Origin of the sequence: Gordonia sp. SID5947 (genome assembly GCF_009862785.1) — a bacterium.
Classification (GTDB): Bacteria; Actinomycetota; Actinomycetes; order Mycobacteriales; family Mycobacteriaceae; genus Gordonia.
This window is the reverse complement of the sequence record NZ_WWHU01000001.1, coordinates 345,216-402,602: the sequence shown is the minus strand read 5'-3', so window position 1 is coordinate 402,602 and position 57,387 is coordinate 345,216. Positions and strand designations below refer to the sequence as shown.

Sequence of the window (57,387 nt, the reverse complement as noted above, 5' to 3'; positions counted from 1 at the left end):
TGGTGATCGGCCTGATCAAACCCGACAACACCGAGACAGGGGCGATGGCGAGAGTGCCGACACCGAGCCCACCCTGGTCATCGGGGACGGCATCTTCGACGACGCGCAGGCCGAGTTCGTCGGTGCGGCCGTGCGCCGGCTCGGTGCGACCGGCTCGCACGGCGAGATCACGCGGCTCCAGGCCCCCGAAGGCCTCGACGTCGATGTCATCGTCGCGGTCGGACTGGGCACCGCCGACAATCTCGACGACGCCGAGCAGGTCCGACAGGCCGCCGGTGTCGCGGCACGCGAACTCGACGGTCACGCACAGGCCGCCACCACGCTCTCGACGGTGAACCTGGCCGCCGCCGCCGAAGGGTTCTTCCTGGGCGCGTACCGCTTCGACACCTTCCGGTCGGACAAGACACGGCCAAAGAAATCACTGCCGACGACGATCACGCTGCTCGTCGAGGACAAGGGCCGGGCGGCCAAGGCAGAGCTCGCGCATGCGGCCGCGGTGGCCGATTCGGTGGCCATCGCCCGCGACTTCGTGAACACACCGCCCAGTCACCTGTATCCCGAAGAGTTCGCCGAGCGGGCCCGTGTGATGGCCGGTGCCGTCGGCCTCAAGGTCGAGGTGCTCGACGACACCGCTCTGGAGAAGGCCGGATATGGCGGCATCATCGGCGTCGGCAAGGGATCTTCCCGTCTACCGCGGCTGGTACGCCTCGTCCACACCGGCAAGAAGGACGCCAAGAAGGTGGCGCTGGTCGGTAAGGGCATCACCTTCGACACCGGCGGCATCTCGATCAAGCCCGCCGCGAACATGGACCACATGACATCGGACATGGGTGGCGCCGCGGCGGTCATCGCGGCCACCATCCTCGCGGCGCGACTCGACCTCGACGTCTCGGTCACGGCCACCGTGCCGATGGCGGAGAACATGCCCTCGGCGACCGCCCAGCGACCGGGCGATGTCCTCACCCAATACGGCGGCACCACCGTCGAGGTCCTCAACACCGACGCCGAAGGCCGACTGATCCTGGCCGACGCGATCGTGCGGGCGTGTGAGGACGAACCCGACTACCTGATCGACACCGCGACCCTGACCGGCGCACAGATGGTCGCCCTGGGAGCACGTACCCCGGGCGTCATGGGCACCGACGATTTCCGTGATCGCGTCGCCGCGCTGTCGCGTGAGGTCGGCGAGAACGGTTGGGCCATGCCCCTGCCCGCCGAGCTGCGCGGTGACCTCAAGTCGCGCGTGGCCGATCTGGCCAACGTCACCAACCATCGCAACGGCGGCATGCTGTCGGCGGGACTGTTCCTCAAGGAGTTCGTCGCCGAGTCGGTCGCATGGGCCCATATCGACATCGCGGGCCCGGCGTTCAACACCTCGGGCCCGTGGGGTTACACCACCAAGGGCGGCACCGGCGTGCCGGTCCGGACCATCGCCCGTGTGCTCGAGGACATCGCCGACCAGGGCTGACCGTCGAGCAGCGTCGGCTCTCCCCGGCGCGCACCCAAAGTTCGGGCACAGCCGGTCCGTGTGACGCTCGCCGGGTAGGGTGATTCGGGACGGACGGCTCACCCGCCACAGCCCGTCTCCGTGCACCGACGGCGCACACACCGCGGCGCGCAGACCTAATGACCACACGTCGAGTTCAGGAGTCAACAACGATGGCCTTCTCCGTCCAGATGCCCGCCCTGGGTGAAAGTGTCACCGAAGGGACAGTCACGCGGTGGCTGAAGGAGGAGGGCGACACCGTCGAGGCCGACGAGCCATTGCTCGAGGTTTCCACCGACAAGGTCGACACCGAGATCCCCGCCCCCACTTCGGGTGTGCTGACGAAGATCATCGCCGCCGAGGACGACGTGGTCGAGGTCGGCGGAGAGCTCGCGCTCATCGGTGAGGCCGGCGAGGAGTCCGGTGGCGACGATGCGGCGGACTCGAGCGGTGGCGATGAACCCGCCGAGCCGGAAGCCGAGTCGGCCCCGGCCGAGGCTCCCTCGACCGACACCGAGGCTCCGGCCGAGAAGCCTTCCGCGGAATCGACGTCGGGCGGCGGCTCCGCCGAGGGCACCGATGTGGTGATGCCGGAACTCGGTGAGTCCGTCACCGAGGGCACCGTCACCAACTGGCTCAAGGCCGTCGGTGACGAGGTGGCCGCCGACGAGCCACTGCTCGAGGTGTCGACGGACAAGGTCGACACCGAGATCCCGTCGCCGGTCGCGGGCACACTGCTCGAGATCGTCGCGGAGGAGGACGACGTCATCGAGGTCGGCGGCAAGCTCGCCGTGATCGGCGATGCGTCGGCCGCCCCCAGCCAGAAGGCCGCCCCGGAGCCGGAAGCCGAGAAAGAGCCGGAGCCAGAACCAGAGCCCGAGCCCGAGCCCGAGCCAAAGAAGGCTGAGTCCACCCCCGAGCCCGCACCGGCCGCGAAATCCGAGAAGCCGGCCGCGAAGTCCGAGCCCACGACTGTCGAGTCGACCCCATATGTGACACCGCTGGTCCGAAAGCTCGCTGCGGAGAACGACATCGACCTGAACAGCATCAAGGGCACCGGCGTCGGCGGCCGCATCCGCAAGCAGGATGTGCTGGCCGCTGCCGATGCCGCAAAGGCTCCCGCCGAGACGGCCGCGCCCGTCGCGTCGGCGCCGGCCGCCACGCAGGCACCTGCTGCCTCGTCGGCGGCACCGGAGGTCAAGCCCGAACTGGCTGCGCTGCGCGGCACCACGCAGAAGATCAACCGCATCCGGCAGATCACCGCGAAGAAGACCCGTGAGTCGCTCCAGACCAGTGCACAGCTCACCCAGGTCTTCGAGGTCGACATGACCAGGATCGTGTCGCTGCGCAAGCAGGCGAAGGAGTCCTTCAAGGCGTCCGAGGGCGTCAATCTCACGTTCTTGCCGTTCATCGCGAAGGCTGTCGTCGAAGCGCTCAAGGCGCACCCGAACATCAACGCGTCGATCGACGAGGACAAGAAAGAGATCACCTATTACGACAAGGTGCATCTCGGGATCGCGGTCGACACCGAGCAGGGTCTGCTGTCGCCCGTCATCCACAACGCCGACGACCTGTCGATCGCCGGTCTCGCCCGTGCGATCGCCGACATCGCGGCCCGCGCACGCAAGGGCGCCGGCGGCCTCAAGCCCGACGAGTTGGCCGGTGGCACGTTCACCATCACCAACATCGGCAGCCAGGGCGCGCTGTTCGACACCCCGATCCTCGTGCCGCCGCAGGCGGCGATGCTCGGGACCGGTGCCATCGTCAAACGTCCGGTGGTCATCACCGGCGACGACGGTTCGGAGTCGATCGCGGTGCGTTCGATGTCCTACCTGCCCCTCACCTACGATCACCGGCTGATCGACGGTGCCGATGCGGGACGTTTCCTCACCACGGTGAAGAAGCGGCTCGAGGAAGCGGCCTTCGCCGCAGATCTCGGGCTCTAGGACGCGATGCGGGTAGCCGTCGCCGGGTCGCAGGGGCTGATCGGCTCCGCGGTGGTCTCCGCGTTGCGCAACGCCGGGCACACCGTCGTGCGGCTGGTCCGTCGCGAAGCGTTGGCAGACGACGAATTCTCCTGGGACCCCGAAACGTTCGGGGTCCCGGAGGAAAGTCTCCGGGACGTGGACGCGGTGATCGGTCTCGGTGGGGTCGGCGTCGGCGACCACCGTTGGACGGGGCGGTTCAAACAGGAGCTCCGGGACTCGCGGATCACCCCGACCGAGGTGCTCGCCGAGGCGGTCGCACGAGCCGGGGTACCCACTTTCCTCAGTGCCTCGGCGACCGGATTCTACGGCGACACCGGCGACCGGCCGGCAGATGAATCCGCCGCCGCGGGGGACGGTTTCCTCGCCGGGCTGGTGACCGACTGGGAGCACGCCGCGACCGCACACGCAGGCGATGACACCCGCGTGGTGCTGTTGCGCACCGCCCCGGTCCTGTCGCGCAGAGGCGGGCTGCTCTCGCGTCTGCAGCCGATCTTCTGGCTCGGTCTCGGCGGTGCCATCGGTGACGGAAAGCAGTTCTTCTCGTGGATCAGCCTGCCTGACGAGGTACGCGCCATTGCGTTCCTGCTGGAGTCGACGATCAGCGGGCCGGTCAATCTCTCGGCGCCCGGCGCCGTGCCGTTCGCCGAGTTCGCGGATGCCATCGGCCGTGCGATGCATCGGCCGACCGTCCTCAAGGTGCCCGCCTTCGCAGCAAAGCGGGTCGGCGGGGAGATGGCCGAGGAAATGATTCTGTTCAGTCAGCGCGTTGTACCCGGGGTGCTGACCGACAATGGCTTCTCGTTCACCTACCCAGAAATCGACGACGCGCTGGGGTACACCCGTGCGTGACCGATCGATCCGCAGCTCGGCGGCACCGATCGAGGTGCGGTGGCTGGGCACCCTCGACTATCGCGACGCCTACGACCTGCAGCACCGTCTCGCGGCCGAACGCGCCGACGACACTCTCGACCACGACGTCCTGCTGTTGCTCGAACATCCGTCCACCTACACCGCGGGCAAACGTACCGAGGACGCCGACCGGCCCACCGATGGATCCTTGGTGATCGACGTCGACCGCGGTGGCCGCATCACCTGGCATGGGCCGGGGCAGCTGGTGGGGTATCCGATCATTCGCCTCGGCGAACCGCTCGACGTGGTGGAGTACGTGCGCCGGCTCGAGGAAGCCCTGATCACCGTGTGCGCCGAACTCGGCGTGACAACCGGCCGGGTCGAGGGCCGCTCCGGGGTGTGGATCTCCGACAGGTCCGGCGAGCGCAAACTCGGACAGATCGGGATTCGGGTGGCCCGCGGCGTCGCGCTGCACGGCTTCGCCCTGAACATCGATCCGGACATGTCTGCCTTCGAGGCGATCGTGCCGTGCGGCATCGCCGATGCCGGCGTGACGTCGCTGAGCCGCGAACTGGGGCGGCCGATCACCGTCGGCGACGTACTCGAACCGGTGGCCGTTGCCGTCCGGGCAGCGCTCGACGACGACAACCGCGACGTCGGTGCGCCCACGACCGCAGGCGTAGGATCTGTGCAGTGACCGCGTCTCCCCACACCCCCGCAGATCCCGCTCCCAACGGCCGCAAGCTGCTGCGCCTCGAGGTGCGGAACGCTCAGACCCCCATCGAGCGCAAGCCGAACTGGATCAAGACACGCGCCACGATGGGACCGGAGTACACCGAACTGAAGGGTCTCGTGAAGCGCGAGGGCCTGCACACCGTGTGCGAAGAAGCGGGCTGCCCCAACATCTATGAGTGCTGGGAGGATCGCGAGGCCACGTTCTTGATCGGTGGCGAACAGTGCACGCGCCGGTGCGACTTCTGCCAGATCGACACCGGTAAGCCTGCCGAACTCGACCGCGACGAGCCCCGCCGGGTCGCCGAGAGTGTCCAGGCGATGGGCCTTCGTTACTCCACCATCACCGGCGTCGCACGCGACGATCTGCCGGACGAGGGCGCCTGGCTCTACGCCGAGACCGTCCGGGCGATCCACCGGCTCAATCCGGGTACCGGTGTCGAGAACCTCATTCCCGACTTCCACGCGAAACCGGACCTGCTCGCCGAGGTCTTCGACGCCCGGCCCGAGGTGTTGGCCCACAACCTGGAAACGGTGCCACGGATCTTCAAGCGCATCCGGCCCGCGTTCCGCTACGAACGCTCGCTGGACGTGATCACCCAGGCCCGCGACTTCGGACTGGTGACCAAGTCGAACCTGATCCTCGGCATGGGTGAGACACCCGAAGAGGTGCAGAGCGCCATCGTCGACCTCCACGAGGCCGGCTGCGACATCCTCACGATCACCCAGTACCTCCGGCCCTCGCCGCGCCACCACCCCGTCGAGCGGTGGGTCAAGCCCGAGGAGTTCGTCGACCACTCGGAGTTCGCCTCGGAGATCGGTTTTGCCGGCGTCATGGCCGGCCCGCTGGTGCGGTCGTCGTACCGCGCCGGCCGCCTCTACGCCCAGGCGATGGCACGCCACGGCCGGGAACTCGCCCCGGCGATGGCACACCTGGCCGACGGCGGCTCGGCCAGCCAGGAGGCCACCAGCCTGCTCGAACGCCTCGCACGCTAGAGATCGACCGCCGGATCCGCCGCCCGAAACCTGCGACGTAAACTGGTCATCATGGCAAAGGCGCAAGACAAAGAGGCGAAGGCCGAAGCGAAGAAGGCCCGCAGGCAGGCGTCGCGGGAGCGCTACAAGCAGCTGTGGCAGGCCTTCCAGATGCAGCGCAAGGAAGACAAACGGCTGATCCCGTACATGGTCGGGCTGTTCGTTCTGATCGTCGCAGTCTTCGTCGTCCTCGGGCTGGTCTTCGGGTCGGTCTGGCTACTGCTTCCGCTGGGCATCGTGCTCGGGCTGCTCGCCGCGTTCATCCTGTTCGGACGACGCGTGCAGCGCACCGTCTACACCAAGGCCGAGGGCCAGGCCGGAGCCGCGGGTTGGGCGCTGGGCAACATGCGCGGTCAGTGGCGGGTCAAGCAGGCGGTGTCGGGCAACGCCCATCTCGACGCGGTCCATCGGGTGATCGGCAAGCCGGGTGTGATCCTGGTCGGCGAAGGTTCGCCGACGCGCGTCAAAACCCTGCTCGCACAAGAGAAGAAGAAAGTCGCCCGGGTCGTCGGTGACACCCCGATCTACGAGATCGTGGTGGGCAACGACGACGGGTTGGTGCCGTTGAGCAAGCTGGAGAAGCACATCAACAAACTGCCCCGCAACATCGACGGCAAGCGCATCGACGCCCTCGAAGGTCGGCTCGCCGCGCTGGGCGGTCGGAATCAGCAGGGGCCGGGCATGCCGAAGGGGCCCATCCCGGGCAACGCCAAGGTCCGCGGTATGCAGCGAACCGCGCGACGTCGAGGCTGATCGCCGCACCCCCTGATCAGGGGTCACACCCTGTCAGTCGAGGAAACCGTGTAGCAGGGTCGCCGTACCCTCGAGGTGGCCCCGCATCGCATCGGCAGCGCCGTCGGGATTCCCGGTGAGGATGGCGATCACGATGGCCTCGTGTTGCTCATCGGAATGCGTGATGTTCGGTTCGAGTTGCGGAATGCGGTCGAGAAGACGATTGATCCGCATCCGGTTGTCGGCGACCACGCTCACCAGCGACGGCGCCCCCGCGGCCTCGGCGATCGCCAGATGAAGTCGGGAGTCGAGTCGGCGATAGTCGTCGCCACCCGCGACCCGCATGTCGGTCAGGCGAGCCCACAGCGCCTCGCGTTCGGTGGCCGAGAAGGTGCGTTCGGCCGCCATCCGCGCGGCGCCGACCTCGAGGATCTCCCTGAGCCGCAACGCATCGTCGAGGTCGGCACGGGCGATCGGCGCCCCCTCATCCCCCACCGGACCGACGGTGGCGTCGACCGAACCGGGCGCCGGAAGGACGTCGTTCAGAAATGTGCCGCCGTAACGGCCGCGTCTCGACACCAGGAACCCGGCGTCGGCCAGGGCCTTGATCGCCTCCCGGACGGTGTCTCGGCTGACACCCAGGCGCGCCGCCAACTCACGTTCGGGAGGGATCGACTCCCCTGGCTCGAATACTCCGAGGCGGATCAGTTGCAGCAGCCGTCCGACGGTCTCCTCGAAGGCGTTCGCCGGACGGACCGGCGCCAGGAGCGCATCCGCGAGTTGTTCCGAACGAGCGGGGATCGTCATTCCAGACCTACAGCGGTGTCACGTACGCGGAGCTGATACCGCCGTCGACCAGGAACGTCGACGCGGTGATGAACGACGCGTCGTCGCTGGCGAGAAACGCCACGGCGGCCGCCAACTCCTCGGGTTCGGCGAACCGGCCCACCGGGACGTGGACCAGACGCCGGGCCGCGCGCTCCGGATCCTTGGCGAACAGTTCCTTGAGCAACGGGGTGTTCACCGGCCCGGGGCACAGTGCGTTGACCCTGATGCCCTGTCGGGCGTACTGCACGCCGAGTTCGCGTGACATCGCCAGCACACCCCCCTTGGAGGCGGTGTAGGAGATCTGCGATGTGGCCGAGCCCATCACGGCGACAAACGAGGCGGTATTGATGATCGATCCGCGACCGGCCGGACCCATGTGGCGGAGAGCAGCACGGCAGCACAGGTAGACCGACGTCAGGTTGACCTGCTGAACCCGATCCCAGGCATCGAGTTCGGTCGTCTCGATGAGATCGTCCTCGGGTGGCGAGATCCCCGCGTTGTTGAAGGCGATGTCGACGCGGCCGTACCGCTGTGCCGCGGTGTCGAACAGCTCGTCCACCTGGCCCCCATCCGCGACGTCGACGGCGACGAACAGGCCGTCGAGCTCGTCGGCCGCCCGCTCACCCGCCGCACGGTCGAGGTCGGCGATGACGATCGTCGCACCCTCCGCCCGCATCCGGCGCGCCGAGGCGAGTCCGATCCCGCCGGCCCCGCCGGTGACGACGGCGACCTTGCCGGACAGACGCTGTGTCAGATCGACTGTGCTGCTCATGATGTCCCTTCTGAGGGTGGGCCGGGATCGACCGCGATGAAGACGTTCTTGGTCTCGGTGAATGCCGACGGCGCATCAGGTCCGAGTTCGCGCCCGATTCCCGACTGTTTGTAGCCACCGAACGGGGTCGAATACCGCACCGCCGAATGCGAGTTCACGGAGAGATTCCCGGCGGACACGGCTTGCGACACCCGAATCGCCCGCGACAGGTTCTCGGTCCAGATCGATCCGGACAACCCGTACGGAGAGTCGTTGGCCATCGCGACGGCCTGCGCCTCGTCGTCGAACGCCTGGACCGTCACCACCGGCCCGAAGATCTCCTCGCGCACACTGCGATCACCCGGTCGCGGCGTCAGCACCGTCGGGGGAAACCAGAATCCGGGCCCCTCGGGCGCGGTACCGCGGAAGGCAACGGGCGCCCCCTCGGTGACGTAGGACGCGACCTTCTCCCAGTGAGGCCGCGACACCAGGGGACCCATCTCGGTGTCCTCGGCACGCGGATCTCCCACTCGCACCGCGGACACGGCCGGCTCCAGCCGCTCCATGAACTCGTCGTATACACTGTGCTGCACCAATATCCGGCTCCGGGCACAGCAGTCCTGACCGGCATTGTCGAAAACGCCGTAGGGCGCGGTGGCCGCCGCCCGGGCCAGATCGGAATCGGCGAAGACGATGTTGGCGCTCTTGCCACCCAGTTCGAGTGTGACCTGCTTGACGGACAGCGCGGCCTGCTCCATCACCCGCCTACCGGTCCGCGTCGACCCGGTGAAGACGACCTTGCCGATCCCCGGATGGCCGATGATCGCCGCTCCGACCACATCACCGCGGCCCGGCAGCACCTGCAGCAGACCTTCGGGCAGACCGGACTCGACCGCGAGTTCCGCGAGTCGAATCGATGTGAGCGGCGTCCACTCGGCCGGCTTGACGATCACCGCGTTGCCGGCGGCGAGCGCCGGACCGAAGCCCCAGGATGCGATCGTCATCGGAAAGTTCCATGGCGTGATCACCCCGACCACGCCGACAGGCTCGGAGAACGTGATGTCGATTCCTCCGGCGACCGGGATCTGCTTGCCTGCCAATCGTTCCGGGGCCGCGGAATAGTAGTTCAGCACGTCCTGCACGTGTCCGGCCTCCCAGGACGCCTGCCCCAGCGGATGTCCCGAATTCTCGACCTCGAGATCTGCGAGTTCGGATCGGTGCTCTCCGACGACGGCCGCGAAGGCACGCAGCGCGGTTGCCCGCGCGGCCGGATCGAGCCCGGCCCACCGGAGCTGCGCCTTCTCCGCCCTCGCGACCGCCGCATCGACGTCAGCGCCGTCGAGCATGTCGACCTCTGCGAACACCTCGGCGGTCGCCGGGTTCACGAGTTCTGTCACGGCCATGAACTCACCTCCATTCGTCGGGACGCCCGTACTCGCGCCGCGTCGACGACGGCCGCAAAGAGCCGGAGATCGTCGAGACGCTCCTCTGGATGCCACTGCACAGCAAGGACAAAGGGCTCGCCGGAACGTTCCACCGCCTCGATCACACCCTCGTCGTCGCGAGCGCTGACGACGAGCCCGTCTCCCACGCGGTCGATCGCCTGGTGGTGATAGCACTCGGCCGACGCCGACTCACCCATCAGTGACGCGAGACGGGTGCCGGGGGTGATCGCCACCTGCGTCGTCGTGAACACCGCATTCCCGGCCTGGTGCCGCGAGTGCCCGAGCACGTCCGGCAGGTGCTGGTGCAGTGTCCCACCGAAGGCCACGTTGAGCACCTGGGCACCGCGGCAGATGCCGAGCACCGGCGCTCCGGCATGCAATGCGGCTCCGAGCAGCGCGAACTCCCATGCGTCCCGGTCGACGCGCGGGACATCGGTACTCCGATGACGTTGCTGCCCATACGAGTTCGGATCGAGGTCCTTGCCACCGGTCAGTACCAGCGCATCCACGCCTGCGACGACACGCTCGGCAACGCGTTCGGTGGCCGATTGGGGCGGCAGCAACGTCGCGACACCACCGGCGCGTGCGACCCCGTCGAAGTACACGCGCGGCAGGAAACTTGCGCTCACATCCCACACACCCGTCTGCGCCTGCTCCAGATAGGTGGTCATCCCGACGACCGGAGTGATCTCAGAGTCGTTCAAATCCACGCACCCTCTCCCAATCCGTCACGGCCGCACCGTACGCCGCCAGTTCGACGCGTGCGTTGTTGAGGTAGTGCTCGACCACGTCCGCACCGAAGACACGCTCGGCCAGCGCGGAACCGGCAAACAGTTCGGCGGCCTCCGCCAGCGATGTCGGCAGGCGTTGTGCCGATCCCAGATACGCGTTGCCCGTGGCGACCTCAGGCAACGGGAGTCCGCGTTCGATACCGTCGAGACCACCTGCGATGAGCGCCGCGACGGCGAGGTACTGGTTGACGTCACCGCCGGGCGCCCGGCACTCCACACGCATACCCGGTCCGTGACCGACCACCCGCAAGGCGCAGGTACGGTTGTCCATCCCCCACGCGATCGCGGTCGGAGCAAAGCTGCCGTCGACAAAGCGCTTGTAGGAGTTGATATTCGGCGCGTAGAACAACGTCAGCTCGGCCAGTGACGCGATGATGCCTGCGACGAAGTGCCCGAACATCGGCGACATCCCGTTCGGCGCATCGTCATCGGCAAAGACCGGTGTGCCGTCCGGCTCCCGCAGCGAGATGTGGATGTGGCAGCTGTTGCCCTCCCGCTCGTCGAATTTTGCCATGAACGTCAGGCTCTTGCCGTGCTGGTCGGCGATCTCCTTGGCGCCGTTGCGATAGATCGTGTGGTTGTCACAGGTGACGAGCGCGCGGTTGTAGCGAAACGCGATCTCTTGCTGGCCGAGGTTGCATTCACCTTTGACCCCCTCGCAATACATTCCGGCACCACTCATCCCCCGCCGGATGTCACGCAGCAGCGGCTCCATCCGAGTCGATGCGACCATGGCGTAGTCGAGGTTGTAGTCGGTCGCCGGGGTCAACTCGTGATAGCGCTTCGCCCATGCCTCACGATAGGTGTTGTCGAACACCATGAACTCGAGCTCGGTGCCGACGAACGGCACCAAGCCACGGTCCTCGAGTCGCTCGAGCTGTCGCCGAAGGATGTTGCGCGGCGCGACCGTCACTGGCGATCCGGTGGTGGTGTTCAGGTCCGCGAGCACCAGCGCCGTTCCCGGGAGCCAGGGCACCAGACGTAGCGTCGAGAGGTCGGGCACCATCACCATGTCGCCGTAGCCGGTGTCCCAACTCGACATCGCATAGCCCTCGACGGTGTTCATCTCGACGTCGACCGCCAGCAGATAGTCGCAGCATTCCGAGCCGTGCTCGGCGACGTCGTCGAGGAACAGGCGAGCCGAGATCCGCTTCCCGGTGAGCCGCCCCTGCATATCCGGGAAAGCCACGATCACGGTGTCGATCCGATCGGCGGCGACGCGCTCCTGTAGGTCGGTCAGGTCCAGCATGCCGTCGGTCATCCGATACTCCATCTGTGCGCGCTCGTCGGCGACCGACTCATGCCGGTCGGCCACAGTCAACCATTGGAGGACCGTCCGCCTGGTCATCGCCGCCGGATTTAACCGGATCGTTTCGTTTAAAGGTGGGTGAGCCAACCATTGACGACTTATTCTGCCTTATCAGTTGCCGAGGCGTCCGCCTCGCACACGATCGGCGTCCTAGTGAGAGCGAGCCCTCGATGGCAGATGTCCCGAACCCCGCGATGAAATCGGCGGGCGCCACCTACACCCATGCCGAGGAAGGCTATTTCGAGAAGCGCCAACTCAAACGCAGCGCCGGTTTCTGGGGCATCTGGGGCATCGGGATCGCCGCGGTTATCTCCGGCGACTTCTCCGGCTGGAACTATGGCATCGGCCAGGCCGGATGGGGCGGGCTCGGCGTCGCCACCGTGATCATCGTCGTCATGTATTTCGGCATGCTGTTCTCGATCGGTGAGATGTCGGCGGCCATGCCGCACACCGGCGGCGCATACTCGTTCGCACGTGCCGCCATGGGTCCTTGGGGCGGCTTCGTCACCGGCTTCGCCGAGACGATCGAGTACGTGTTCACCACCGGTGTCGTGGTCTACTTCTCCGCGTCGTACGCCGACGCCATCACCGACGACCTCTTCGGCCTCAGCATGCCGGCGTGGGTGTGGTGGATCATCCTCTACGCGCTCTTCATCGCGCTCAACTCCTGGGGAGCCGAGGCATCATTCCGGTTCGCGATCGTGGTCGCCGTCGTGTCGGTCGGCATCCTCGTGCTGTTCGCCATCCTCGCGATGGCCAATGGCGCAGTCGACTTCGGCAAACTCCTCGACATCGACCCGGACGCCACCAAGACGGGGTCGAGTGATTTCCTGCCGTTCGGCGTGATGGGCATCCTCTACGCGCTGCCGTTCGCGATGTGGTTCTTCCTGGGCATCGAAGAATTACCGCTGGCCGCCGAGGAGGCGCACGAACCGACACGCGACATCCCACGTGCAGGCATCTGGGGCATGGTCACCCTCGTCGGTTGCGCCGCCATCGTGTTCTTCCTCAACCCGGCGGTGACCGGTGCGGCCGCGCTGGGCGACTCCGGCGAGCCGCTGCTCGACGGGTTCCGGGCATTTCTGCCGGCCGGTTGGGCGTCGGTGTTGTCGGCGTTCGCGCTCATCGGACTGCTGGCGAGCCTGCAGGGCATCATGTACGCCTACGGACGCAACCTCTATTCGCTGAGCCGGGCCGGCTATTACCCGAAGGTGCTCTCGCTCACCGGGTCCCGTCAGACCCCGTACGTGGCGCTGATCGCGGGCGCCGTCGTCGGACTGATCGCACTGCTCGTGATCGAATACTGGATCTCCGGGGCGGGCGCGATCGTCCTGAACATCGCGGTGTGGGGCGCGGTACTCGCCTACATGTTGCAGATGGTCTCGTTCGTCCTGCTGCGCCGGAAGTTCCCGAACGCGCGGCGGCCCTACCGGAGCCCGACCGGCGTCACCGGCGCGGTGATCGCGTTCGTCATCGCGGCGATCACCTTCATCGGCGTCCTGATCAACCCCGACTACCGCGACGCGGTGATCGCGATCGTGGTCTTCTATGCGATCGGGCTGATCGTCTTCGGGCTCTACGGCCGCCACCGATTGGTGTTGTCACCCGAGGAGGAGTACGCGGTGACCGGCGGCCTGCACGGCTTCGATCCCGCACAGGAGGGACTCGGCGGCACCATCGAGGACGAGATCCTCAAGGGTCACACCGACTGACGGTGGGCGGTGGGTCAGCGGGTCCGGACCAACGCGGTCCCGGTGGCCCGATCGTGGAGAGCCCGGCCGTTGTAGTCGTTGATGACCGCCGGGACGAGGAACACGATGAGCACCTGGCGCCCGAGTGTCCGCAGGATGCCGACGGCCGCGAACGGAACCTTTCCCGTCGCTTCCGCCTCGGCGCGGTCCGGACCGAGGTCGACCCGGGCCACCCGGAGTCCGAGCGCGAACTGGCCAGGGGTGAAACCGAAGAAGGTGACCGCGACCACACCGAGTACGAACCAGACGGCGAGCACGGTCGTGCCGAGTGTGGGAGACCCGAAGGACACGAAGAGCAACGAGATCCCGCCGGCCAGCAACCAGTCGACGAGGAGGGCGGCGGTGCGTTGCCAGCCGCCGGCGAGTGCACCGGGCCCGGATGCGGGGAGACCGAGGTCCTGACCGCGGTATTCGACGTCCCCGCCGCTGGGCCCGACGGGCGGCCCCGACAGCCAGGAACCGGTGGCCCTGCCCATCACCGGCCTCCCGGTTCGCCGCGCTTCGTGCTGTCCGTACTCGCCTGACACATGACTGCCATGGTAGTCGCGGTCGTCCGGCCGCCCGCCATCGTTCTCCGTGGGGCGATCTTTCCGGGGTATAGATGGTGCTCCGTCGGCGGACATGGCATCGTTGCGATCCGGAACGTCAGTGTGTCGCCCGAGCATCGACCGCGTGTAACACAGGAGAAACACGGCCTTGACGCGCGGGCAACCTCGCGTCCATACGGTTCTGGCTGAGATCCGCCGCTGCAAGTCGGTGGCGGGTGAGGCGGGCCAGGTGATCTGGCCACCCGAACAAGTTAAGGAGTCACCGCACGGTGTACAGCAGCAAAGAAGAACTTCTCGAGGGCATCAAGAAAGAGGGTGTCGAGTACGTCGACATCCGCTTCTGTGACCTGCCCGGTGTGATGCAGCACTTCTCGATCCCGGCTTCGGCGTTCACCGAGGACGTGTTCGAGGACGGCCTCGCCTTCGACGGTTCGTCGGTTCGCGGCTTCCAGTCGATCGACGAGTCGGACATGATGCTGCTGCCCGACCCGGCCACCGCGCGGATCGATCCGTTCCGCCGGGCCAAGACGATGAACATCAGCTTCTTCGTCCACGATCCGTTCACCCGCGAGGCCTACAGCCGCGACCCGCGCAACGTCGCCCGCAAGGCCGAGGACTACCTGGCCTCGACCGGCATCGCGGACACCTGCTTCTTCGGTGCCGAGGCCGAGTTCTACATCTTCGACTCGGTCTCGTTCGACTCGCAGATGAACGGCACCTTCTACGAGGTCGAGTCGGAGTCGGGCTGGTGGAACACCGGTTCGCCGACCGATCCGGACGGCAGCCCGAACCTCGGTTACAAGGTTCGCCCCAAGGGCGGCTATTTCCCCGTCGCGCCGTACGACCACTATGTGGACCTGCGCGACGAGATGTCGACCAACCTGCAGAATGCCGGCTTCGAGCTCGAGCGCGGCCACCACGAGGTGGGCACCGGCGGCCAGGCCGAGATCAACTACAAGTTCAACACGCTGCTGCATGCGGCCGACGATGTGCTGCTGTTCAAGTACATCATCAAGAACACCGCGTATGCGAACGGCAAGACGGTCACCTTCATGCCGAAGCCGCTCTTCGGTGACAACGGCTCGGGCATGCACGCCCATCAGTCGCTGTGGAAGGACGGCAAGCCGCTGTTCCACGACGAGGCCGGTTATGCGGGCCTGTCGGATCTGGCGCGCTACTACATCGGCGGCATCCTGCACCACGCGCCGTCGCTGCTGGCGTTCACCAACCCCACGGTGAACTCCTACAAGCGCCTGGTCCCGGGCTACGAGGCCCCGATCAACCTGGTCTACAGCCAGCGCAACCGCAGTGCATGCGTGCGTATCCCGATCACGGGCAACAACCCGAAGGCCAAGCGCCTCGAGTTCCGTTGCCCGGACAGCTCGGGCAACCCGTACCTGGCGTTCGCGGCCATGATGATGGCCGGTCTCGACGGCATCAAGAACAAGATCGAGCCGCACGAGCCCGTCGACAAGGACCTCTACGAGCTACCGCCGGAGGAGGCCAAGGGCATCCCGCAGGCACCCACCTCGCTGGGAGCGGTGATCGACAAGCTCGAAGAGGATCACGAATACCTCACCGCCGGTGGTGTGTTCACCGAGGATCTCATCGAGACCTGGATCGCGCTCAAGCGTGAGAACGAGATCGAGCCGGTGCAGATCCGTCCGCACCCGTACGAGTTCTCGCTCTACTACGACTGCTGAGCGATCTCGAACCGAACAGTCACCCGAAGGGCGGCCGGGATGTCCCGGCCGCCCTTCGGCGTCTGTCCCCGGCAATGGCCGGCTTCGGTGATTGGTGTCACGTTCAGGCCTTTGTGCCCTGCCGTTTCACATGATTTGGCTTTACTTTGAAACCATGACTCGTACCAGATTCGTCGAAGATCTCGCCCCGGGGACCGCATCAGCGTCGACGGGCTGCGCGCCGTCGTCCGGACCACCACCCCGACGGGCGACGATCAGCACCTCGTGGAACTCGTGAACAGCTCGGACGACCGTGACACGATCGTCCTCGGGCTGGGCACCAAGGTCGAGATCCTCTAGAACCATCCCGCGACGTCCCCTGCCGGACTAGTCTGCGGACAGGAGGTCGCCATGGACATCGGAAGTCTGATCGCCGCGCTGCTGCTCGGATTTGTGTGCGGAGCCATCGCGCGGGCCCTCGTGCCGAACGACGCCTTCAAGAGCATGAGCGGATGGCAGTCGTGGCTCGCCTCCACCGTTCTGGGACTGCTCGGCGCACTTCTCGGCTACTGGGTCTTCACCGGCCTGTTCGGTATCGGCGACGACGACAAGTTCGACTGGGGTGGCATCGTCGGCGCCCTGATCGGCTCGATCATCGTGGTCGCGATCGGTTCGGCCATCATCAAGCGGTCGCGCGCGCCGCGCCCCTGAATCCCCGCCCTCCGGAGTGATCGTCTGCTCGCCGGAGCGCGGGCGCAGGCCCCATCCGGCCAGTACCGCAGAGCACACCAGGATGACCGCCCCGGTCCACGCGGCCACCACGAGGCCGTCCACAAACGCCCGTCGCGCCGCGTCGAGCACCGCCGCGCCCTGGCCCGGCGCCAGATGCGGCACCGCGGCCACCGCGCCTGCCAGACTCCGCGACGCCTCACCCCCGACCAGATCGGCCGGGAATCCCAGCCGGAACACGGCATTCACGACGCTGCCGAGGACCGCGATGCCCAAGGCCCCGCCGAGTTCACTCGAGGTCTCCAGGAGTCCCGACGTGGCGCCGGCACGGTCGGCCGGTGCCACGCCCACCACGTAGTCGGCGATCATCGACGTGGCCGCGACGATGCCCGCTGCCAGCAAAGTGGCACCGATCAGCACCAGCGCCAGTGACTGAACATCGGTGAAGGCGCCCAGCACCGCGAATCCCGCTGCACCCGTGCACAACCCACCGACGATGACCGCAGGCCGGCCGGTCCGCGCCGCGATGACGGCGGTCACCGGCGCCACGGCCCCGACCGCGACCGAGGGTGCGAGGCTCCAGAGCGCGGCCCGCAGTGGCGAGTATCCCAGCACGGACTGCAGGTACTGCGTCATCAGGATCGAATTGCCCAGCAACGCGAACATGCAGACGAGGTTGGTCCAGATCGACGTCGCGAATCGACGCTCCCCGAGAAGCCCGAGGTCGACCATCGGGTCGGCGACGCGGCGCTGCCGGATCACGAAGACTGCGCCCACCAGCAGACCCGCCACCAGCATCGCGGCCCGGGAGATCGACCATCCGTCCGCGGCCAGATTCTTGATCGCCGCGACGACGGGCAGCATGGCCCCGAGCACCAGGACTCCGCTGATCACATCGACCCGCCGGCTCGGTGTCGCGGTGTCGCCGGGCAGCACCAGTGGGGCCGCGAGCATCAGCAGCACCATGATCGGCACGTTGATCAGGAAGACCGAGCCCCACCACACATGTTCGAGCAGCAGACCGCTGACGATCGGGCCGACGGCCACCCCGCCGGCGAGCACCGCATTCCAGGTGGCCACCGCCTTGGCTCGCTGGGCGGTGTCGACGAAGATGTGGCGGATCATCGCGAGCGTCGACGGCATCAGGGTCGCGCCGGCGACCGCCAGCAGTGCCCGTGCACCGATGAGCATCTCCGCCGAGGTCGCGAACGCCGCGGCGAGCGACGCGACGCTGAAGCCCGCAGCACCGATCATCAACAACCGGCGATGGCCGATGCGGTCGGCCAGTGAGCCCATCGACAGCAGGAGTCCGGCCAGGACGAAACCGTAGATGTCGAAGATCCACAGTTGCTGTTCCGGCGTCGGCGACAGATCGGCCGCGATGTACGGAACGGCGAAGAACAGCACCGAGACATCCATCGACACGATGAGCATCGGCAAGCACAGGACGAGGAGGCCGAGCCACGGGGAGCGTCTACGCACGACGAACCGCCTTTCTTTCTGTATATGTCATAGACCGTTTATGCAGTACGCAGATATTACGACCACAACTGTGTACCTGGCAAGCAATTAGTACGATGTGAGACATGACCTCGACGGACGGCACGGCACGACCTGCGATCCCCCGATTTCTCGCGCAGCTGTGGGGTCGCGAGGACCCCACTCCGCGTCGAGGTCCGCGGCCCACTCTGACGGTGCGCGACATCGGCCGAGCCGCGGTCGCCATCGCCGATGAACGTGGCGCCGATGCGGTGTCGATGAAGGCGATCGCGACGGCGCTCGGACTCACCACGATGTCGCTGTACCGCTACGTCGAGAGCAAGGAGGACGTCGTCGAGGTGATGGTCGACACCGCCTTCGGGCCGGCCGACCCCTCATGGACGTCGACGGGCACCTGGCGGGAACGACTCACGGCGTGGGCGCTGGCCGACGCCGCGCGCGGTCGAGAACACCCCTGGCTCGTCGCGATCCCCCTCAGCCGGCCGCCCGTCGGCCCGAACACGCTGTCCTGGACCGACACCGGGCTTGCGGCGTTCGACGAAACCGGGTTGTCCGGTCAGCAGAAACTCAGTGCACTCCTGCTCGTGGACGGTTTCGTGCGTCAGCACGTCCGGCAGGCCAGTCAGATGGGCATGCTGGAGGCATCCGTCACCGGCGCGGGAAACAGCTACGGGACGATGGTCGGCGAGTTCGTCGACCATCGCCTACCCCATCTGGCCGAGGCCATCGCCGACGAGGCGCCGGATCACGACGACGACTTCTTCACCACCGAACTCACTTTCGGCCTGACGGTGATCCTCGACGGACTGGCGGTTCTCGTCGACGACGCGTGAGTGCGGCCGAATACGGCGGCAGGCGTGTACGGGCCCCGAATCGGTTCTCCTCAGCCTACGATGAGCCCATGATCCGCATACTGATCCGAGCCGTCGTCTACCTGATCTCCGCGGCCATCGGCATCCTGGTGGCCACGTGGGCCCTGGACGACATGCACGTGCACATGGGCGGGTTCCTGCTGGCCGTGGTGATCTTCGCTGCGGCGCAACTCATTCTCAGCCCGTTCATCGTCAAGTTCGTCCGGCGCAATGCCGAGGCCTTCCTCGGCGGTGTCGGCCTGGTCTCGACATTTGTGGCGTTGCTGTTGGCGAGCCTGCTCGGCAACGACGGCATCGAGATCAGCGGCGCCACCACATGGGTCGCGGCAACCGTGATCACCTGGGTCGTCACGGCGGTCGGCACCCTGTTCGTTCCCTTCCTGCTGGCCAAGGCCGGGATCGAGAAGGCCCGGGAGAATCGGGCCGACGCCGCCTGAGCTCCAACCGGTTCAACCCGCGAGTTCGACGAACAGCCGTTCGTTGTGACCGAAGGCGGAGACCGCCTCGCCGATCAGCGCCCGCACCTGCTCGTCGTCGAGCGGTAACGCGTCGAGGGTCTCTCGGTAGCCGTCCTTGTAGCGTTTCAGCTTCCCGATCCCGTCGAAGGCGTAGAAGCTCAGCGCGTCGTCGGTGAGTCGATAGTGCAGCTTCATCCGGCTGCGGATGACCTGACCACCGCTCAGGTCCCCGAGATAGCGCGTGTAGTGATGCGCCACGAAGCGAGCCGGATCGTCGCGCGTGGCCTCGATCGCGGCGACATACGCGCTGACCGCCGGCAGGGGCGCGATGGTCGCCGGATCGACACCGAGGGTCGCGAGGTCGGCGGCGAGTCGTGGGAGCCGGCGAAGACGCTCATCGACGACCGGGCCCGCCACCGCATCGCCGGACAGCATGTCGCCCACTGATTCCAGCGATCGGTAGACGAAATAGAGCTGCGTGGCCATCCGGCGGTATCCGTCCGCGTCGAGCCGACCGGACATCAGGTCGTCGACGAACGTGACACCCTCGGCACGTTCATGTGCCGAGGCGGTGGCCGCCCGCAGACTCTCGGAAAGTGGCCGCCTGGTTCCCGGCCCGGAGGCGCCCTCGGTCTCATCGAATGGGATCGTCATGTCGGCACCAGTGTTACCACCACTCCTCGGTGATCGGAACCCGGCAGATCGAAGGTCCGTACGGACGTCGCGACGAATCCACGACTGATGACGTGGTCGATGGCGACCAGCGGATGTCCACCGAGGCGGTCGGTCGGATATGTCGGCTGGAACCCGGCGCCCGACTGCTCCGTCGCGTCGACGATCCCGTCGCGCAACAGATCACGGTAACCGGCATGGTCCCAGGTCGCGTTGAAGTCCCCCGCCGCGATCAGCCGGCCCGGCGGCAGCGCACGCAGGTACACCCCGAGTCGGTCGAGATCGCTACGCCAGGTCGTCGTCCGGCCCGGCAGCGGGGCGCCCGGGTGTACTGCGAGCACCCGCGTCCGCGGGGCGCCGGGAAGGTCGATCACCCCGGCGAGGTTGTGCAACGCGGTGCCCTCGATGGCCGCCTGGCCGGACAGCGGTGTGCGGCCGAACATCGCGGTGCCGGCCGCCCCGGGGCCCGGCAGCGCGAAGGTGAACGGCAACAGGCGACCGATGGAGCTCGCCCGCAGCCGCGCCAGAGCCTCCGGGGTCACCTCTTGCACCGACACGAAGTCCGCATCGACCGTCGCGGTCTCTCGGGCCAGCGCGTCGACATCGGCTCCACCGAACAACATGTTCGCGGTGACAACGGTGACCGGACGGCCCGTAGGGGCATCCTGCGCCCGCGCCAGCGGCACCTGTGTGTAGCAGAGCGCGGTCGACACGATCATCGCGACCGTCAGCAGAATCCACCGCCGGGTGGCGGCGAAGATCGCGACGGCCACCACCGCGGCGACGAGCGCACACGGGACCGCGCCGGTCAGATACACGCTGAGCTCACCGCGAGACGGGAAGTGGTGCAACCAGACCGCGATCGCGGCCGCGGCGAGCAGAACCCATCCGACGAGCAACGACACGAACCGGATGAGCGGGCCGATCACGCTCCGAACACCGTGCGCACCACGGCCTTTGCCCGACGCGTGACGCGCAGATAGTTCTCCAGGAATTCGGCCGCCTGATCTTCTGGCCAGCCGGCGGCGTATGCGACCGCGCGCAATTGCCTGCCCGGGGCGGGAAGCTGATCGATCGGCTTCCCGCGGACCAGTACCAAGGCGTTGCGCGCGTTGGTGGCGGTCAGCCAGGCTTCCTTCAGCAGCGCCACGTCGTTCTCCCCCAACAGCTCCGCCGCCCCGATGGCGTCGAGGACCTGGAGTGTGGACGTGTTGTGCAACGACGGGTAGCTGTGGGCGTACCGCAGTTGGATGAGCTGGACGGTCCATTCGATGTCGGCGAGACCGCCGCGCCCCAGTTTGGTGTGGGTCGCCGGATCGGCGCCCCGCGGCAGACGCTCGGAATCGACTCGGGCCTTGATCCGGCGGATCTCCTTGACCGCCTCTCCCGACACCCCGCCCTCGGGGTATCGGATGCGATCGGCCATGTGCAGGAACTCGATCCCGAGCTGATCGTCGCCTGCGACCTGATGGGCCCGCAACAACGCCTGGATCTCCCATGGCTGCGCCCATTGGTCGTAGTAGGCGGCGTACGCACTGAGCGTCCGCACGACCGGGCCGTTACGGCCTTCCGGACGGAGTCCGGTGTCGACCTCCAGCGGGGGATCCTCGCTGGGCGATCCCAGCATCGAGCGAACCTTCTCCGCGATCGTCTGCGACCAGCGGACAGCGGCCGCCTCATCGACGTCCGGCTCCGGCTCGCAGACGAAGAGCACGTCCGCATCCGACCCGTAGCCGAGTTCGCCACCACCGAGTCGACCCATGCCGATCACCGCGATCCGAGCGGGAGCCGGGGTCCCGCGGTCACGCTCCGACTCGGCGATCACGACGGTGAGCGCGGCATTGAGCACCGATGCCCAGACCGACGACAGCGCCGCGCACACCGCCGGGACGTCCATCATGCCGAGGATGTCGGCGGAAGCGACCCGCGCGAGCTCGAAGCGGCGATGCGACCGCGCAGCCGCCACTGCACGTTTGAGATCCGGCTGACGCACCGTCGACGCGATGAGCCCGCGGGCGACGTCCTTCGGCTGGACCTCACACAGCTTGGGGCCGTTGGCCCCATCGGAATACAGATGGATCACCTCGGGTGACCGCATGAGCAGATTGGCTATGTACTCCGACGTGCCAAGCACGTGCATCAGCCGTTCGGCGACGACACCGTCGTCGCGCAACAGCCGGATGAACCACTCCTCTTTGTCCATCACGTCGCAGAGCCGGCGATAGTTCAGCAACCCGGCATCGGGATCGGGGGTGTTGCCGATCCACTCGAGCAACGACGGCAGTATCAGCAACTGGATCTGCCCCCGCCGTCCTGCGGCGGACGCGAGAGCACGGATATGACTCAGTGCGCGTTCGGGTTTCGCGTAGCCGAGCGCCGACAGACGACGTTCGGCCGACTTGTCGGTGAGCGTCAGTTCGTCGGTGTTGAACCGGGTGGCCGCATCGAGGAGCGGACGGTAGAAGAGCTTCTCGTGCAATCTGCGGATACGCGACTTGTGACGTTTGAGCTCTTCGCGCAGCACGCCCGTCGCATCACGGTCGCCCTCCTGGCGGATGTGCGCGGCCCGGGCGAGCCAACGCATGTTCCCCTCGTCCTCGAAGGCCGGGAGCAGGTGGGTGCGCGACAGCCGCTGCAGCTGGAGCCGATGTTCGAGCGCGCGCAGGAATTGATAGGACGCAGTGAGATTCGCTCCGTCGTCACGGCCGACGTAACCACCGGCAGTCAGCGCACTGAGCGCGTCGACGGTGGCCTTGACGCGGATCTCCTCGTCAACGCGTCCGTGCACCATCTGCAGGAGCTGTACGGCGAATTCGACGTCGCGAAGGCTTCCGCTGCCGAGCTTGAGATTGCGCTCGCGCAACTCCTCCGGAACCAGCGACTCGACGCGGCGTCGCATCGCCTGCGTCTCCGGAACGAAATCCTCGCGCTCGGCGGCGGTCCACACCATCGGGCTCACCGCCGCCAGATAGTCGTCGGCCAGTTCCATGTCCCCGGTCATCGCGCGAGCCTTCAGCAACGCCTGGAACTCCCACGTCTTGGCCCACCGCCGGTAGTAGGCGACATGCGACTCGAGGGTCCGGGTGAGTGCGCCTGCCTTGCCCTCCGGCCGGAGGGCGGCATCGACCTCGAAGAAGGCCAGCGATCCGACCCGCATCACCTCGCCGGCGATCCGGGCGGCCACACCGTCTGCGGGTTCACTGACGAACACCACGTCGACATCGCTCACGTAATTCAGCTCACGCGCACCGCATTTGCCCATCGCGATGATCGCCAGCCGCACCTGCAGCGGCTGGTCGCCGCACACTTCGGCGACCGCGACCGCCAGTGCGGCGGTGAGCGCCGCATCCGCGAGGTCGGCGAGGAAGCCGCCGACCTCCGGGAGGTAGATCACCGGCTCGTCTTGAACGGTCGGCGCGACATCGCGGGCGGCCAACTGCAACAGGAGATTCCGGTATGCGGTCCGCAACGCGACCACGGCCTTGGGTCCGGTGATCGCCGCACGGTAGACCTTGTTGCCCATCTCGAGCGCGCCGGGCTCGGGTGTGGCTTCCACCGACGCCAGCATGCGCTCGTTCATCTCGTCGACGGACGGCAGCGTCGCGCCGAGCAGCAGGCGCCAGCTCGACGGCTCGGCAACCATGTGGTCGCCGAGCGCGTCGGAAGCCCCGAGTACGGCGAAAAGCCGACCGCGAAATCCCGTGTCGGTCCGGATGCGGTCGTCGACCTCGGCCCACTCGTCGGCACCGGCCGCACCCTTGAGACGGATCAGTGCCCGAAGTGCCAGATCGGCGTCGGGCGCACGGGACAGCGCCCACAGCACGTCGACCGAATCGTCCTTGTCCCACTCCAGTTCGGCGAGGTGACCCGGGGCGGTGTTCTCGAGCAGCCCGAGACGGCCGGCACTGGGTACGCGGCCGCGGCCACGAAGCGAAGTCACACCTCAAAAGGTAGCGGGCGTGACCGCCCCGGTGTGCACCAGGGCGTGGCTACAGCGGCAGGTAGTTCTTCAGCTCGTACGGCGTGACCAGGCTGCGGTAGCTCGTCCACTCGGTCCACTTGTTGCGAAGGAAGTAATCGAAGACGTGTTCACCGAGTGCCTCGGCCACCAGCTCCGACTTCTCCATCTCCACGAGGGCGTCGGCGAGGCTGCCCGGCAACTCCCGATAGCCCATCGCCCGTCGTTCGGCCGGAGTCAGCGCCCACACGTCGTCCTCGGCCTCGTCTGGCAACTCGTACCCCTCGCTGATGCCCTTCAATCCGGCCGCGAGCAGTACCGCGAAGGTCAGGTACGGATTGCACGCAGAGTCCGGGCTGCGGACCTCGATCCGCCGCGACGACGCCTTGTTCGGCGTGTACAGCGGAAGCCGGATCAGGGCAGACCGGTTGGCGCCACCCCAGGTGGCGGCCGTCGGCGCCTCGCCACCGTGGATCAGGCGCTTGTAGGAGTTCACCCACTGGTTGGTGACCGCGCTGATCTCACTGGCGTGATGCAGGATTCCCGCGATGAACTGCTTACCGGTGGTCGACAGCTGCATCGGGTCGTCGGGGTTGTGGAATGCGTTGGTGTCGCCCTCGAACAGGCTCATGTGCGTGTGCATCGCCGAGCCCGGGAACTCGCTGAACGGCTTCGGCATGAAGGTCGCCCAGGTGCCCTCGTCGATGGCGACCTCCTTGATGACGTACCGGAAGGTCATCACGTTGTCGGCCATGGACAGTGCGTCCGCGTAGCGCAGGTCGATCTCCTGCTGTCCGGGCGCGCCCTCGTGATGAGAGAACTCCACCGAGATCCCCATCGACTCCAGGGCCTCGATGGCATGGCGACGGAAGTTCGGTGCGGCGTCGTGCACGGCCTGGTCGAAGTAGCCACCCGAGTCGGCGGGTGTCGGCACGCTGCCGTCCAGCGGGGCGTCCTTCAGCAAGAAGAACTCGATCTCCGGGTGCACGTAGCAACTGAAGCCCTGGTCGGCTGCCTTGTTGAGCTGACGACGCAGAACGTGTCGCGAGTCCGCCCAGCTCGGGGTGCCGTCGGGCATCGCGATGTCGCAGAACATCCGCGCGGAGTGGTGGCGACCGGTCGAGGTCGTCCACGGCAGGATCTGGAAGGTCGACGGATCGGGCTTGGCGACCGTGTCCGCCTCGGACACACGGGAGAATCCCTCGATGGCCGAGCCGTCGAACCCGATACCCTCGGCGAAGGCCCCCTCGAGCTCGGCGGGTGCGATCGCCACGGACTTGAGGTAGCCGAGGACGTCGGTGAACCACAGCCTCACGAATCGGATGTCGCGCTCTTCGAGGGTCCGCAGCACGAATTCCTTTTGGCGATCCATGCCCCGGACATTAGAAGTAGCCTGTTAAATCCGTGTTACATGTTCGAGTCGAACTCAGCATCCTGCGGTTTTGCGGCACGAATCTCAGCATTCGAGAATGCGATGCGGCACTGTGGGATCGGTCAGATAGTCGCCCACCGCCTTGTCGACGCAGCCGTCGCCCTGGAAAACCGCGGTGTGCGCGTGCTGGTCGACACTGACGACCATCGCACCGACGCGTCGCGCCACCGTCATCGCCGTCGGGTACGGCGTGGCCGGGTCCCCGGTGGACGCCACGACGAGTGGACGCGGCGCACCCGCGCCGAGCACGACCCCGTTCGGCGGACTGTCGTCGGCGCGGACCGCGGGTGTCCAGAATTCACAGGTCCCCCGTGGTCCGCGCCCCCCGCCACGCCCGTCGTCGCGAAAAGGAGCAGCGGTGCGCACCCGACGGTCCAACTCGTCGTAGCGCGCCCGATCCGGCACCCGGCGGTCGTCGGCACACGTGATCGCGAGGAATGCGTCCTGCGTCGCGTCGTACCGGCCGGCGCCGTCTCTGCCCTCGAGGGAGTCGGCAAGTCGTAGCATGCCGGTGCCGTCCCCCGACGCCAGTCCGATCAGCGCCGACCGCAGGTCGTCCCACGCCGATTCCTGATACAGCGCGGCCACCGTCGCGGTCTCGGCGTCCGCTGCCGAGAGCTCGCGCCGTTCTGCCGACGCCGCCGGGTGCGCGAGCAACGCCGCCACCAACTCGCGATACCCGGCGACCCGCTCCGCGGCCCCACCACTCAGCGGGCAACCGGGCCGCCGAGCACAGTCCGTGGCGAACGCATCGAAGGCCTGTTGAAATCCCCGGGCCTGATCTACCGACGCGTCGACCGGATCCTCGTCGGGATCGACCACGCCGTCGAGGACGAGCGCGTCGAGTCGCGAGGGATGTCGTTTCGCATACTCGAGACCGATTCGGGTGCCGTACGAGTAGCCGAGGAACGCGATCTGATCGACGCCGAGCGCGGCCCGGATCCGGTCGAGGTCACCGGCGACGAAGTCGGTCCCGACCCGCGACAGCACCTCCGGGCCGACGCGGTCACGACACTGCCGCGCCAACATCTGCCGATATCGCTCGACCCGCGCGATCGCGGCAACCGATCCGCCGCCCAGATCCATCACACGTTCGGCGTCGCGCTCGGCGTCGGTGCGGCACCGGATCGCCGGCCGGGACGCCCCTACACCACGCGGGTCGAACGAGACGATGTCGTGGCTGTTCGCGAGCGGCAACTGCGCCAGGCGCCCAGCGGAGCCGACGAGATGGTGGACTCCGGAGCCACCCGGGCCGCCCGGATTGATCACCAGCGTGCCCGTGGAGGGTTCCGCGGCGCCCAGCCGCGCGACCGCGAGGGATATCGAGCCCAGAGCCGGATCGCGGGGATCGAGCGGAACGGACAGCCGGCCACACGACAGGCGACCGGCCACGGCTCCCGGTGCCGCGGTGGCCGCGACGCCGTCGTCGGGACCGCAGGCGTGCCATTCGATCCCGCCTCCCGCGGGCAGGACACGACAACCGCACAGCACGCCGAGCGCCATGACCACCGCGCCGACGGCGAGCCGTCGCACCGTGGTTCGACGCAGGAGCGGCATGCGGCGATCGTACGGTCCGCCGGATGCGCCCCCGCACTGGACATGTGAGGAAAGCCACAGGTCACGGGCATTCAACCGCGTGCAGCCCGGTGACACAATGGATGGCGTCCAACCCAACCCGGGTACCTGCTTGGCAGGACTCGAGGCAGAAAAGAGACAACGATGTCCGATTCTTCGGTGTATGGCGCGTCCGCTTCCTCTGCGTCAGATCCCTCTCCCCGCCGCCGCGCCACGCGTGTCCACCATCTGGCACAGATGAAGGCCGACGGTGAGAAGTGGTCCATGCTGACCTGCTACGACTACTCCACCGCCCGCATCTTCGACGCGGCCGGCATCCCGGTCCTGCTCGTCGGCGACTCGGCAGCCAATGTCGTCCTCGGTTACGACACCACCATCCCGGTCTCCGTCGACGAGCTCATCCCGTTGATCCGCGCGGTGGTCCGAGGCGCGCCGCAGGCGCTGGTCGTCGCCGACCTGCCCTTCGGCAGCTACGAGGCGAGTCCGCAGCAGGCACTCGAATCGGCCGTCAAGGTGTTCAAGGAGACCGGTGCCCACGCCATCAAGATCGAGGGCGGCGAGCGCGTCGCCCCTCAGATCGCCGCGCTGACCGCGGCCGGCATCCCGGTGATGGCGCACATCGGCTTCACCCCGCAGAGCGTGAACGGCCTCGGTGGTTACCGGGTCCAGGGCCGTGGCGACGCAGGTGACCAGCTCGTCGACGACGCGATCGCGGTCCAGGAGGCCGGCGCATTCGCCGTGGTGATGGAGATGGTGCCCGCCGACCTGGCAGGCCAGATCACCCGCAAGCTCACCATCCCGACCGTCGGAATCGGTGCGGGCAACGAGACCGACGCGCAGGTGCTCGTCTGGCAGGACATGGCCGGACTCACACACGGCAAGACCGCCAAGTTCGTCAAGCGCTTCGGTGACGTCGGTACCGAACTGCGTTCCGCGGCAGAGCAATACGCCGACGAAGTCCGGCGCGGAGCCTTCCCCGCTCCGGAACACAGCTACTGACGGGAGCCGCCGCGCATAGGGTTGTGCCCATGCGCGACTTCTACCCGAGCATCGAACCGTACGACCAGGGCCACCTCGACGTCGGCGACGGCCAGCAGATCTACTGGGAGACCTCCGGGAACCCCGAGGGCAAGCCGGTGGTGTTCGTCCACGGCGGCCCCGGCGGCGGTACCGCACCCGATCAGCGTCGATTCTTCGACCCGGCACGCTATCGGATCGTGCTCTTCGATCAACGCGGGTGCGGCAAGTCGCGTCCCCACATCGCCGACGGCGCCGATCTGTCCACCAACACCACCGGGCACCTGATCGCCGACATGGAGTTGCTACGCGAGCACCTCGGCATCGAGCGGTGGCAGGTGTTCGGCGGGTCGTGGGGTTCGACCCTCGGTCTCGCCTACGCGCAGACACATCCGGACCGGGTGACCGAACTCGTCCTGCGCGGGATCTTCCTGCTGCGGCGCAGCGAGATCGACTGGTACTACAACGGCGGCGCGGCCCACATCTATCCCGACCTGTGGGAGTCGTATCTGGCGCCCGTTCCGCACGCGGAGCGCGACGGCGACCTGGTCGCCGCCTACCACCGTCTGCTCACCTCGCCCGATCGTGCCGTCGCCCAGGCCGCCGCGAGCGCCTGGACCGGCTGGGAGCAGGCCACCAGCCACCTGCTCCCGCCCAAGCCGGACGACCAGCCGAGCGACGCGGACAAGCCTCGTTTCGACCTCGCGTTCGCGACCATCGAGAACCACTACTTCGTCAATCACGGGTTCCTCGAGGACGGGCAACTGCTCACCCGGATCGACCGCATCGCCGAGATCCCGGGCGTGATCGTGCAGGGCCGCTATGACGTCGTCTGCCCGACGCGCAGCGCGTGGGACCTCCACCGCGCGTGGCCCAGCGCGCAGCTGCACATCGTCGATGACGCCGGGCACGCGTCCTTCGAGCCGGGCATCAAGCACCACCTGATCACCGCGACGGACGCTTTCGCGAATCGCATGCCCTGAGCCCGGCTTAGACTGCACAGACACAGGACACGTCGGGCGCGTGCATCGACCCGCGCCCAGGGACAGGAGGACCGGGTGGCCGCATCCGAGCAGCTCGAAGTGGAACTGAAGTTCGATGTCGACGCGGGGCACACCGCCCCCGACCTCCGAGTCCTGCCCGGCGTCATCGGCGCGACGGAGCCCGAGACGTTCAACCTCGATGCCACCTACTTCGACACCGAGAACCTCGATCTGGCCGGCAACCGGATCACCGTGCGTCGTCGTACCGGGGGCCACGACGCCGGATGGCACCTCAAGCGTCCAGCGGGTGCGCCCGGCGCGCGACGTGAGCTCCGGCTCGGGTTCGACGAGGCGCCGGCCGACGGCGAGGTACCGACCGAACTGATCTCACCGGTGGTGGCGCTGACCCGGACCCGCAGGCTCATACCGGTGGCGGCCGTGTCCACGACACGGACGGTGACGACGTTGCTCGGAGCCGACGGAGCGCCCGTCGCAGAGTTCGCCGAGGATCTGGTCACCGCCCAATCACTGCTACCCGGTGGACATTTCCAGGAATGGGCCGAATGGGAGTTCGAGCTCCTGGGCGACGATCCGCATCCGCGACTGCTCAAGACCGCGGAGAAGACCCTGCGCGGGGCAGGCGGACGTGAGCCGTCGTCGGCGTCCAAACTCGCACGCGCGATCGGTTCTACCCCGACCGTGGTGGAACCTCACCTCGGCAGGCGACCGACCGCGTTGGAACTCGTGGTCACCGACATCGCGATCCATCGCAACTCTCTCATCACCCAGGACCCGCTCGTGCGCATCGACGCCGAGGACGCGGTGCACCAGATGCGGGTCGCCTGCCGCCGGCTGCGCAGTGTGTTCTCCGGGTTCCCGACCGTTCTCGACGCCGAGCGCACCGGCCATATCGGTGCAGAACTGAAGTTGCTCGCCAGGATCCTCGGCGACGCCCGCGACTCCGAAGTCCAGCTGGCACTCGACGAGAACCTGCTGAAGGCCGAGAACGCGTCGCAGGCACTGATCGCCGAGCTCGCCGGCACCGAGACCGCGATCCACGACCGCGCGATCAAGGCCGCACACGCCGCGATGGACTCCGATCGATACTTCGCGCTCCTGGATGCGATCGACGAACTCATCGCGTCACCGCCACCCGGTCCGGACGCCGAACTCGACGCGACGATCGCCGTGGACCGCGCCATCGCCAAGAGTCGCAAGAAGATCCGCAAGGAACAAAGCGTGTTGTCGAGCCTCACGGAAGGCTCCGTGGAATGGGCGGAACAACTGCACACCATTCGCAAGCGCGCAAAGCGATTGCGCTACAGCACCGATGCGGCCGAGCCCCTCGCCAAGAAGCGCTATCGAAAGGTGGCCTCCATCGCCAAGAGCGTCCAGTCGGCGCTCGGCGACTACAACGACACCCGGATCAACCGCGCCCGGGTGGCCGAGATCGCCGCATCCGGGAAGCTGTCGGGCGCCGACATGTTCGTCCTCGGGCGCATCGATGCCCGCCAGCAGGCCGATGGCGAACGGGCCATCGATGCCTACCGCAAGGCCGCGAAGGACCTCTGACTCCTCTCATCACCGCCTCTGGCGATCAGGCCGCCGGGGCGAACAGGACCTTCCGGGCCGCGGGATCTGCGTCGGTCAGCACCACCGACAGCCGGCGGCCCCGCTCGGGTGCACCTTCGCACGGCGCGATCACCACCAGGTCGGTGACGAAGACCTGCGCGGGACGACGCTCGTTCGCAGCATGGAGGACGACCGCTTCGAACGTCTCCCCCACCCGGCCGGCCAACAGGACTGCCTCGGCGAGATCGATGCTCGCGCGGTCGGCCGACGACGCGAGCGAATCCGCCGCACGCAGGATCTTCGGCAGGGTCGGCAAGGCCCGGGAGGCCCAGGCCGGCACCGGTTCCCCGGACGTGACCGCAAGGCAGACCTCCGTCGCGAACCGGTCCCCGAGACGTCGCAACGGAGCAGTCACGTGGGCATACGTCCCGGCGATGGCCGCGTGACGCATGCGCACCGTGGACGGAGGAGGTGCGTCGTCGACACGATCGCCGAGCGCGAGGTAATCCGCGCCGCGCATCAACCCCGCACCTGCCGACATCAGTGCGAGAGTTGAGGGTTCGTCTCTCGGCAGCCCCGCCAGGAACTGACCGACCGACATCTGCGCAGGCCACGGCACCGCGAGTGAAGCCGCTGTCACACGCAGCGCTTCCACGGCCGCCTCATCGGCCGGGGCAGGGTACGCAGCAGCCCCACCCCGGCGTCGGACATGATCTGACCGGCACACATCCCGGTCAGCAGCGACAGCTGTGAGTTCCACATGTCGGCCGGTGTGCGCGGCGCGAGCCGCAGCGTCCATTCGTGCGCGCCGGGCTCACCGTCGTCGCGCACCACTTCCTGATCCGGCAGGTCGAGTTCGATCGCTCCGCGGTCCAACGCGACGCGCCGGCGCAGTGCGCCGAACGCCGGCAACGCGGCGATCGACGGATGCAATCGCTCTTCGGCCGCGTCGCGGGTGACGCCCGCATAGTCGAGTTTCGCGACCGACCGCACCGTGGCACGGACCAGTGACACATCTCGCGGCTCGCCGTCGGCGCCGACCCGCATGGTCCACAGCACACACGGGCGGGTCTGGTCGGGCAACAGCGATCCGGCGCCCTCCGACAACGACCGCGGGTGCAGCGGGACCGATCTGTCCGGAAAGTAGATGGTCGTGCCGCGGCGACGACTTTCCTGATCGAGGGGACCCTCCGGCTCCACCAGCGCGGCCACGTCGGCGATCGCGTAGTTCACGACGAAGCCGTCGTCGTCGGCGACGATGTGCACCGCCTGATCGAGGTCCATCGAGGTCGGTGGATCGATGGTGACGAAGGGCAGATCCGTGCGGTCCTCCCGGTCCGCGGTGCACCGGTCGACCGCGTGGTCGGCCTCCGCCTGAGCGGAGGCGCCGTAGTCCTCACTGACGCCGAGTTCGTTCCGGACCGCATCGAAGTCGATGTCCGGCGCCGACAATATGCGCTGCACGTCACCGACTGTAGGGCGAACGAGCCGGCGTGTAAGCCGGATCCTGTGCCCGGCCTCGTGGTTCTCACCACGAGGCGGGCGGCGACCATCCATCTGGGCACACCGTCGCCGGGTACCTCGAGCGGCCCACCCGCGGGCTCGGGCGAGCAGCCCTCGATCACCCGCGCACCCGCACACCCGGTTGCCCGGGGTGCGAGCTTCGGCCTTGCTCCGGGTGGGGTTTACCTAGCCGGCACGGTCACCCGCGCCGCTGGTGCGCTCTTACCGCACCGTTTCACCCTTACCTCCCCGACGGATCGGGGCGGCGGTCTGTTCTCTGTGGCACTGTCCCGCGGGTCACCCCGGGTTGCCGTTGACAACCACCCTGCTCTGTGGAGTCCGGACTTTCCTCGGCGGGCGGCGCACCCAGAAGCCTGGGCCGTTCCGACCGCCGCGGCCGCCCGGCCGACTCGTTCGCCCTCTCAGGATAGCGGGCCAGGATCACGGATCAGTCGAGGTGGCCGGTGTCGTTCACCAGCCGCACGACGGACCCACCGTCCGGATAGAACTCCGCGATGGAGAGCGATGCGAGATCCAGATGCAGTCTGAACAACAGTTCGGGTCCGGTACCGAGGGCGTCCCGAAGCATCGTCTTGATCGGGGTGACGTGTGAGACGACGAGCACGGTGCTACCCGGATATTGCTGCAGCACAGCATCTCTCGTGATCGCCAGCCGATCGGAGACCTGGGCGAAGCTCTCCCCCCGGGTGGTTCGACCGTCGTGTCGCCGAGCCACCGCGCGTGTAGCTCCGGGTCACGCTCGGCAGCCTCGCCGAAGGTCAGACCCTCCCAGGCCCCGAAGTCTGTCTCGATGAACCCGTCGTCGACCTCGACGTCGAGTCCCAGGCTCTCGGCAACCGCCTCCGCGGTCGACCGCGCACGCTGCAGCGGCGAGGAGATCACCGCCGCGATATCGGTGCGCCCGCCCAGTCGGTCGGCCGCGGCCGTCGCCTGTCGACGGCCGAGTTCGGTCAGCTCGGGGTTCCCGCGGCCCGAATACCGGCGTTCCACCGACAGTTCCGTCTGACCGTGGCGCAGCAGCAGAATCCGGGTCGGCTGGGCACGCTGCCCCTGCCACGTCGGCGCCCGGTCGGCCGGTCGCGCAGCCGTCGCCATCAGATACCCGATTCAGCCGTCCGGACGAGGACCGCGCCGCACTCCTCACAACGGACGACCTCGTCGGCGGGTTTCGCCGCGATCGACGCGATGGTCCCGCGGTCCAGTTCCATCCGGCATGCCCCACACCGACGGGCCCGCAGGAGTCCCGCGCCGATCCGACCGGTCGCGCGCTGCTTCTCATAGACCGCAAGCAGTTCCGGCGTGATGCCGGTCGCGACCGTGTCACGGCGCTCGGCGACTCTCGCATGGTCGGCCTCGATCGCCGACAATGCGGTGGCCCTCCGCTCTCGGGTGGTCGCGACCTCGCTGTCGAGGTGCTCGATGGTGGCGGCGGCGCGCTGCTGTTCGGCGGTGACCGCCTCTTGCTGCTCCATCACGCCGAGCAGGTCGTCCTCGAGCGACGCACGACGACGGGCCAGACCGGACAACTCGTGCTGGAGTTCCGAGAGTGCCCTGGGGGCGAGCCCGCCCGCGGTCAGCTGCGCGGAATCCTTGGCCTCCCGAGCCGCCATACCGGTGACCTCGCTGTCGATCCGACGGTATTCGCGGGTCAGGTCCTCGGCGGAGATCTCGGCGCGGACCAGGTCGTCGCGGGCGGACTCGATCCGCTGGTCGAGTTCGGCGATCTCCGCGTCCTCGGGCAGATGCGTCCGGCGGTGATCGAGCCGAGCGAGTTCGGCGTCGGCGTCGGCCAGATCGAGGAGTTGTCGCTGGATTCCCGAGTCGACCTTCACTGTGCAAACCTCCGCGATACGCGCACGCGATGTGCTCTCGTCACCAATGCCTCATCCCTCTGCTGTTCTGTGCCCGATCGCCGCCGGCGGCAGATGGGTGCCCCACACGGTACGCGCCCGGCGACGACCCGGACCACCGCGTCACGACCGCCCGACGACGGCGAACGGATCCGTCGGCTCGCGGTACACCTCGACCTCGACGTCGAGGGCCTCCGACAGGAGTGTCGCCACCTGCCCGCACCACGGGAACTCGGTCCCCCAATGTCCGGCGTCGATGAGCGCCGGTCCCCCGCGGCGCCGGCTCTCGTCCGCCGGGTGATGCCTCAGATCGCCGGTCAGGTACACATCGGCCCCGGCCGCGGTCACCGTGTCGAGCAGCGAATCACCTGCACCGCCACATACGGCGACCACCTCGACGCGGGCATCGGGCTCACCGGCGAAGCGCACCCCGGACGGGCTGCCCAGACGCTCCGCCGCACGTTCGGCGAACTCTCGAACCGTCGTCGGAGAGGTCAGTCGCCCGAAACGCCCCAATCCCAGAACGCCGGCGGTCTCGGCCAATTCGAGGATGTCGAAAGCCGGTTCCTCGTAGGGATGGGCCCCCCGCAACGCCGCGAGGACAGCGGGGCGCAGTCCCCGCTCGGCGACCATCTCGATCCGGTCCTCGTCGACCCGTGTGCGTTCCCCGACGACCCCGATGGCCGGATCGGCCGCCTCCTGCGGCTCGAACTGACCGGTGCCGACCACCGACCACGAACAGTCACGGTATTCGCCGATCGCACCCGCCCCGACCGCGAACATCGCCTCACTGACCTGCTCGGCGTTTCCCTCCGGCACCATCACCACCCATTTGTCCATGGGAACAGCCGGTTTCGGATCGATGGGGACGGTGTCGACCAGATCAAGGATTTCGGCGAGCGCATCCGACACCCCCGGACGCGCACTGTCGGCATTGGTGTGCGCGGTGAACAGGGCGACGCCCGAACGGATCAGACGGTGGATCAGCCGTCCCTTGACGGTATCCGCCGCAACGGAATCCACCCCGCGCAACAACAGCGGGTGATGCGCGACAACCATCTGTGCACCCATGTGCACGGCAGCGTCCACCACCGCGTCGGTGACGTCGACACACACCAGGATCGATCCCACGGGCTCGGCCGGATCACCACAGACGGGACCCACCGAGTCCCACGGTTCGGCGAGTCGTCGGGGGTACGCGCGGTCGAGCACCTCGATCACGTCAGCGCCGGTCACACTCATGTTCCGAGCTCCTCTCGTACTTCATCGATGGCCGTGATCAACGACCGCGTGGTCTGCGGATCGCGAACGGCGAGCCGTATGTGCCGGTCGTCGAGTCCGACGAAATTCGCGGCACTGCGCACGGCGAACCCCTTGTCGCGCAGTCGCTCCTTGATCTCGAGTGCGTTCGGCATGGCGGTCAGCACGAAGGACGCGCTCGGCGCCGCGCACACCTCGATCCCGGCAGCGGTCAACTGCGCCACCATCTCCGCCCGTTCCGTGGCGACCACCTCCGCCTGTACACGGGCATGGCGCCGGCCCGCGGGGCCGAGACATTCGGTCAGCGCGGTGAGTGCAAGGGTTCCGAGCGGCCACGGGCGACGGCCGACGGCGAGCTGCGCGATGATGTCCGGTGCAGCGAGCAGATAGCCGGCACGCAGACCGGCAAGACCGAATGTCTTTGTCACGCTACGGATGACGATCACGTCGTCGGCGCGGGTGCCGGCGATCGAGGCGGGCTCGCCCGCTCCGGTGCTGACATCCAGGGTGATGTCGGCGAACGCCTCGTCGACCACCACCAGCCGTCCCGGCTTTCGCAGGCCGTCGACCGCAGACACCGGATGCAGCACCGAGGTCGGGTTGGTGGGGTTGCCCAGCACCACCAGATCCGCGCTGTCGGGGACCGCGTCGGGCGCCAACTCCCACGGCGGCGGCAGTACCACATCGGAGATCGGTACGCCCGCGGACCGCAGGGCCAGTTCGGGTTCGGTGAACGACGGCTGGATCAGGGCGGCATGTGTCGGCGCGAGACGCGGCAACAACTCGAACCCTTCGGCGGCGCCGGCGAGCAGGAGTACCTCGTCACGCGACCTGTCGTGCGCGGTTGCGACGGCGGTGATCGCCTTCTCCTGATCGGAGATCGACGGATAGTGCGCGAGATCGCCGATCCGACCTGCCAGTGCGTCACAGATGAACTCCGGCGGGCCACCTCGCACATTGACGGCGAAGTCGACCAGGCCGGGTTCGGCGTCGGCATCGCCATGACGATGCCGTGCGAACAGCCCCGATGTCATAAATCATCAGCCTACGTGCACGATGGAACAGTGACCGACATGCCTGAGTCCGCCGACGTACTGCCCGCGCTCCCCGATCCCGCCGACCCGGCCACCGTTCTGCTCGTCGATCTCGACGGCACCATCACCGACAGCTTCACAGGCATCGCCAACAGCTTCCGGCATGCGCTGGCCGCGGTCGATGTCGCCGAACCTGCTCCGGAGGTGGTCGCGGGCATCGCCGGACCACCGATGATCGACACGCTCACGGCCATCGGGCTTGACCAGGCGACCGCCGATGCGGCCATGCGTGCATACCGCGAGCGGTACACCGATGTCGGCTGGCTGGAGAACTCCGTGTTCGAGGGGATGTCCGGCGTTCTCGCCGACCTGGCCGCGGCGGGACGCACACTCGCGGTGGCGACCTCGAAGAACGAGGTGACCGCGCGCGCCATCCTCGACCATTTCGGCCTCGCCCACCATTTCCGGTTCATCGCGGGCGCCAGTGACGACGGCACGCGACGCGCCAAATCCGACGTGATCGCGCACGCCCTCGACCAATTGGGGATCTCGGCCGATCCGACCACGCATGTGACCGACACCCCGGTCGTGATGCTGGGTGACCGAGCCCACGATGTCGAGGGCGCAGCCTTGTTCGGTATACCGGCGATCCTCGTGAGTTGGGGTTACGCTCTGGATGGGGAGGACGGTTCGGCGGCATGGGCGGTCGAATCGATCGCACATCTGCGCGAGGTACTTGGTGTCTGAGCAACTACACGTCTGTTTCGTGTGCACCGGCAACATCTGCCGGTCGCCCATGGCGCAGAGCATCTTCCACTCGGCGCTCGACGGCGCCGGGTTGTCCGACCGCGTCCGGGTGACCAGCTGCGGCACGAGCGGGTGGCACACCGGCGAGCCCGCCGACAATCGCGCGCGCACGGAGCTGCTCGCCCACGGCTACTCCGATGGCCATGTGGCCGCGCAACTCTCTCCGGTCCACTTCGACGCCGACCTCCTGGTGGCGATGGACGCCGGGCACGTCCGCGAACTCGAGCGCAAACGTCTCGGCGATCGCGTGCGACTGCTGCGCAGCTTCGACCCCGGCGCCGATCCCGACGACCTCGATCTCAACGATCCCTACTACGGAACCGGCGAGGACTTCGCGGTCACCCGCGAGCAGATCGAGGGTGCGGTCCCGGGACTGTTGGCGTGGGTGCGGGCAGCCCTCGAGGCACCCTAGTCGTCTCGGTACGCCTGGCCTGACTTCAGCCGGGCACCACGAGAGTGTGCACGAACCGCATCTTCTCGAGGACCCGTTGCGGGAGGACGAACGGATAGAGGTCGGGATGCCCCATCGATCGGTTGATCTGGTTCAGCGCCCAGGACAGCGGTAGCCACCATTCGACGAGCTGATCGAATCCCACGTCACCGGGCAGGACGCTGTCGATGGTCGAGCCCGACGGCGCCATCGCGAACGCAGCCGCGGTGTCCAGGGTGTCGCGGATGTGCAGATAGTGCGCGAAGGTCTCGGCAAAGTCCTCCGCAGGGTGCATCGTCGCGTACGACGAGACGAAGTCCTGGCGCCACCCTGCCGGCGCTCCCTCGGAGTAGTGCCGCTTCAACGCCGCCTGGTAGTCCTCGTCGGGATCGCCGAACAGATCTTCGAAGGCCGGCCGAGCCACGTCGTCGACCAGGACGGTCTGGTAGTAATGACCGATCTCGTGCCGGAAGTGCCCCAGGACCGTGCGATACGGCTCGTCGAGTTCCACCCTCATCTGCTCGCGGTGCACGTCATCACCCTCCGCGAGGTCGAGGGTGATCAGACCGCTCGCATGTCCCGTGATGACCGATTGCGCAGCGCTCGAGAGCAGGTCGAACGCGAGGCCCGTATCCGGGTCGAGATCGCGCCCGCGGATCGGCAGGCCCAACTCGTCGAGTTCGAGAACCAGCCGGCGCTTGGCCGTCTCCGCGCGGCCGAACTCGACCAGCGCATCGGCGTCGTCGTCGTTCGGCCGCGTCCGGGTCAGTCTGCACGATGCGCACAGTTGAGCCATCCCGGTCCACGGGACCAACCAGTTGCATTGCGCCACTGTGTTGTTCGCACAGCGCTCGAGAAGCTGACCGTCGACCTCGACGCGATCCTCATCGTCGAGGACGTAGATCGTGCGCCCGGGAAGCCAGAATCCCAATGCGTTCTTGCAGTGCAGACACAGGCTGTTCTCGAAGGAAAGCCGCTGGCCGCACGTTCGGCAGAGGAAATCTCGCATTGCGTTCACGCTACCCTGGGCCACCCGTTTACGGTGGTGGCCGCGTATGCGCGCCGCCGGCGGCTCGGTACCGTTGACAATGTGCGCGTGGTCCGGATGTTCCTACGCCCGGGGTGGATCGCCCTGGGCTTGGTCGTCATCGCGTTCGCGGTCCTCTGCTTCACTCTCCTCGCCCCGTGGCAGCTGGGTAAGAACACCGCGACCGAAGAACGCAACGACCTGATCAAGTCCGCGATGTCGACGCCGTCGGTGGCCCTGGCCTCGATGGCCCCCGCGGGCACGGCGTTTCAACCCCGCACGGAATGGCGCGAGGTGACCGTGACGGGCCGCTACCTCACCGACCGGGAGGTTCTCGTCCGGTTGCGTTCGGTGGACGAACGTCCCGCCGTGGAGGTCCTCACACCGTTCGCCGTCGCAGACGGCTCCCGCGTGGTGCTGGTCGACCGCGGATTCGTCCGGCCGGACCAGGGCGCACTGCCCGACGTTCCGGCCGCGCCGAGTGGCGAGACCACCATCACCGCCCGCATTCGGGCGAGCGAGGGCACCAGTCCTGGCCGTGGCGCCCACTCCGAGGGTGGCGCGCCGGCCGTCTATACGATCGACCCCGCCGAGGTCGGTCGCGCCGTCGACACCCCGCTCGACCCGTTCTATCTCCAGCTCTCGCCCGACCAGCCCGGCTCGCTGGGCGAGATCCCGCTCCCGCAACTGGAGTCCGGACCGTATCTCTCGTACGGACTGCAATGGCTGGCCTTCGGGATCATGGCGCCGCTCGGTGCGGGGTATTTCATCTACTCCGAGATCCGCCAGCGCCGTCGCGCCGCAGCCGCCACACCGGCCGACGACCGCTCCGACGCGTCGTCGGTGGCAGGTCCACCGACTCCAGACGCCGAGTCGACGGCACCACGCAACCGCCGGGCGCGCATCCGGGCCGATCTCCGCCAGGCGGGCGCCGCATCCGGGGCCCGGCAGCGCGGCCAGATCGGCTCCGGCCCCGACGCCGACGATCAGTCGGCCGACGTGCGGGCCAAACTCAGCGACCGCTACGGCGGCTGACCAGGAACACGGCCGCGGCCGCCCCGACCGCGGTCGCCATCTGGACACGCCGCGACAACACGACGGCGGCACGCAGATCAGCGGTTTGCGGAGCGGGTCCGTCGCCCAGCAACGGCCGCTGCTCGACGCCGTACGGATACTCGGTTCGCCCGCCCAGCGTGACCCCGAGTGCACCCGCGAAGGTGGCCTCCACCACGCCCGCGTTGGGACTCGGATGTGCAACCGCGTCGCGACGCCAGGCCTGCACGGACCGGCGGGGAGCCCCGCCCAGCACGGCCACCAGTGCCCCGGTGAGACGCGCGGGCGCCAGATTCGCGATGTCGTCGAGACGCGCGGCGGCCCACCCGAACCGTCGATATCGCTCGCTTCGGTGACCGACCATCGCGTCGAGCGTGTTGACCACGCGATAGAGGATCAGTCCGGGCACGCCTGCCACCGCAGCCCAGAACAACGGCGCCACCGTGGCGTCAGACGTGTTCTCGGCGATCGATTCGAGAGCGGCACGCACGATCCCCGCATCGTCGAGCGCTTGCGGATCCCGCCCACACAGGCTGGGCACCAACAGCCGCGCGGCGTCGATGTCGCCGGAGTCGAGCGCATCCGCCATCGCGTCACCCACCCGGATGAGCGTGGTGCCACCGAGCACCGACCAGGTGACGAGTGCGGTGGCCACTGTCCTGGTGGCAACGCCCGGCAGCCGGGCAGCGCCCTCCCCGGCCGCCCAGCCAGCCCCGAGGCACACGCCCACGAAGACTGCACCCGATGAGCGGTCGTCCCGATAGAACACGCGCTCTGCCGCGCCCGCCGCCCGCCCGAGCCCGGCCACCGGGTGCCATCGCCGCGGATCACCGAGGAGGCGGTCGGCGGCGAATCCCGCGAGCAGGCCGAGCGCGATACCCGCATCACTGCGACAGGTGCGCGGTGAACCGCGTCGTGAAGTGTTGTCGATGCGCCCGGACACGGAGGCGATCGTATCCGCGTGCGCGAGGCCACCGCGTCCGGGCCGCATAGACTCACCGGCGATGGCCAGAACCCGCCCAGAACCCGTCGTCGGGACGTACCCGATCGACACCGGTGTCGCCGAGCTGTCCCGGGATCCCGTCGCCGGCGGGTGGCTGCTCACGATCAACGGCTCCCAGAGCTCGCACATCCATCCGGATCCGGCAGTTCTCGATTTCGAGTACATGCGCCAGATGGTGGCTGTCATCGGCGACCGGTACGGCACCGATGCGTCGCTGCGCGTCCTGCACCTGGGCGCGGCCGCGTGCGCACTCCCCCGGTATCTGGCGGAGCGTGCGCCCGGGACGCGGCAGGTCGCCGTCGAGATCGATGCGGAGCTGGCACGACTGGCACGCGAATGGTTCGATCTCCCGCGCGCACCGCGACTGCGAATCCGGGTGGGCGACGGCCGCGAGGTGGTGAGCGCCCTCACCGAGCAGACACGTGATGTGATCATCCGAGACGCCTTCGCCGCCGCGCGCACCCCGCGGCACCTGACGACCGCCGAGTTCACCGAACAGGTCCGCCGGGTCCTCGCGCCCGGCGGCCTCTACCTCGCGAACTGCGGCGACAGCCGCGACCTCGTCCTCGCGCGCGCCGAGGTCGCCACCGCTGCCGAGGTCTTCGACCATGTCGCCGTGGTCGCGGATGCCTCGATGCTCAAAGGCCGCCGCACGGGCAACATCGTGCTGATCGGCGCGGACACCCCGATCGACGACACCCCGGAGCTCGTCCGTGCCCTGCTCAGTGATCCGCAGCCGGCGAAGATCCTGGTCGGCCGGGCTGCTCGCGACTTCGCGTCCGGTGCGGTCATCCGCGACGAATCCTGAGTGCACTCCCGGCTCTCCGACCACACTCGACCGCGAAGCAGACCTGCGCGTTCGGCCTCGCCGTCATCCGACTGGAGGACAACGGATTTCCTGTCGTGAAGTTCCGCGTCCAGACAGCGAATCGGAATCGAACACCCGTTCTACCGACCGGGTGCCGACTCCGACCGGTTTCAGATGACGTAGTCGAGGTTGTCCAGGATCGCGGTGCCGAGCGCCCGGTCACCGTCGATCACCACTCGGCCGTGGTCGGCGGTGCGACGTCCGCCCGCCAGTCGCGCGAGGTCGCGCGCGTCGAGGGAGAGCACCACGTCCGCGGACCCGTCGCCACCGTCGAACTCGTCGACTGCCGCCGCGCGATCACCCACCTCGATGCGTATCGATCGCGATACCACCCCGCCGATCCGCATCAGCACCGACGTTCCTTTCGGGGTGGCGGCCCGCTTGCCCACCACGAACGGCATCGATGCGGCGATCTCGTCCAGTGCGAGCTCCGCAGGCACGGGATCGACCGGGGCCGAACCGTCGGTGCTGTCGCGGATGTCGATCTCGTGCATCCAGCAGTCGAACACCCGGATTCGCATGAATCTGCCGTAGCTGTCCGGCCCGGCCGGAGTGAACGAGTCGTCATCGAACTCCGCCTGCGTCATCCGGCTCAGCATGTCCGTCCGAACCGCGATGATGTCGCGGTAGGCGGCCATCACCTCACCTCGCGGCGAACCGCGGAAATGGTCGAGCCACCGCTCGTTGAGTTCGCCGATCGGGTTACGGACGTGCTCGAGCGCGGCGACGTCACGGCGCGCGTCGACCTCACGTCCGGCGAGCATGCTCTCGGTGCCGATGACGTGTGCGACGACGTCGGCGACCGACCAGCCCGGCAGCACCGAGGGTGCCGCCCACTGATCGTCGGAGAGCCCGGTCGCCAACGCATCGAGCGTCGCCCATTCGGCGGTCAACGCGGCGACAACGGGTGTCATGGGCAGTGATGTCTTGGCAGCCATGGCCGCCTCCTCGTGGTCTCGGTCGATCGGACGACATGTGGGCTGACGTCGTCCGTGGATCAGCGAACAGGTTCGACGCAGCTCGACGGTGCCGCGACGAGCGAACAGTACTCGGCCGGCCGGGTGGGCCGATAACTCCTGGGCACGCCGTTGCCGGCGGTGATCCGACGGTAGGCGGCCACCGCATCGGTCGGTCGCCGGGTCAATGTCGGGTCCGACATCACGTCCACCGTGTACAGTCCGAATCTCGGTGTGTAGCTTCCCCATTCATAGTTGTCGGTCAGACTCCAATAGTTGTACCCGACAACGTTCATGCCGTCTCCTCGGGCCCGCTGGAGCCAGTACACGAGGTCGCGAAGATGATCGCCACGGCGATAGCCGTCCGCGCGTGCCGTGCCGTCGCGGGTGGGCATGCCGGATTCGACCACGTAGAGCGGCTTGGTGGGATATCGACGGCTGTAGTGCCGCAGGGCGTAGTACAGGCCGTCGGCCGACACGGGCGCCAGCCAGCTCTCATCGGTGATGGCGTGCCAGGCACCGGTGTTCGCGGGTGAGATCGAGTAGTAATAGTCGATGCCGATGAAGTCGAGTGCGTCGGCGACACGATCGACGAACTGGGTGTCGAGGACGGGTTCGACCGTCGGGATGTAGGCCACGTTCGACGACACCATCGCGGCGTCATCCCGCCGGTGGATGTAGCGGTAGATCGCACGGTGCACGCGGACGAGACGATCGACCATCGCCGGGACCTCGGGCGCCGAGATCGAACCCGTCTTGAGTTCGTTCATCACGTACGTGGCGGGTTCGTTGACGGTGATCCAGATCGGGCGATAGCGGCTGTACCGGTCGACCACTCGGCGCGCGTTACGCAGCCAGAGCGTCGGGGTCCGGGGATCTGCCCAACCACCGCGGTCGGCCACCCACCCCGGATACACCCAGTGGTCGAGCGTGATCATCGGCCGCATCCCCGCGGCGACGATGGCGGCGATCATCGAGTCGTAGTAGGCGAGTTCGTGACGGTCGACCACCCCGGGGCGGGGCTCGACCCGCGCCCATTCCACGCCGACCCGGTACACCTTCACCCCGAGCGCCTTCGCGAGCCGGATGTCGTCCCGAAACCGGTGCCGGAAGTCCACCGAGGTACCGACCCGATCGTGGGTCGCACCCGACGCGACGTAGCGACGCCAATTGCTGTCCGGTGAGGACCCCTCGCTCTGGAATCCGGATGACGCGACACCCCAGGCGAAGTCACGGGGCAACGGCGCGAGGGCCGGTGCCCCGGTCGCGGGCGCGCCGACGGCGGGGACCGCGGGGCAGGCGACCGCGACGACGGTGGCGGCCACCATCGTCATCACCATGGCCAGACGGGGACGGCGAGCCGGTGGGCTGTCGGCGATGGGCACGCGCTCAGGATGTCAGATCGTGCGCACCGCGACTCGGATTTCGCCCGTCGTGCGCACTCGGCCCACCCGGCAGCGGTCCGGCATCTACAGTGATGCGGTGCAACACAACCCCCACGCCCGTCGACGGCGTGGTGCGCTCGGATGGAGTGCCCTCGCCGTCGTCGTGTCGATCGTCGCGACGGGCGCGGTGTGGCTCCCGGGGCGGCGGGCGAGGTCTCGGCGGCACCGGCCGATCCGCGTCCCGCGGCCGGGTGCGCTTCCCTCAGAGCGGGCGACACCCTCACCCGATCGGTCGCCGTCGGCGGCGTGCGACGTACGTATCGAATTCACGTACCGACGACCTACACCGGCCGGCAACCGATGCCGTTGGTCATCGCCTTCCACGGCCGTGCCGAGCGTGCCGCGACATTCGAGCGCTATACCGGTCTGTCCACACTGCCCGCGCTGCTCGTGTACCCCGAAGGCCTGCCCGGTACCGACAACCGCACCGCGTGGGAAGGTGCGCCGTACGCGTCCCCGCGGGCCGACGACATCGCGTTCACCCGCGCCATCCTTCGCACGTTACGGACCGGCACCTGCATCGACCGGAGTCGCAGCTATGCGGTCGGACGATCCAACGGCGGTGGACTGGTGGCCATGCTGGCCTGCCAGATGCCTCGGGAGTTCACCGCATTCGCGACGATCAGTGCGGCGATCTACTCGCGCACCGTCCAGGGATGTGGCCATGCCCCGCCGGTCTCACTGGTCGACTTCCACGGCACCGCCGACGGCGTGATCCACTACGGCGGCGGCGTCAGATTTCGCGCGCACTATCTCTCCACTCCCGCCTGGTTGCGAACGTGGACCGCGCGCGCCCGCTGCCTCGACACCGCGCTGACGATCCCGATGAATTCCGTGGTCGACCGCGTTTCCTGGCCGTACTGCGCGCCGACGGGACACGCGATCGTGCACTACCGCATCCGCGGCGGAACCCACCGATGGCCGGGTCCGATGGGCTCGTCCGCCCTCGGCAGTGTCGGCGGGACCGTATCGGCAACACAACTGATCTGGCAGTTCTTCGTGACTCACCCGCTGCTGGGTTCGTCGTGATCGGGACGGTTCCGGCCTAGCCTGGAGACATGAGTACAGATCTCCCGACCATCGAGCTCACCACCGGCGCCCTGATCCCCCAACTCGGTCTCGGCGTGTGGCAGGCCGACGAGCGGGACACCGAACACGCGGTGGGCTACGCGATCGGGACCGCGGGATACCGCCACATCGACACGGCCGCCGCCTACGGCAACGAGGAGGCGGTCGGACGCGGGATCGCGACATCAGGGGTCGACCGCTCCGAGATATTCGTGACGACGAAACTGTGGAACGCCGATCACGGTGCCGACCGCGCACATGCGGCGATCGATGCCAGCCTCGAGAGACTCGGTCTCGACCACGTCAACCTCTACCTGATCCATTGGCCGCTCCAGGACACCGCCCGCATGATCGAGACCTGGCGGGCCATGATCGAGATCCGCGATTCCGGGAAGGCCACATCGATCGGCGTCTCCAACTTCGAGCCCCACCACCTGACCGCGATCATCGATGCGACCGGCCAGGCGCCGGCGGTCGACCAGGTTGAGCTGCATCCTCGGCTGGCCCAGCGCGAACTCCGCACGTTCTGCGCCGACCGTGGGATCGCCGTGGAGGCGTGGAGCCCGCTCGGCGGGAGCGGGGCCGGCTGGGGCGCGGATTCGATCCCGAACACCCTGCTCACCGACCCCACGGTGACCCGGATCGCCGAGCGCCACGGCCGCTCGGCTGCCCAGGTACTGATTCGGTGGCACCTGCAGTCCGGAGTCATCGTGATCCCGAAGTCGGTGCACGACGAGCGCATCGCCGAGAACATCGACGTCCTCGATTTCGAGCTCGACGACGACGACATGGCAGAGATCGCCACCCTGGACACCGCCGAGCGGGTCGGGGCGCATCCGGATGAACTCAACCTCGGCGCTCCCGACTAGACGTATCTCGGAGCGCATCGTCATCGAGGTCAGCATCTGTCCGCAAAAGGCGGCAGGATGGCATTCATGTTGGAAACGTCGGCCCGATTGTTGGCTCTGCTGACCTTGCTGCAGACCAGACGCGACTGGTCGGGTGCAGACCTCGCCCGACGTCTCGAGATCACCACGCGAACGGTCCGACGCGACATCGACAAGCTCCGTGAGCTCGGTTACCCGGTCGATGCGACGGTCGGCGTCGGCGGCGGGTACCGGCTCGGCGCAGGCGCGGAGATGCCGCCCCTCCTCCTCGACGATCAGGAAGTCCTCGCCGTCGCTCTCGGACTCAACGAGATCACCACCGGGTCGGTCGCCGACATGGCGGATGCGTCGGCGGGAGCGCTCACCAAACTGAAGCAGGTGATGCCGTCACGTCTGCGCCACCGACTCGATGCGCTCACCATGGAGGCGGTCCCCCGCGAGACCCGGATCTCGGTATCGGGGCGGTGCTCACCGAGATCGCGACCGCATGCCATCGCAGCGAACGCCTGCGATTCGACTACCGGCGGGGCGACGGCGCGGAGAGCCGCCGCGAGGTCGAACCGTATCGCCTGGTGCGGAGCGGTTTGCGGTGGTATCTGGTTGGTTGGGATCTCGGGCGCGAGGACTGGCGATCGTTCCGCGTCGACCGGATGGAACCGAAGACGCCAACCGGACCCCGCTTCACCCCCGGGAGCTGCCCGAAGGAGGCGCGACCGGCTACCTCGCCCGCAGCCTCGGCGCCGTCTACCGGAAAGCATCGGCGCGCGTACGTATCCATGCACCGATGGATGTGGTGGAACCCATGGTCGACGCCGCGTGGGGCACCATCGAGGCCGGCGACGACCAGGGCTGCGAACTCGTGCTGTTCAGTACGTCGCTGGTGAGCATCGCCCGCTGGCTGCAGGCCTTCGAGGCCGACTTCACGGTGCTCGGCCCGCCGGAGCTGGTCGATGAGTGCCGGGAGACCGCGCGGTACCACGATCGCCTGGCGGCGCGCTATCGGCGAGCCGTCGACGGCGTCGGTTCGCGATGAGGGAGGTGCCCCAGAGGTGCTGTCCCGCACCGTGACCCGCCTTCGAGACGCCGGCTGTGTCTTCGCCGAGGAAGAGGCCGACCTACTGGTCGGGGATGCCCGCGACCTCGGCGAGCTCGAAGAACTGCTCATGCGGCGTATCGCAGGCGAGCCGCTGGAAGTGGTTCTCGGTTGGGCGAGGTTCCGCGGTCTGCGGATCGCAGTCGAGCCCGGCGTCTTCGTACCCCGTCAGCGGACCGCCTTCCTCGTCCGGCAGGCGCTCACCGTGACACGGCCGGGCTCGACCGTCGTGGACCTCTGCTGCGGCACCGGTGCGATCGGTCTGGCGATCGCGACGGAGGTCCCCGACATCGAGATCCACGCATCCGACATCGATCCCGTCGCGGTGCGATGCGCGGCCGGCAATCTCGCGGCCGTCGGCGGCGTGACATGGTGCGGGGACCTGTTCGATCCGCTGCCTGATCGCTTGCGGGGCTCCGTCGACGTCGTCGTGGTCAATGCGCCGTATGTGCCCACCGCGGAGATGGCGATGATGCCACCCGAGGCTCGCGATCACGAGCCGCGGCGCACTCTCGACGGCGGCCCAGACGGTGTCGACGTCCATCACCGGGTGGCGAGTGTGGTCGGCGAGTGGTTGCGTCCGGGAGGGCACGTGTTGATCGAGTCCGGAGCCGTCCAGGCCCGTCTGACCGCCGAGGCGCTCTCGGGTGCGGGGCTCGGGACCGCCGTCGCGTCATCGGAGGAGATGGCGGCGACGGTGGTGATCGGGGCAGCGCCACCGGTGTGAGGCGCAGGGCTGTGCCGCGTTCAGATGAACGGCACGCACGGTCGAGTCATCGTCGGCCGACCGCCTTTTGCTCGACCGCATCCGTATTCACCATCTCGAAGTCGAGGAAGCACATCGTCCCTTCAGCCCGGAGGAATGACGCCCTCGTGCGCAAACTCTGGTGCGCGCAAAGGGATTCGACCAGGGCCCGGTCAGGACGGCCAAGCCAGGCGGCGAGGTCGCCGGTGGTCGCGGACAGTGCCGTCGTGCCGCTGTCGCGTTCGACGCGACGCAGCGTTGCAGTGCGGTCGGTAATCGAACGGCGCGCCTTGCCTTCGGCCGCCATGTGGATACCCCACTGCTCGATGGGCTCGGAGCTGGTGATGCCGGATGAGCTACGCGAGGCGATCACCGACCTGTAAGTCTCCAGTTATGTTGCTGTGCAACATGTTTTGTCTTATGTGTAACTCTTCGCGATATTTCGTGAAATGTGCTGGTGAGCGACACGAGTGTTTCGTGAGAAAACAAGACGACCACGATGCGGCACGTGGTACTCACCCTGTCCGTCCGGCGGGTGTCAGTAGCGGAGCGCCTTCCGCACCAGCTGGGCTTGCTCGAGGCTGGGCTCGGCTGGTGTTCCGTCGAGGGTGACGTACCGTCCGGCCGCGCCGCGCACTGTCGCGAGCTTCCCGTCGATCACCGTGTCGTCGAAGGCGACACGGTCGGAGATGTAGGTGTCCCAGCCGACGATGACCTGGCCATGCGAATGGCCCTGGGCTTTCTGGAAGTCGTAAGTGCCCGCTTCCAACCAACTCGGATTCCATGCGGCGATGAACGCGGCCATGTGGGCGCGGATCAACCGCTGAGTCTCCACCGTCGTTGGATCGTCGACCTTCAGCGCGGCGACGATGCGGTTACGTGGCTTGGCGTATCCGGCATGCACGTCGAGAGTCATCGGGAAGTCGTCACCAGCGCGACGGTAGAACCGTACTAGCTGTCCGGGGCTTTTCATGTTCTTGACCTGCGCTGTCGACACAGCTACACGCGACGCAATTTCGGTCACATCAGCCGGGTCGATCGGAGCGAATCGTCGCAGATCGTCGGACCGATCGCTGCCGGAATAGATGGGGGTGACCCACTGATGCCCAGACAGCGGCGGCATCGCGATGAGCATTCTCGAGGTTGCGGTCGCGACCTCGTCGAGTGACTGCTCACGCGGTTCCCAGCCGCCAATGATGCTGATACGGATCATCGTTGCTACCACAAGGACTTCGCGGCGTAGTGCATCGAGATCAGCCCGGAGTGCACCTTGCTGCCGGTGTCGGTGATCAGGTCGGCGGTGCGGATGTTGATCCGGTGGGCATCGCCGAGCACCGCAGTGGTCGCGTGGAACGCTCCGCCGGACCATTCACCCGAACTGCCGAGCTCGGTGACCCCGGACTGAGCGCGGTTCGAACACGACTCGATGACCTGACTCTGCGTGGTCAAGGACTGCTGGGCTTCGACGGCAGCGGTCGCCGCGGTCCAGGCGGCGACCTGGGAGCGGGTGAGCATCAGGTGGCCAGGTCGCCGCCGGAGCGGCGGATGTCGGTGACATTGGCCGACTCGGTGTGGCCGTAGTCGTTGGCGGCAGTGACCACCTTCGGGCCGACCGGGCGCAGCGTCTGCGACGACTGGCGGATCGCGGTATCGATCACCTGATCGAGCACACCAAGCACCGCAGACGTCGCGCTCCCGCACACCTGGCCGGCCGCGGCGCCCATCGCACCCTTACCCGAGGCAGCCGCGATCTCCTCGCCCAGCGAGCCGACGTGCGACCCGAGCCCGCTGATCCTGTCTGGTTCAGCGCTCACTTCCGGTTCCATGGCCCGTGCCCCCTCCACTCGCATGCAATCTCATGCACGATAAACGAACCGGGCCCGGCGTCCTCGAGGACGGCCAATCCTCGGTAAGTATGCGCGGTGTCGCTCACCATCCACCCTGGAGCCCGGTTTCCACCGCGCGCCGACGGAGCTCCGCCATCACATGGTTGCGCGCACCGTGGTCCTTCTCATGCTCATGGCGCAGCAGGCCAAACGTGTCGTGCAGTCGCTCGTCGAGCACAGTGCGACGCCACGCGGCGGCAGCATCAGCCGCGAACTTCGGCAGAGACGTCCTGAACCACTTAGTCAGGACCTTGTCGCCTTGAGATTCGACGTCCGCGCTGAGGGGCACCAGATCGAGCATCCCCAACTCTGCGCGGAGCTCGCTGAGGTGCTGGTCGCCATTGTCACCGCGAATCGCGCGAGAGTCGAGGTACTGCCGTTCCAACTCCATCACTTTGAACCCGAGCTGCGTGGCTGCCATGAAAAACGTCGTGTAGTGGCAACGGCGACAGATGAGGATGGGATGAATGGAGAAGTCCGGGACATGCTCTTGCAGCTGGGCCGCCTTGTCGGGCAGTTGGTGGAGCAGGGAGCTGTGAGGGTAGATCCATTCACGGACGTTCTTCACTTCGATGGGGCAGTACAAAGCGGTGTACGCGGCTGGGTTGTCCGGTGCGATCACGGTGAGGTAACCGCCATTGTCGAGTGGCCCGTCAAACCGGAATCCGAGAACTTCGGCGACTTCGGACCCCTGATTGGGTAGTTGCATGGCCCCGGATGCGACCAGGGAGGAAGCGACCGCGCTCTCCCCAGCCGGGCCGATGAACCGCTTGGTCGACGCCCAGCTGTTGTACCGGCGGAAAAGTGCACGTTTCCTCTGGATTTTCGCGCTGCCGGGTGAGAGCGACGGGTCGGTGAAGATCCTGATGTCATCGGTGTCAATAGCTCTTATTCTCCCGGTCGTGAGCAACATGTTCCGGGCTTCGGTGAGGCTGTGCGGCATATGAAATGGGGTTGCCGTACCCAACTTGTGCGCTATCACAGAGCACTGCCTAGACCTCGAGCCAATGGACAGCTTGTCGTTGTGCGACGAACTGTTCAAATGCTGCGGCAGCAGCATCCGTATACGCCTGCGCCTTGTCCGGATCGTCCGTCGGCGACGCAGCCACCAAAGATCCGACTGCACGACGCCCGCCACAGCGTTGCCTCACAGATGATCGATGGCGGGCAGTCCGCGCTGACGACCGCGGCATGGCTCGGGCACGATCCGGCGATGACGCTACGGGTCTACGGCCACGCCTTTGACGACTCCCTCGCCGCGGCCGGCGCCGACCTTTTCGCCCCGCCGGTGCCGTCGGGCGACTGACAACCTAGGACGATCGTGGGCCAGCCGTTGGCCACTTCCTGGCCACCCGGGGGTTTTCCTCACTCCCCCGTCAACGCTCTGAACTGGGTCAATACTGGTGCGCGCAAAGGGATTCGAACCCCTGACCGCTGGTGTGTAAGACCAGAGCTCTACCGCTGAGCTATACGCGCGTGGGCCAATCCCGATGACGGGACCGGCGATCACCAAGTCATGAATGTAATGCTTCACGGGCCAGAGCCCAAACCAGGACGACACCGCGACCACACAGTCGGATCGTTCAGTCCGGTCGCTCGCTCAGGATCCGACCGGTGCGCGCCAGCAAGGCGCGCAGGTCGCGGAGCCCGTCGTCACCGATCTCCGCTCGGACGCGTCCCTCCACCACACGGACCCGTTCGGCATACCGGTTCATCGCCTCGGAGCCGTGCGGCGTAGGTCTCACCAACCTCGCGCGGCGGTCGTTCGGGTCGGTGACCACTTCGACCAGCCCGAGCTCCCGAACCTTGCCGACGAGCTCCCCCATCGCCTGTCCGGTCATCCCGGCCGCGGCCGCCAGGTCACCGATCCGACTGCCCTCCGGGCCGAGATACCGGAACACGGAAATGTGTGCGGGGCGGATCCCTCCCATCGCCAGATCGTCGAGTACTCGGTCCTCGAACGCCCGGCTCGCCTCCACGAGAAGTCGCAAGAGCAGCGGCGCCGGATCTTCCTTCGGCATAATTACCAAGGTAGCTTTGGTAATTATGGACGGCAAGATCCTGACCTTTCGCGACGGACACGTCATCGAGATCGTCGGCACGTTCGCGGACGGCGACCACGATGTCCTCGAACTGCGCCACGAGATCCCCTCACCGGGCCGGATGGCCGGACCTCACTGGCATCCGGATCTCACCGAGGTGTTCCGCGTACGACGCGGACGGATGCGATTCCGGGTCGACCGGAACGTCACCGAGCTCGGCCCCGACGACGAGCTCACCATCCGCCCGGGGCACGTGCACGAATTCTGGACCCTGGGCCGCGATGTGGAAGTCGAACATGCGATCAGCCCGCCCGCGCATCACCGCGAGATGTTCGAGACCTGGCATCGACTCGACGCCGAGTACCGAACCAACCGGTTCGGTGTCCCCCGCAATCCACTCGATCTCGCGACCTTGTGGGAACTGCAGGACGGCTACCTCGCCGGCATACCCGCGTGGCTTCAGCGGTTGGTCTTCCCGCCGCTCGCACGACTGGCGCGCCGGCGCGGACGGGTCACCGTCACGACGCCGTGAGACGTCGCGATCAGCTCGGTTACCGCGCTGCCAGCAGCGCCTTGTCCCAGAGCGCCTGCTCGCGCGCCTCACCCGGACCCACCACGTCGGCGAACGCGACCGTGCCGTCACTCTCGACCAGGAAGGTCCCGCGGTTGGCATAACCATTTCGCTCGTTGAAGACGCCATACGCCTCGGCGACCGCACCGTGCGGCCAGAAATCCGACAGGATCGGGAACAGGAATCCCTGCGCCGACGACCACACCTTGTGCGTCGGAGGCGGCCCCACCGACACCGCGACGGTACTCAGCCCGTCGTGATCGAACTGGGGTTGATGATCTCGGATGTAACCGAGTTCGCCCTGACACGTCCCGGTGAACGCCAGCGGGAAGAACACCACAAGCACCTTGCTGTCGACCCGCAGCGCCGACAGCGAGACACGCTGGTTGTTCTGGTCGCGGAGTTCGAAGTCGGGTGCGGTGTCTCCCACTCGTAACGGCGACGTCGGGAGCACCGTGCCCTCGTCGCTCATGTGCGCTTGCGGGTCTTCGGCTGTACCAGCCGCGACCCCGACCATTCCCCGAGACTCATCACATTGGTCTGTGTCAGGCCGGCCGTCGGTGCGGATTCGGCGATCTCACTGGGGTCGACATGACCGTCGGTGCCGGTCTTCGGTGAAAAGACCCAGACGTACCCGTCGTCGGCCAGGGGCGAGATGGCGTCCATCAGCGCATCGACCAGGTCACCGTCGTCATCACGCCACCAGAGCACGACGACGTCGACGACGTCATCTGCATCTTCATCGACCATCTCACCGCCGATGACGTCTTCGATGTCGGCCCGCAGGGCGTCGTCGGTGTCTTCATCCCAACCCAGTTCCTGCACCACCATGCCGGACGTGAATCCGAGCTTGTGGGCGTTGTTGCCCCAGCGCTGCTGGACTCTGTGGCGGCTACCACCGCGTGCGACCTCCCTGATATGCGAATTCGACTGTCAGCTTAGGGAACAGCCTAAATGCTCAGAGTGCAACCCGAACAGGGGGCAGGCCGAATGTGTCTCACGGCGTCGCCGACGTCGACGACGGCGAAGCGGGCTCCGACGACGGACCGGACTCCCCCGTGCCGGACGTCGGCACCGGGGCGGCAGCGACCGTCGGCGGCAGCGGGAGATACACCGAACAACCGTTCAGCGATGCCTGCTTGTCCCGGGTCCATTGGGCGGCAACAGGATTGAGACCGTCGAGCTGTCGCTGGCCGATGGCCGCGCCCAGTCGTCCGGTCGAGTCGAGGAAGCGGTCGACCGGGTCGGCCACGTCGGGCGGGATGGCGTCGGTGATCTGTTGTCGGATGAGATCCGCTCCCGCGATCAAGGTCGCGCGCGCCTTGTCGTCGAGGTCTCCGACGTCGTCGTACGTGTGGACTTCGGTGAGTCGCCGGATGAACGCGTTGTATTCACGCACCATCACGGCCATCGACGACAGGGCTTCGCGGCAGAGATCACTCGCGTCGTCGCGACCCGCGGACTCGCGCGCCGCGGCGACGTCGGAGCTGTACGCGGCGACCTCACCGGGCGCGGCGGATCCGCTTCCGTCCACCGACGACGAGCATCCCGCCGCCGACGCGAGCAGTAGCACCACGCCACAGATCATCGTCGCAGCGCTGACCACCGGTCGTCGTCGACCGGTCCTGCGCGCGGCGCTGCCTTCGCCGGTGTCCCGCATTGCGCTCCTGACCCACGAGTAACCAACACCAGAACGCTACCGCAGGTCGCGGCGGGTGGCAGCAAGGTTGACCACCCGATGCCATCCGCAGTGACATGGGGCACGATGAGAGGAGGGAGCCGCAGTCCCGACATCATCGGAGCGGCCCCGTGTCATCGCACGCCGGACACCACCGTGAATCCGGCCGACCGAGGGAGTAGGCATCACAGTGACCGACCAGGCAGACCGCACGACGACCACCGCCCAGAGCAACAGCTCCACGCCGGCGAAGCGTCCCGCCGGAGGTGATCGCAACCGCGTCCGCGTCATCCGGGAGGGTGTCGCGTCGTACCTGCCCGACATCGACCCCGACGAGACGGGGGAATGGCTCGAGTCCTTCGATGACCTGCTCGATCACGCGGGTCCGGCTCGCGCCCGCTATCTGATGCTCCGGCTCCTCGAACGTGCCGGCGAGAAGCACGTCGCGATCCCCGCGCTGACCTCCACCGACTACGTCAACACCATCCCCACCGAGAACGAACCCTGGTTCCCCGGCGACGAGGATGTCGAGCGGCGCTTCCGCGCGTTCATCCGCTGGAACGCGGCGATCATGGTGCACCGGGCCCAACGTCCGGGCGTGGGCGTAGGCGGGCACATCTCCACCTATGCGTCGTCGGCCGCGCTCTACGAGGTCGGCTTCAACCATTTCTTCCGCGGCACCGATCACCCCGGTGGCGGCGACCAGGTCTTCATCCAGGGCCATGCGTCGCCCGGCATCTATGCCCGCGCCTTCCTCGAGGGCCGCATCGACGAAGCGCGCATGGACGGTTTCCGCCAGGAGCACAGCCATGCCGGCGAAGGCGGCGGTCTGCCGTCCTATCCGCACCCGCGCCTGATGCCCGATTTCTGGCAGTTCCCCACGGTCTCGATGGGCCTCGGTCCGATGAACGCGATCTACCAGGCACGTTTCAACCACTACCTCCACGACCGCGGCATCGTCGACACCTCTGACCAGCATGTGTGGGCTTATCTCGGCGACGGCGAGATGGACGAGCCCGAGTCGCGGGGGCTGGCCAGCTTCGCCGCCACCGAAGGGCTCGACAACCTGACCTTCGTCATCAACTGCAACCTGCAGCGCCTCGACGGTCCGGTACGCGGTAACGGCAAGATCATCCAGGAGCTGGAGTCGTTCTTCCGGGGTGCGGGCTGGAACGTCATCAAGGTCGTGTGGGGTCGTGAATGGGACTCGCTGTTGCACGCCGACAAGGACGGCGCGCTGGTGAACCTGATGAACACCACCAACGACGGCGACTACCAGACCTACAAGGCCAACGACGGTGCGTTTGTCCGCGAGCACTTCTTCAACCGCGATCCGCGTACCAAGGACCTGGTGAAGGATCTGTCGGACGCCGAGATCTGGAACCTCAAGCGCGGTGGTCATGATTACCGCAAGATCCACGCCGCATATGCGGCAGCGATGGCGCACAAGGGTCAGCCGACGGTGATCCTCGCCAAGACCATCAAGGGCTACACGCTCGGCAAGCACTTCGAGGGGCGCAACGCGACCCACCAGATGAAGAAACTGACCCTCGACGACCTCAAGGACTTCCGCGACAGCACGCGCATCCCGATCACCGATGCGCAGCTCGAGGAGAATCCGTACCTGCCGCCCTACTACCACCCGGGGAACGACGCCCCGGAGATCCAGTACATGCTGGATCGCCGAAAGTCGCTCGGCGGATTCCTGCCGGCACGTCGTACCAAGTCGAAGGTCCTCAAGCCCGACGTGAGCCGTGCACTCAAGACCGCGGGCAAGGGCTCGGGCAAACAGCAGGTCGCGACCACGATGGCACTGGTCCGCATCTTCAAGGATCTGTTGCGCGACAAGGAGATCGGTCACCGAATCGTGCCGATCATCCCCGACGAGGCACGTACCTTCGGGATGGACTCGTGGTTCCCCACCCTGAAGATCTACAACCGCAACGGGCAGCTCTACACCTCGGTCGACGCCGAACTCATGCTCGCCTACAAGGAGAGCTCGGAGGGCCAGATCCTCCACGAGGGAATCAACGAGGCCGGGTCCGCGGCGTCGTTCACCGCCGTCGGCACGTCGTACTCCACCCACGACGAACCGATGATCCCCCTCTACATCTTCTATTCGATGTTCGGCTTCCAGCGCACCGGCGACAGCCTGTGGGCGGCAGGCGATCAGATGGCACGCGGCTTCGTCATCGGCGCGACGGCCGGTCGGACCACGCTGACCGGTGAAGGACTCCAGCACGCCGACGGTCACTCGCCGCTGCTCGCCTCGACCAACCCCGCAGTGGTCTCCTACGACCCGGCATTCGCGTTCGAACTCGGCCACATCATCGCCGACGGGCTCGAGCGGATGTACGGCGAGGAGCCGGAGAACGTCTATTACTACCTGACGGTCTACAACGAGCCGATCAGCCAGCCTGCCCAACCGGAGAATCTCGACGTCGCGGGAGTGCTCAAGGGCATCTACCGATTCGCCGACGCCCCGCAGGGCAAGGAGTATCCGGCCAGCATCCTGGTGTCCGGGGTGACCATGCCCGATGCGCTGCGCGCCTCGGAGATCCTCGCCGAGGAGTGGAAGGTGGGGGCCAACGTCTATTCGGTCACCTCCTGGAGTGAACTCGCGCGCGACGGCATCCGTGTCGACCGCGCCACCGTGCGCGAACCCGCCGCCGAACATCCACGGCCGTACCTGACCGAACTCCTGGCCGATGTCGCCGGTCCGGTGGTCGCGGTGAGCGACTACATGCGTGGGGTCCCGGAGCAGATCCGCGCCTACGTACCCGGCACGTACCTCACGTTGGGCACCGACGGCTTCGGCTTCTCCGACACCCGGCCCGCGGCGCGACGGTTCTTCAATGTCGACGCGGAGTCGATCGTCGTCGCGGTGCTGGTCGCGCTGGCACGGGACGGACACATCCCGTTCACGGTCGCGGCCGAGGCAGCGGAGAAGTATCAGATCACCGACGTCGCCGCCGCACCGGAACAGACCAGCGATCCGGGCGTGGCCTGACCGGCCTGCCGCGCAAGCACTCGGCGTCGGCCGACGATCTGCGGATCGTCGGCCGACGCATGGGCATGGATCGAGCATGGGCATAGATTGAGACGGTGAGCGATGCACGCGTGAACCAGGAGCCGCCGTCGGCCGACGTGTTCGGTGCGCGGGGAGCACACGTCCCGGCGCCCGCCACCGTCCACGATGCCCTCCCCGACACACTGCTGCGCCGGGTCAAGCAGTACAGCGGACGACTGGCCACCGAAGCCGTGCACTCGATGCAAGACCAGCTCCCCTACTTCGCCGACCTCGACGCCGCGCAGCGCGCGAGCGTGCAATTGGTGGTCCAGACCGCGGTGGTCAACTTCGTCGAGTGGATTCAGGACCCCGAGGGCAACGTCAAGTTCACCGTCCAGGCCTTCCAGGTGGTCCCGCAGGACCTCGCCCGACGCATCACGCTGTTGCAGACCGTC

The 57,387-nt window shown here is 67.4% G+C and carries 51 protein-coding genes, 1 tRNA gene, 1 other RNA gene and 4 pseudogenes (2 of these 57 running past the window's edge); 25 read left to right on the top strand and 32 right to left on the bottom strand.

Translation table 11 applies throughout. The features are described 5' to 3' along the window. The 6 genes and pseudogenes from GTV32_RS01960 to GTV32_RS01935 all read left to right on the top strand — a co-directional run. A pseudogene (locus GTV32_RS01960) lies at window positions 1–1,468 on the top strand (leucyl aminopeptidase); it begins 82 nt to the left of the window's first position. A 191-nt stretch (window positions 1,469–1,659) separates the two neighbouring features. Then, window positions 1,660–3,432 (top strand): 2-oxoglutarate dehydrogenase, E2 component, dihydrolipoamide succinyltransferase, encoded by a 1,773-nt coding sequence (gene sucB, locus GTV32_RS01955; RefSeq protein ID WP_161058722.1) that lies wholly within the window; start codon window positions 1,660–1,662, stop codon window positions 3,430–3,432. Window positions 3,433–3,438: 6 nt separating this feature from the next. Continuing rightward, window positions 3,439–4,323: a TIGR01777 family oxidoreductase gene (locus GTV32_RS01950; RefSeq protein ID WP_161058721.1), complete on the top strand. Its 885-nt coding sequence runs from the start codon at window positions 3,439–3,441 to the stop codon at window positions 4,321–4,323. Further along, entirely contained in the window at window positions 4,316–5,020 is a 705-nt protein-coding gene (gene lipB, locus GTV32_RS01945; protein ID WP_161058720.1) for a lipoyl(octanoyl) transferase LipB, read from the top strand. The genes GTV32_RS01950 and lipB overlap by 8 nt, the downstream gene beginning before the upstream one ends. Beyond that, window positions 5,017–6,051 carry a lipoyl synthase gene (gene lipA, locus GTV32_RS01940; protein ID WP_161058719.1) on the top strand — a complete coding sequence of 345 codons (1,035 nt, stop codon included), beginning with the start codon at window positions 5,017–5,019 and terminating at the stop codon, window positions 6,049–6,051. Before lipB ends, lipA begins: the two co-directional genes overlap by 4 nt. A 51-nt stretch (window positions 6,052–6,102) precedes the next feature. Then, window positions 6,103–6,843, top strand: a complete 741-nt coding sequence (locus GTV32_RS01935) for a DUF4191 domain-containing protein (RefSeq protein WP_161058718.1) — start codon at window positions 6,103–6,105, stop codon at window positions 6,841–6,843. A 33-nt stretch (window positions 6,844–6,876) separates the two neighbouring features. On the opposite strand, the gene GTV32_RS01930 is transcribed toward GTV32_RS01935, so the two are convergent. The 5 genes from GTV32_RS01930 to GTV32_RS01910 are packed head-to-tail and all read right to left on the bottom strand — an operon-like array spanning window position 6,877 to window position 11,898. Beyond that, a complete protein-coding gene (locus GTV32_RS01930) occupies window positions 6,877–7,629 on the bottom strand; it encodes an FCD domain-containing protein (RefSeq protein ID WP_161058717.1) in 753 nt (250 codons plus the stop codon). Between the two features lie 7 nt (window positions 7,630–7,636). Then, entirely contained in the window at window positions 7,637–8,422 is a 786-nt protein-coding gene (locus tag GTV32_RS01925) for a 3-oxoacyl-ACP reductase (protein ID WP_161058716.1), read from the bottom strand. Next, window positions 8,419–9,804 carry an aldehyde dehydrogenase family protein gene (locus tag GTV32_RS01920; RefSeq protein WP_161058715.1) on the bottom strand — a complete coding sequence of 462 codons (1,386 nt, stop codon included), beginning with the start codon at window positions 9,802–9,804 and terminating at the stop codon, window positions 8,419–8,421. Before GTV32_RS01920 ends, GTV32_RS01925 begins: the two co-directional genes overlap by 4 nt. Continuing rightward, window positions 9,795–10,517 (bottom strand): gamma-glutamyl-gamma-aminobutyrate hydrolase family protein, encoded by a 723-nt coding sequence (locus GTV32_RS01915; RefSeq protein WP_161062280.1) that lies wholly within the window; start codon window positions 10,515–10,517, stop codon window positions 9,795–9,797. Before GTV32_RS01915 ends, GTV32_RS01920 begins: the two co-directional genes overlap by 10 nt. Before the next feature lie 19 nt (window positions 10,518–10,536). Next, window positions 10,537–11,898, bottom strand: a complete 1,362-nt coding sequence (locus GTV32_RS01910) for a glutamine synthetase family protein (protein WP_161062281.1) — start codon at window positions 11,896–11,898, stop codon at window positions 10,537–10,539. Window positions 11,899–12,116: 218 nt separating this feature from the next. Between GTV32_RS01910 and GTV32_RS01905 the strand changes: the two genes are divergently transcribed. After that, entirely contained in the window at window positions 12,117–13,658 is a 1,542-nt protein-coding gene (locus tag GTV32_RS01905; protein WP_202421549.1) for an amino acid permease, read from the top strand. A 14-nt stretch (window positions 13,659–13,672) separates the two neighbouring features. Here the strand turns inward: GTV32_RS01905 and GTV32_RS01900 are convergent, their stop codons facing one another. After that, window positions 13,673–14,173: an RDD family protein gene (locus tag GTV32_RS01900; protein WP_161058714.1), complete on the bottom strand. Its 501-nt coding sequence runs from the start codon at window positions 14,171–14,173 to the stop codon at window positions 13,673–13,675. Window positions 14,174–14,514: 341 nt separating this feature from the next. Between GTV32_RS01900 and glnA (GTV32_RS01895) the strand changes: the two genes are divergently transcribed. After that, window positions 14,515–15,948, top strand: coding sequence for a type I glutamate--ammonia ligase (gene glnA / locus GTV32_RS01895; protein ID WP_161058713.1), 1,434 nt, complete (start codon window positions 14,515–14,517; stop codon window positions 15,946–15,948). A gap of 366 nt (window positions 15,949–16,314) precedes the next feature. On the opposite strand, the gene GTV32_RS01885 is transcribed toward glnA (GTV32_RS01895), so the two are convergent. Further along, window positions 16,315–18,090, bottom strand: coding sequence for an MFS transporter (locus GTV32_RS01885; RefSeq protein ID WP_237421649.1), 1,776 nt, complete (start codon window positions 18,088–18,090; stop codon window positions 16,315–16,317). A gap of 152 nt (window positions 18,091–18,242) precedes the next feature. Here GTV32_RS01885 and GTV32_RS01880 point away from each other — a divergent pair, with 152 nt between their 5' ends. Next, complete coding sequence (locus GTV32_RS01880) at window positions 18,243–18,989, top strand: TetR/AcrR family transcriptional regulator (protein ID WP_161058712.1); 747 nt, start codon at window positions 18,243–18,245, stop codon at window positions 18,987–18,989. Window positions 18,990–19,057: 68 nt separating this feature from the next. After that, window positions 19,058–19,465 carry a phage holin family protein gene (locus GTV32_RS01875; RefSeq protein ID WP_161058711.1) on the top strand — a complete coding sequence of 136 codons (408 nt, stop codon included), beginning with the start codon at window positions 19,058–19,060 and terminating at the stop codon, window positions 19,463–19,465. Window positions 19,466–19,477: 12 nt separating this feature from the next. On the opposite strand, the gene GTV32_RS01870 is transcribed toward GTV32_RS01875, so the two are convergent. The 5 genes from GTV32_RS01870 to GTV32_RS01850 form a co-directional block, all read right to left on the bottom strand. After that, entirely contained in the window at window positions 19,478–20,140 is a 663-nt protein-coding gene (locus GTV32_RS01870) for a biliverdin-producing heme oxygenase (protein WP_161058710.1), read from the bottom strand. Then, complete coding sequence (locus GTV32_RS01865) at window positions 20,137–21,087, bottom strand: endonuclease/exonuclease/phosphatase family protein (RefSeq protein WP_161058709.1); 951 nt, start codon at window positions 21,085–21,087, stop codon at window positions 20,137–20,139. The genes GTV32_RS01870 and GTV32_RS01865 overlap by 4 nt, the downstream gene beginning before the upstream one ends. Next, the gene (locus GTV32_RS01860) at window positions 21,084–24,098 is read right to left on the bottom strand and encodes a bifunctional [glutamine synthetase] adenylyltransferase/[glutamine synthetase]-adenylyl-L-tyrosine phosphorylase (protein ID WP_161058708.1); all 3,015 of its coding nucleotides are present in this window, start codon (window positions 24,096–24,098) and stop codon (window positions 21,084–21,086) included. The genes GTV32_RS01865 and GTV32_RS01860 overlap by 4 nt, the downstream gene beginning before the upstream one ends. A 49-nt stretch (window positions 24,099–24,147) precedes the next feature. Further along, complete coding sequence (glnA, locus tag GTV32_RS01855; RefSeq protein WP_161058707.1) at window positions 24,148–25,488, bottom strand: type I glutamate--ammonia ligase; 1,341 nt, start codon at window positions 25,486–25,488, stop codon at window positions 24,148–24,150. An 84-nt stretch (window positions 25,489–25,572) separates the two neighbouring features. Next, window positions 25,573–27,105 (bottom strand): alpha/beta hydrolase, encoded by a 1,533-nt coding sequence (locus tag GTV32_RS01850; RefSeq protein WP_161058706.1) that lies wholly within the window; start codon window positions 27,103–27,105, stop codon window positions 25,573–25,575. 162 nt (window positions 27,106–27,267) lie between these two features. Here GTV32_RS01850 and panB point away from each other — a divergent pair, with 162 nt between their 5' ends. From panB to GTV32_RS01835, 3 genes are all read left to right on the top strand, one after another. Then, window positions 27,268–28,122: a 3-methyl-2-oxobutanoate hydroxymethyltransferase gene (gene panB / locus GTV32_RS01845; RefSeq protein ID WP_161058705.1), complete on the top strand. Its 855-nt coding sequence runs from the start codon at window positions 27,268–27,270 to the stop codon at window positions 28,120–28,122. A gap of 29 nt (window positions 28,123–28,151) precedes the next feature. After that, complete coding sequence (gene pip / locus GTV32_RS01840) at window positions 28,152–29,123, top strand: prolyl aminopeptidase (protein ID WP_161058704.1); 972 nt, start codon at window positions 28,152–28,154, stop codon at window positions 29,121–29,123. Between the two features lie 75 nt (window positions 29,124–29,198). Continuing rightward, window positions 29,199–30,695 carry a CYTH and CHAD domain-containing protein gene (locus GTV32_RS01835; RefSeq protein WP_161058703.1) on the top strand — a complete coding sequence of 499 codons (1,497 nt, stop codon included), beginning with the start codon at window positions 29,199–29,201 and terminating at the stop codon, window positions 30,693–30,695. 25 nt (window positions 30,696–30,720) lie between these two features. Here the strand turns inward: GTV32_RS01835 and GTV32_RS01830 are convergent. The 6 genes and pseudogenes from GTV32_RS01830 to cobC form a co-directional block, all read right to left on the bottom strand. Next, window positions 30,721–32,159 (bottom strand): annotated as a pseudogene (locus GTV32_RS01830) (RNB domain-containing ribonuclease). A gap of 16 nt (window positions 32,160–32,175) precedes the next feature. Then, window positions 32,176–32,611, bottom strand: an RNA gene (rnpB, locus tag GTV32_RS01825) — RNase P RNA component class A. A gap of 35 nt (window positions 32,612–32,646) precedes the next feature. Then, window positions 32,647–33,308 (bottom strand): annotated as a pseudogene (locus tag GTV32_RS01820) (bifunctional RNase H/acid phosphatase); the annotation flags it as partial. A 5-nt stretch (window positions 33,309–33,313) separates the two neighbouring features. Further along, window positions 33,314–34,051, bottom strand: a complete 738-nt coding sequence (locus GTV32_RS01815) for a C4-type zinc ribbon domain-containing protein (RefSeq protein ID WP_161058702.1) — start codon at window positions 34,049–34,051, stop codon at window positions 33,314–33,316. 141 nt (window positions 34,052–34,192) lie between these two features. Then, window positions 34,193–35,311 (bottom strand): Nif3-like dinuclear metal center hexameric protein, encoded by a 1,119-nt coding sequence (locus GTV32_RS01810; protein ID WP_161058701.1) that lies wholly within the window; start codon window positions 35,309–35,311, stop codon window positions 34,193–34,195. Then, on the bottom strand, window positions 35,308–36,363 hold the full coding sequence (gene cobC, locus GTV32_RS01805) for an Rv2231c family pyridoxal phosphate-dependent protein CobC (protein ID WP_161058700.1): 1,056 nt from the start codon (window positions 36,361–36,363) through the stop codon (window positions 35,308–35,310). The genes GTV32_RS01810 and cobC overlap by 4 nt, the downstream gene beginning before the upstream one ends. A 39-nt stretch (window positions 36,364–36,402) precedes the next feature. Between cobC and GTV32_RS01800 the strand changes: the two genes are divergently transcribed. Both GTV32_RS01800 and GTV32_RS01795 read left to right on the top strand, forming a co-directional pair. Beyond that, window positions 36,403–37,110, top strand: a complete 708-nt coding sequence (locus GTV32_RS01800; protein WP_161058699.1) for an HAD hydrolase-like protein — start codon at window positions 36,403–36,405, stop codon at window positions 37,108–37,110. After that, the gene (locus GTV32_RS01795; protein ID WP_161058698.1) at window positions 37,103–37,582 is read left to right on the top strand and encodes a low molecular weight protein-tyrosine-phosphatase; all 480 of its coding nucleotides are present in this window, start codon (window positions 37,103–37,105) and stop codon (window positions 37,580–37,582) included. The genes GTV32_RS01800 and GTV32_RS01795 overlap by 8 nt, the downstream gene beginning before the upstream one ends. 25 nt (window positions 37,583–37,607) lie before the next feature. Here GTV32_RS01795 and GTV32_RS01790 read toward each other — a convergent pair whose 3' ends face one another. After that, the gene (locus GTV32_RS01790; RefSeq protein WP_161058697.1) at window positions 37,608–38,609 is read right to left on the bottom strand and encodes a putative zinc-binding metallopeptidase; all 1,002 of its coding nucleotides are present in this window, start codon (window positions 38,607–38,609) and stop codon (window positions 37,608–37,610) included. An 81-nt stretch (window positions 38,610–38,690) separates the two neighbouring features. Here GTV32_RS01790 and GTV32_RS01785 point away from each other — a divergent pair, with 81 nt between their 5' ends. Further along, the gene (locus GTV32_RS01785; protein ID WP_161058696.1) at window positions 38,691–39,662 is read left to right on the top strand and encodes an SURF1 family cytochrome oxidase biogenesis protein; all 972 of its coding nucleotides are present in this window, start codon (window positions 38,691–38,693) and stop codon (window positions 39,660–39,662) included. Here the strand turns inward: GTV32_RS01785 and GTV32_RS01780 are convergent. Continuing rightward, the gene (locus tag GTV32_RS01780; protein ID WP_237421646.1) at window positions 39,640–40,545 is read right to left on the bottom strand and encodes a cobalamin biosynthesis protein; all 906 of its coding nucleotides are present in this window, start codon (window positions 40,543–40,545) and stop codon (window positions 39,640–39,642) included. The two genes, GTV32_RS01785 and GTV32_RS01780, sit on opposite strands and share 23 nt — an antisense overlap. A gap of 139 nt (window positions 40,546–40,684) precedes the next feature. On the opposite strand from GTV32_RS01780, the gene GTV32_RS01775 reads away from it, so the two are divergent. Continuing rightward, entirely contained in the window at window positions 40,685–41,491 is an 807-nt protein-coding gene (locus GTV32_RS01775; protein WP_161058694.1) for a fused MFS/spermidine synthase, read from the top strand. Window positions 41,492–41,661: 170 nt separating this feature from the next. Here the strand turns inward: GTV32_RS01775 and GTV32_RS01770 are convergent, their stop codons facing one another. Then, window positions 41,662–42,489 (bottom strand): maleylpyruvate isomerase family mycothiol-dependent enzyme, encoded by an 828-nt coding sequence (locus GTV32_RS01770; RefSeq protein ID WP_161058693.1) that lies wholly within the window; start codon window positions 42,487–42,489, stop codon window positions 41,662–41,664. Window positions 42,490–42,548: 59 nt separating this feature from the next. Further along, window positions 42,549–43,892, bottom strand: a complete 1,344-nt coding sequence (locus GTV32_RS01765; protein ID WP_343287179.1) for a family 1 glycosylhydrolase — start codon at window positions 43,890–43,892, stop codon at window positions 42,549–42,551. Between the two features lie 141 nt (window positions 43,893–44,033). Here GTV32_RS01765 and GTV32_RS01760 point away from each other — a divergent pair, with 141 nt between their 5' ends. The 4 genes and pseudogenes from GTV32_RS01760 (at window position 44,034) to GTV32_RS01745 (ending at window position 47,727) form a co-directional block, all read left to right on the top strand. Then, window positions 44,034–44,981 (top strand): PHB depolymerase family esterase, encoded by a 948-nt coding sequence (locus GTV32_RS01760; RefSeq protein WP_237421467.1) that lies wholly within the window; start codon window positions 44,034–44,036, stop codon window positions 44,979–44,981. A 29-nt stretch (window positions 44,982–45,010) separates the two neighbouring features. Continuing rightward, entirely contained in the window at window positions 45,011–45,889 is an 879-nt protein-coding gene (locus GTV32_RS01755) for an aldo/keto reductase (RefSeq protein WP_161058692.1), read from the top strand. 66 nt (window positions 45,890–45,955) lie between these two features. Continuing rightward, a pseudogene (locus GTV32_RS01750) lies at window positions 45,956–46,940 on the top strand (YafY family protein). A 31-nt stretch (window positions 46,941–46,971) separates the two neighbouring features. After that, entirely contained in the window at window positions 46,972–47,727 is a 756-nt protein-coding gene (locus tag GTV32_RS01745) for a putative protein N(5)-glutamine methyltransferase (RefSeq protein ID WP_343287178.1), read from the top strand. 46 nt (window positions 47,728–47,773) lie between these two features. On the opposite strand, the gene GTV32_RS01740 is transcribed toward GTV32_RS01745, so the two are convergent. The 5 genes from GTV32_RS01740 to GTV32_RS01720 all read right to left on the bottom strand — a co-directional run bounded on the left by GTV32_RS01740 (window position 47,774) and on the right by GTV32_RS01720 (window position 50,544). Next, window positions 47,774–48,118: a hypothetical protein gene (locus tag GTV32_RS01740; RefSeq protein ID WP_161058690.1), complete on the bottom strand. Its 345-nt coding sequence runs from the start codon at window positions 48,116–48,118 to the stop codon at window positions 47,774–47,776. A 165-nt stretch (window positions 48,119–48,283) separates the two neighbouring features. Beyond that, on the bottom strand, window positions 48,284–48,958 hold the full coding sequence (locus GTV32_RS01735; protein WP_161058689.1) for a hypothetical protein: 675 nt from the start codon (window positions 48,956–48,958) through the stop codon (window positions 48,284–48,286). A gap of 5 nt (window positions 48,959–48,963) precedes the next feature. After that, the gene (locus tag GTV32_RS01730) at window positions 48,964–49,260 is read right to left on the bottom strand and encodes a hypothetical protein (protein WP_161058688.1); all 297 of its coding nucleotides are present in this window, start codon (window positions 49,258–49,260) and stop codon (window positions 48,964–48,966) included. Beyond that, window positions 49,260–49,559 (bottom strand): hypothetical protein, encoded by a 300-nt coding sequence (locus GTV32_RS01725; protein WP_161058687.1) that lies wholly within the window; start codon window positions 49,557–49,559, stop codon window positions 49,260–49,262. The genes GTV32_RS01730 and GTV32_RS01725 overlap by 1 nt, the downstream gene beginning before the upstream one ends. A 115-nt stretch (window positions 49,560–49,674) precedes the next feature. Beyond that, window positions 49,675–50,544: a hypothetical protein gene (locus GTV32_RS01720; RefSeq protein WP_161058686.1), complete on the bottom strand. Its 870-nt coding sequence runs from the start codon at window positions 50,542–50,544 to the stop codon at window positions 49,675–49,677. Between the two features lie 129 nt (window positions 50,545–50,673). Between GTV32_RS01720 and GTV32_RS01715 the strand changes: the two genes are divergently transcribed. Continuing rightward, entirely contained in the window at window positions 50,674–50,937 is a 264-nt protein-coding gene (locus GTV32_RS01715; protein WP_161058685.1) for a hypothetical protein, read from the top strand. Between the two features lie 95 nt (window positions 50,938–51,032). On the opposite strand, the gene GTV32_RS01710 is transcribed toward GTV32_RS01715, so the two are convergent. Together GTV32_RS01710 and GTV32_RS01705 are read right to left on the bottom strand one after the other, a co-directional pair. After that, window positions 51,033–51,107, bottom strand: a tRNA-Val gene (locus tag GTV32_RS01710). 107 nt (window positions 51,108–51,214) lie between these two features. After that, a complete protein-coding gene (locus GTV32_RS01705; RefSeq protein ID WP_161058684.1) occupies window positions 51,215–51,652 on the bottom strand; it encodes a MarR family winged helix-turn-helix transcriptional regulator in 438 nt (145 codons plus the stop codon). 25 nt (window positions 51,653–51,677) lie between these two features. On the opposite strand from GTV32_RS01705, the gene GTV32_RS01700 reads away from it, so the two are divergent. Next, complete coding sequence (locus tag GTV32_RS01700) at window positions 51,678–52,205, top strand: cupin domain-containing protein (protein ID WP_161058683.1); 528 nt, start codon at window positions 51,678–51,680, stop codon at window positions 52,203–52,205. A 19-nt stretch (window positions 52,206–52,224) separates the two neighbouring features. On the opposite strand, the gene GTV32_RS01695 is transcribed toward GTV32_RS01700, so the two are convergent. The 3 genes from GTV32_RS01695 to GTV32_RS01685 form a co-directional block, all read right to left on the bottom strand. After that, on the bottom strand, window positions 52,225–52,716 hold the full coding sequence (locus tag GTV32_RS01695; RefSeq protein WP_161058682.1) for a peroxiredoxin: 492 nt from the start codon (window positions 52,714–52,716) through the stop codon (window positions 52,225–52,227). Beyond that, complete coding sequence (locus tag GTV32_RS01690; RefSeq protein ID WP_161058681.1) at window positions 52,713–53,075, bottom strand: DUF3052 domain-containing protein; 363 nt, start codon at window positions 53,073–53,075, stop codon at window positions 52,713–52,715. Before GTV32_RS01690 ends, GTV32_RS01695 begins: the two co-directional genes overlap by 4 nt. Before the next feature lie 166 nt (window positions 53,076–53,241). Continuing rightward, window positions 53,242–53,904: a hypothetical protein gene (locus tag GTV32_RS01685; RefSeq protein ID WP_202421545.1), complete on the bottom strand. Its 663-nt coding sequence runs from the start codon at window positions 53,902–53,904 to the stop codon at window positions 53,242–53,244. Window positions 53,905–54,112: 208 nt separating this feature from the next. Between GTV32_RS01685 and aceE the strand changes: the two genes are divergently transcribed. Together aceE and GTV32_RS01675 are read left to right on the top strand one after the other, a co-directional pair. Then, a complete protein-coding gene (aceE, locus tag GTV32_RS01680; RefSeq protein WP_161058680.1) occupies window positions 54,113–56,932 on the top strand; it encodes a pyruvate dehydrogenase (acetyl-transferring), homodimeric type in 2,820 nt (939 codons plus the stop codon). A gap of 95 nt (window positions 56,933–57,027) precedes the next feature. Further along, on the top strand, window positions 57,028–57,387 hold the 5' portion of the coding sequence (locus tag GTV32_RS01675; RefSeq protein WP_161058679.1) for a helix-turn-helix domain-containing protein. Its footprint extends 912 nt past the window's final position; the window shows 360 of its 1,272 coding nt (coding positions 1–360); its start codon is at window positions 57,028–57,030; the stop codon falls past the right edge of the window.

Bases quoted from the DNA above. Each gene is read 5' to 3' on its own strand.
- GTV32_RS01770 (WP_161058693.1), bottom strand. From the start codon at position 42,489: ATGGCTGCCAAGACATCACTGCCCATGACACCCGTTGTCGCCGCGTTG.
- GTV32_RS01775 (WP_161058694.1), top strand. From the start codon at position 40,685: ATGGCCAGAACCCGCCCAGAACCCGTCGTCGGGACGTACCCGATCGAC.
- GTV32_RS01915 (WP_161062280.1), bottom strand. From the start codon at position 10,517: ATGACCACCTATCTGGAGCAGGCGCAGACGGGTGTGTGGGATGTGAGC.
- GTV32_RS01935 (WP_161058718.1), top strand. From the start codon at position 6,103: ATGGCAAAGGCGCAAGACAAAGAGGCGAAGGCCGAAGCGAAGAAGGCC.
- pip (WP_161058704.1), top strand. From the start codon at position 28,152: ATGCGCGACTTCTACCCGAGCATCGAACCGTACGACCAGGGCCACCTC.
- GTV32_RS01700 (WP_161058683.1), top strand. From the start codon at position 51,678: ATGGACGGCAAGATCCTGACCTTTCGCGACGGACACGTCATCGAGATC.
- GTV32_RS01695 (WP_161058682.1), bottom strand. From the start codon at position 52,716: ATGAGCGACGAGGGCACGGTGCTCCCGACGTCGCCGTTACGAGTGGGA.
- GTV32_RS01925 (WP_161058716.1), bottom strand. From the start codon at position 8,422: ATGAGCAGCACAGTCGATCTGACACAGCGTCTGTCCGGCAAGGTCGCC.
- sucB (WP_161058722.1), top strand. From the start codon at position 1,660: ATGGCCTTCTCCGTCCAGATGCCCGCCCTGGGTGAAAGTGTCACCGAA.
- GTV32_RS01730 (WP_161058688.1), bottom strand. From the start codon at position 49,260: ATGCTCACCCGCTCCCAGGTCGCCGCCTGGACCGCGGCGACCGCTGCC.
- GTV32_RS01800 (WP_161058699.1), top strand. From the start codon at position 36,403: ATGCCTGAGTCCGCCGACGTACTGCCCGCGCTCCCCGATCCCGCCGAC.
- GTV32_RS01720 (WP_161058686.1), bottom strand. From the start codon at position 50,544: ATGTTGCTCACGACCGGGAGAATAAGAGCTATTGACACCGATGACATC.
- GTV32_RS01920 (WP_161058715.1), bottom strand. From the start codon at position 9,804: ATGGCCGTGACAGAACTCGTGAACCCGGCGACCGCCGAGGTGTTCGCA.
- GTV32_RS01690 (WP_161058681.1), bottom strand. From the start codon at position 53,075: ATGGTGGTGCAGGAACTGGGTTGGGATGAAGACACCGACGACGCCCTG.
- GTV32_RS01760 (WP_237421467.1), top strand. From the start codon at position 44,034: ATGGAGTGCCCTCGCCGTCGTCGTGTCGATCGTCGCGACGGGCGCGGT.
- GTV32_RS01790 (WP_161058697.1), bottom strand. From the start codon at position 38,609: ATGCGAGATTTCCTCTGCCGAACGTGCGGCCAGCGGCTTTCCTTCGAG.
- GTV32_RS01950 (WP_161058721.1), top strand. From the start codon at position 3,439: ATGCGGGTAGCCGTCGCCGGGTCGCAGGGGCTGATCGGCTCCGCGGTG.
- GTV32_RS01735 (WP_161058689.1), bottom strand. From the start codon at position 48,958: ATGATCCGTATCAGCATCATTGGCGGCTGGGAACCGCGTGAGCAGTCA.
- GTV32_RS01905 (WP_202421549.1), top strand. From the start codon at position 12,117: ATGGCAGATGTCCCGAACCCCGCGATGAAATCGGCGGGCGCCACCTAC.
- GTV32_RS01900 (WP_161058714.1), bottom strand. From the start codon at position 14,173: ATGGGCAGGGCCACCGGTTCCTGGCTGTCGGGGCCGCCCGTCGGGCCC.
- panB (WP_161058705.1), top strand. From the start codon at position 27,268: ATGTCCGATTCTTCGGTGTATGGCGCGTCCGCTTCCTCTGCGTCAGAT.
- GTV32_RS01685 (WP_202421545.1), bottom strand. From the start codon at position 53,904: ATGCGGGACACCGGCGAAGGCAGCGCCGCGCGCAGGACCGGTCGACGA.
- GTV32_RS01875 (WP_161058711.1), top strand. From the start codon at position 19,058: ATGATCCGCATACTGATCCGAGCCGTCGTCTACCTGATCTCCGCGGCC.
- GTV32_RS01850 (WP_161058706.1), bottom strand. From the start codon at position 27,105: ATGCCGCTCCTGCGTCGAACCACGGTGCGACGGCTCGCCGTCGGCGCG.
- cobC (WP_161058700.1), bottom strand. From the start codon at position 36,363: ATGACATCGGGGCTGTTCGCACGGCATCGTCATGGCGATGCCGACGCC.
- GTV32_RS01810 (WP_161058701.1), bottom strand. From the start codon at position 35,311: ATGAGTGTGACCGGCGCTGACGTGATCGAGGTGCTCGACCGCGCGTAC.
- GTV32_RS01910 (WP_161062281.1), bottom strand. From the start codon at position 11,898: ATGACCGACGGCATGCTGGACCTGACCGACCTACAGGAGCGCGTCGCC.
- glnA (WP_161058707.1), bottom strand. From the start codon at position 25,488: ATGGATCGCCAAAAGGAATTCGTGCTGCGGACCCTCGAAGAGCGCGAC.
- GTV32_RS01885 (WP_237421649.1), bottom strand. From the start codon at position 18,090: ATGCTCATCGTGTCGATGGATGTCTCGGTGCTGTTCTTCGCCGTTCCG.
- GTV32_RS01870 (WP_161058710.1), bottom strand. From the start codon at position 20,140: ATGACGATCCCATTCGATGAGACCGAGGGCGCCTCCGGGCCGGGAACC.
- GTV32_RS01705 (WP_161058684.1), bottom strand. From the start codon at position 51,652: ATGCCGAAGGAAGATCCGGCGCCGCTGCTCTTGCGACTTCTCGTGGAG.
- GTV32_RS01880 (WP_161058712.1), top strand. From the start codon at position 18,243: ATGACCTCGACGGACGGCACGGCACGACCTGCGATCCCCCGATTTCTC.
- GTV32_RS01930 (WP_161058717.1), bottom strand. From the start codon at position 7,629: ATGACGATCCCCGCTCGTTCGGAACAACTCGCGGATGCGCTCCTGGCG.
- GTV32_RS01715 (WP_161058685.1), top strand. From the start codon at position 50,674: ATGCTGCGGCAGCAGCATCCGTATACGCCTGCGCCTTGTCCGGATCGT.
- GTV32_RS01755 (WP_161058692.1), top strand. From the start codon at position 45,011: ATGAGTACAGATCTCCCGACCATCGAGCTCACCACCGGCGCCCTGATC.